We start from the raw sequence: 57,518 nt of genomic DNA on the forward strand, positions 1-57,518 counted from the left end.
CCGGCGCTGCCGCCGGAGCCCGGGTTGCTCCCGCCGCTGCCGCCGTTGGCGCCGGCGGCGCCGCCACCGCCACCGGACTCGGCGACCGGGGCATCGGTGCCGGGTTGTCCTTGCGTGCCGCCCGGGGCGCTGGTGGCGCGGTTGTTGAGACCGCCGTGGCCACCACCATCAGCCAGGGCCAGCGAAGCGGCGAGGGAGACGGCGATCAGCGCGGTGGAGCCGGCGAGGGCCTGGCGCCAGTGGTGATAGCCGCGGGTCATGGCGAACGCTCCCGAAAATGCACCGAACTTTGGGCTGCACTTTACGAGAGCGCCTGGCGCCAACCGGTCACGGATCCAAAACAGATTCGCCGGTGGGACAAAAAAATCTGACGGGTCGTCGGGTGAGGGTGTCGCAGCAGGCAAGCGATGCCCGAGGAGGAGCGCCTCGCGCGCCTGCTGCAGCGACCCTCACCCGGCGCAGACGCGCCGACCTCCGTGGGGTGAGGTCAACAGCGCATCCAGCGACGTCGCGCGCGATAGCCGCACCGGGCCATTGCGCTTATCGCCCGTCGGTGACGTGCTCAGGGTTGACGGGACAGCGCGCCACCGTCACCCAGCATACGCCCCGTCCCCACGCGATCCTGATACGGATGCATCACCGATCCGCGGTGCTCCGATTTTTTCACGCATTCCTGGGAGCGCGGGCGTCCCGCCCGCTCATGTCAGGCGAAAGCCTGGCTTGCCTTGATGCGGGCGGGACGCCCGCGCTCCCAGGGCTTACCGGCCTCGTGTCGCTGCCGGTGGGTCGAGCTTGGCGTGCAGGCGGCGCCGGCGCAGCACGGTGGCGGGATCGTCGGGGGTCTGTTCGGCCAGCAGGGCCGCGCCCTCGCGGGCGAGCGTCTCGGCGATGCGGTCCCGTTCGGCCGCGATGGCCGCGAGGGGCACGCCGGGCAGGAACGGTCCGTCGTAGAAGTGCAGGGCGGTATCGAAGGCGTCGAGCCGGGGCGTCGTGCTGCGCGTGGTGTCCTGCAGGCGGTCCAACGCCGCGCGCAGCCGGCCGAGGTCCGTGCGCACGATGGCCGCATCGAGCCAGATCCGGTCGTCGGCATAACGGATGGCATCGCCCGACAGCAGTTTGCGCAGGCGATAGACCGTCGTCCGCAGGGTCAGGATGGCGCGATCGCCGTCGAGATCGGGCCACAGATGGTCGGCGAGCTCGGCCTGCGCCAGGCCGTCGGCGCCGGCCGCCACCAGATGCCACAGCATCTCCAGCGGCTTGCGTTGCGCCTTGCCGCCGCCGGTCATGGCGCGGCGGCCGTCGATCGTGACGCCGAAGCCGCCCAGCGTCTTGATCTCGATCGCGTAGGGCCACAGTGCGTGCGGCGCCTCGCCAGCCGGCGGCGGCAGGCGCCACAACGCGATCAGGCGACGCGTCGCGTCGGCATCGACGCCGTCGTGTAGCGCCTGATTGGCGAGCCGTGCCAGCAGCGGGCCGTTCATGCCGGCGATGCGGCGTTGTCCCAGCGCCAGCGCCGCCTGCGCGGTCTTCACCCAGGCCGGCGCGAACGCGTCGTGCCGGCCCTGGGCATGGGCGAGCAGCGCGTCGGCCATGTCGGCATTCAGCCGGAACGTGGCGTTGTGGGTCTGTGCCGCCACCGCGCGGATCCGCTCGGCATGTTCCGTGGCTGCCGCGTCGCCCTTGGCCGCCAGCGCCATCGCCAGCAGCCTGTCCTGTTGAGCGATTTGGTGCGCGCCGCCATAGGTCTCGGCATAGGCACGCGCCTGCCGGGCTTCGGCGATGGCGGTGTCGTTGTCGCCGGCGCACAGCGCCATCAGGGCCGGCAGGTGATGCGCGGCGATGAAATCGGACTGGCGCCAGGGCGGCGTGCGGGCCGAGAACCGCTGCAGCATCTCCTGCGCCGCGGCGCGCTCGCCGGCATCGGCGTGGGCCAGGACGTTGATCCAGTACACATCCGACAGCCGGTAGGAGACGCCCCATTTCTCCGCGAACGTCGTTGCTTCGCTGGTCAGCCGTTCGACGGCGTCACCGTCGCCGTCACGATAGGCGCAGGAGATCGCACCGTAATGCCAGACCATGACGGCCAGCGGCGGCATGTCGACGCGATGCGCCAGCGGGTTCAGCTTGTCGCAGTACGTGCGCGCGGCGCGCACGTCGCCGCGCCACCACACCAGGTAGTTGACATAGGCGCTGCCGAGGATGAGTTGCTGCGCCGCTGGCAATGCCGGCAGCAGCGTCTCGATCAGCGTGCAGGTCGCGAGAATGTCGGGATGCGTTGGCCAGCCGAACATCAGCGCCATGGCGCGCGCGATCGTGAGTCGCGCCCGGATGGTGAGCGGCAGTCGGTCCGTGGCGATCGGATGGCGATCGAGTTCGGCGACGAGGTCGGGCAGGCTGCGATGTTCGGACCAGTTGACGAGGGACGACTGCAGTTCGCCGCTGATCGCGAGCGCGAACTCGGCCGGCTGCGTGCGTGGATCGCTGTTCATGCGAACGTCGCGCAGCATCTCGCGCGCCACGCCGGGCTCGAAGGGCAGGCGGGCATGCGCTTCCCAACTGCGCAGCATCGCTTCGCCACGAACCGGCGCCGGCAGTGCGGTCGCGATATCGATGAATTCCCGGTTGCGGCCGGAATGCGTCAGCACCGGCGCTTGCTCCAGCGCCAGCGTGCGGGCGCGATCGACGGCGCCGGCTTCCACCAGCAGGCGCACGGCCGAGCGATAGTCCTGCCGTGCCGTCAGCACGTCGGCGGCCGCGATCCGCGCCCGGTTCAGGGCGTCTGATGGCAGCGTCTGGACGGCGACGTAGATCAGGTTGCCATGGAAAAGATCGTGCTTGCGCAGGTCACCGTTGACGCGCCGCGAAACCAGGCCGGTGCTCGCCGCGAGATGGTTCAGCAACGCGACCGCGCCATCGCCGCCCAGGGCGCGCCATTCCGTTTCGCTGCCGCCCTGGAGAAAGGCGATCTTCAGCAACACGTCGCGCTCCGTCGTCGGAAAGCGCGCGACGGTCGTGCTGGCGGCCGGACCGCTGCCGGTGTCGGCCATGGTGCGCAGGGACGGTCGTTGCGGTGGCGCCGCCAGTTCGGAAATCCAGCCGCCGGTGTGCTGCACCTTGTCGCGAAACGCCTCGAACGTCAGCGCATCGCCGATCTTAGGGGTGCGGGCGAAATCCTCGAACTCGTCGAGGTGCACGCGCAGGTCGCTGATCTGCGTCAGCCGCTTGCCCGGCGTGATGGCTTTCACGGGCTCGGGCGCATCGAGCCGTGACAGGAAGACGATGCGGTCGGCAGCCTTCTGGGCCGCCATCAGGGCCTGCAGCAGCACCCAGGTGGTCGACGTTTCCGGCAGCCGATGGACATCGTCGAAGGCGAACAGCCACGGTTCACGCGCGCGGCCGCGCAGCTCCTTGAACCAGCGTTGGGCGAAGGACGACAACTCGACGGTGGCTTCCGGGGTCAGCCGCGGCAGACGATCGGCGTCCGGGCCCTGCGCGACGATGCCGCGCAGGCGCGCCAGGAAGCCGACAGGATCGTGATCGCCGTCGTCCATCCCGTACCAGAGCGTCTGCGCATGGGGTACGACCGCCCGGCGCGCCTCGATCCAGCTGGCGGCCAGCGACGATTTGCCGGCGCCCGGCGGTGCCGCGATCCAGACCACGCTGCGCGCGGGCGCTGCATCCAGGATCTTGAACAGCCGCGTGCGCGCGACCAGCCCTTCGGTGACCGGTGCTTCGGCCTTGCTGTCGAGGACCGGCGGCGCAGCGCGGGTGGGCGACGGCAATGTCGTACTTCTGGCAACGCTTTGCATGTTATTGCGTAAACGCGAAATTTCTGATGTCACCCCAAGCGAGGTCGTCATACTGACGCCGCTGCATCGACCTCACAAGATACGACGATCAGCGTTTCTCCGAACGCCTGTCGCGGGTGGTCCGGGGCATGTCGACCGGCAGGATGCCGCCCAGCAGCAGGAACAGCGGCGGACATGCGACGCCGACGAGGAAGACGATCTCGGTCGCGTCGATGAACCACCGCGGCCGGGTCGGGATCGTATAGGGAAAACCATCCGGCTTCAGGTAGAGGACGCAGACGGCGGCGCCGCTGGCGATCAGGGCCGCCTTGGCCACTCGGCCGAAGAGTCTCGTGCCACCATGACGCTGGCGGACGATCCACAAGGCGCCCAGGAAATAGATGGCGGCGAGGATCAGGAAGGCAACGTTGGGGAAGGGGATCGCGCCGGTGCGGCGCGCGAAGAACACGCCCGCGCCTACCAACAGCCAGAGCAACACATACGAACCATAGGGACCTCGCGGCACGTCACGCTCCTGTCTCACGCATCCCTGATACACCTGTCATCCCGAGCGCAGCGAGGGATCTTCTGCAAGTGACGCACGGGTGCGCCCGCATCGAAAGATCCCTCGCTAGGCTCGGGATGACGACGCTGAGCCACACTCTAGCGATAGTCCGCTCTAACCGTAGACCATGATCCAGTTGGGGTAGCTGTTCGATGCGTCGCCGATCGGCCTGTCGTCCGTCACCCGAAACCCCAGGCGCTCATAGAACGTCACGTTCTGCCGCTTCTGCGTCGTGAGCGAGGCGGGATGGCCTGAGGGATCCACGACCTGTTCGAGTTGTTGCCGCAGCACCCGGCTCCCCAGGCCCGTGCCCTGGTAGGCCGGCTTGACCACCATGTTGTTCAGGAACCAGCTCTGGCGGCCCTCCAGCCCCGCGGCACGACGCTTCTCGAGTTCCTCGATGGACTGCACCATCCGCTGGAAGGCTGCTTCGCCGTGCCGCGCCGCCATATCGAAAAAGCCGAACTGTGCGAGTTCTTCGCGGCTCGCCCTGGGTGAGCCCGGCGCGTGCCAGAACCCCATGGCGGCGATGTCGCCGCGGGCATCCTTCTCGGCGAAACTGCGACCGATCGCGAGTTGCGCGCCCAGGTTCATGTCCATCAACCACCGCAGCTGCTCGCGGCGGCTCGCGACATCGGGGTAGATGAACGTGTGCCCCGGGTTGTCGAAGAAAACCTCGGTCAGCAGATCCGCGGCAGCCGCGCGGTCGAGCGCCGTGAGGACAGTGGTCGTGAAAGGTCGATCGTCCGTCATGGCATCATCCTGCTCTCAGGGATCGGTGAGCGCAAACGACGCCACGAAACGCCCGGCATCGGCTGATGTCTCCGTGCCGGGCGGTCCGCTGTACATCACCTGATAGAACCTGTCGCGTTTCAGGACCGCGAGCATCAGGACAACCGCGTTGTCGGCGTCGATGATCCAGCGGCGCGCCGGGGCGCCGCTGACGTGCAGGCGCTCCTCGTCGCGCAACGTGCCCTGGAATCCACGCAGCACGGCTTGACGCGCGGCGTCCATGCCGGCCTCGGGCAGGACGGTGCCGAACGCGCTGACCTGGTGCATCGTCATGAAGAGGCGTTGATCGATTTCGACAAAGGCCACGTATTGCGTTGCGATGCTGGGGCCCTGCGTCTGGCGCTGGGGTGAGCCGGGGAACTCGATCCGGTAACCCGCGCCTTGCGGCTGGTAACGCGTCCATTGCTGAGCGGACACCGGGCTGAAAATCCCGGATACGCCCAGCAGCAACAGCAGGACTGAAGCGACACGGCCGATCATGCGCTCGCGCTAGCGAAAGAGCTTGGTCACATGGTCGGCGCCCATGCCGATCTTCTCGTAGTGGGCGCGGCACAGGCCGATGTAGTCGTGGACATCGAAATGGCCGTTCACGTTGCCGTCCTCGTCCAGCCACATCAGCGGGCCGCTCACGATGAAAAACACCCGCATCGGGTCGGGATGGTCATAGGCCACCAGCGTGTGGCTTTCACCCGGCGTTTCGTAGACGAAGTCGCCGGCGGTCGCCGTCCAGTCGTGCTCCAGGTATCCCCACTTGCCGGAGATCGTGTAGGCGAAGACCTGATGCGGATGGTAATGGCGGTTTACCAGGCCGGCCTTTTTGGCCAGCAGGATATCGCACCATCTGTTCTGCGTCGGCGAGATCCACAGCGGGCGCGAGGATACCGTCTCGGTGAACGGCACGTAGTAGCGATCGTCATCGATCGCCGCGTTGGGAATGTGAACCTCAGGCAACACACCGGGCTTGAACGGGTTTCCGATCGGTTTGATGTCACGCCAGAATTCGGTTGTGGCGGCTTCAGGCATCCAATCCTCCCTCGACGATTGATCCCATGAGCCTACAAGCCGCGATCGACCGGTTCAATTTGGGCGTGCCATGAGGCAAAGCGCTTCAGGATGACAATTGCGGCCTGATGGCCATCAATGGGAAGCCGTGCGCAAATTCATTAGATTGCGAATTATATGAGCTTGTATGATTTTTGCGACCATGGCACACACGACGTATCGCCCGATGCAAGCGATGAGCGCGTCGGCGCGGGAATCCCTCCCTCCTCGGGCCGGCCTTACGCCCCAACGGTCCCCCCGTTTCAGTAAGGCCGGCCCCCATTTTTGGTCGAGCCGAACCGGCCGCTGTAATGCACGCTGGATGAACGCCTGGCCGTCACGGGCGTGAGCGTGCTGCGGGCGGAGGCGGCGTTCTGCATCGATATGTGATGTTGCGGCTTTTGTTTCCGCGGCTTTCACGCCATCAGCCACCGGAAAGCGCGTCGGATGAAGGCCCGGCCGTCCGCGGTCACGGGCGTGCCATGCGCCAGCAGCACCTTGTCGGCGGGCCAGGAGAGGATGCGCGCGAGACAGGCGCGGGCGGCGCGGCGGTTGATGAAGGCGGCGCGGAACTTGCGGGGCACGGATGGTTCGGCGCCCAGCATCAGGTCCCACGTTGCCACGACCGCGCGCCAGCCCGAAAACCAATCGGCAGGCAGTTGCTGGATCAGGTCGGTGAAGATCACGGTGCCGCTCTTGCGATGAAAGAACACCACCTCCTGCGTTATGGCGTTGCCGTGCACCACCACATGGTCGATGTCCTCGCACCAATCGGGACTGGGCGCGTCGGTGAGATCGGCGTCGAAGGCGATATCCTTGCGCTTCTGGCGCAACCCGGGCGCGGCGTGGAGGCGCGCACGGGGATAGGCGTGCTTCCAGTCGGCGATGAACACGTGATGCAGTGTGTTGGGCGCCACGATGTGGCGGACCTCTCCCAGCGCATCGACCGCAGCCCGAAGCGCGTCCGTCAATCCCACGGGCGACCAGACGAGGAGACCGCCACCGGACAACCGGATGACGGCCATGCGGGTCGGATAGTGGAACCCCAGCGCCGCCACGACATTGGAACCGTCCGCCGTCCAGATCGCCTCGCCGAATGCCGTCAACATGAGGCCCACCCGAGTACTGCGAGAGCGGATCGCGGCGCACGGACTGAAGCGGCGCACGGTCGGGCGGACAGACGCTGGATGCGCGCCACGCTATGGCGCGCCTTGGTTTGGACAAACACGCGACGGCTACTCCTGTCGCTGCATGCTACCACCATCCTGAGCCTGGCGAAGGGATTTGGCACATGACGCCCTCGCCCTCAGCACGCGATCGAACTGCCTTGGCCAACTTCCTGACGTTAGAACTTGTAAGTGAGATTGCCCTTGAAGGCGTGGTCGCGAGCACCCGACGCGAGGACACCGGAATAGCCGGCGCCGACGGTGAAGGCCTTGCCGACCTTGAGATCGAAGCCGGCCTCGACGACGACGGCGTTGCGGGCGATGGGCGTGCCCTCGACGCCGAACGACGTACCGCCGGCGAAGGCGAGCCGCGCCGCCGGCGTGACGTCGCCGAAGGCGTGGCGCCAGCCCAGCGTGCCGCGCAGCGTCAGGGTCTTGTTGTCCTCGTTCCACACCTGTGCGGCGGCGCGGATGCCCAGCGTGGAGAAGAGGTTGCTGTCGGAGCCGGTGCGGGTGCGGAGCGCGGCGATGCCGCCACGCTCGCCGAAGCGGTTGGTGCTGAGATGCACCCAGGCGAGGTTGGCGAAGGGCTCGAGCGCGACGTCGCCGAGTGCCAGCGTATAGCCGACATCGCCGAAGACCTGCGTGGTGCGCGCCTTGTAGTCGGCGCGTGCCGCGTCGGCGAGGCCGGGGAAGGTGATGCTGCGGCTGCTGTCGATGCTGTGCCAGGTGTGCGACGCGCCGAGACGGACGCCGACGGGTCCGAACTGTGCGCCGCCATAGAGGGCGAGGTGGTAGCTGTCGATGGTGGCGCGCGAGGAGCGGCCGTCGACGTCAACGGTGCTGCGGCTGTAGCCGGTGGCGATGCCAACGGTCCAGGTGTCGGCGATCCTGGTGTCGGCACCGATGAAGAAGCCGCCGGTCGTGCGTTTCGCGGTGGCGGCGTTGCCGTCACCTGACGTGCGGGCGATGGCGCCGAAGCCCTGGAACCAAGCGGTGACGGCGGTGCCGTCCTGCGGCCGCTGGCGCTGGTCGGTGGCCTGGGCGAGCGCGGCGAACTGCGGCCCGGCGGCGGTCGATGTGCCGGAGAGTCGGGTGCGAGCGACGACGGCGTCGCGCAGATAGTGGCTGTCCTCGATCAGGGCGCTCCTGGTCGAGGCGTGGATCTCGCCGGAGAGCGCGTTGAAGGCCCGCTGCGCCACCGCGGCGTCGGGCAGGCTGGCGATGGCGTCGTAGAGCCGGTTGCCGCCGCCCAGGCTCTCGACGCCGCGGGCGGCGGCGCACTGGTTGCGCGAGGCGGCGACGTCGCAGAAGCCGGTGCTGTTGCGGGTGACGTCGAGGAAGACGCTGGAGGGGCCGTACGCCAGCGCCAGGTCGACGAAGGGCAGGTTCTGGGTCAGGCCGGCGAAGGTGCCGCTGACACCGGCATCGGCGGTCAGGATGATATAGCGGGTGCCGGCGGTATAGGCGCCGGCGGCCTTGACGACGGAGACGGTGCCGCCGTTGAGTGTCGCGGTACCGGTGGCGTGCAGGCGGTCGCCGGCGCCGCCGGGTTCGATCTCGACAGCGTAGGTCGAACCGGCGGCGAAGCTGACGTTGCCGGCGACGTTGAGCGTGCCGATGGAATTGCCGGGCGCCACCGTGCTGCCGCTGCCCGCGATCACGCCGCCCACCGTGCCGCTGCCGCCCAGCATGCCGCCCGTCACGGAGACGATGCCGCCGAGCTTGCCGTCGACGCGCAGGATACCGCCGTCGACCGCCGTGCTGCCCGTGAAGGCGCTGCTGTCGGCGCTCAGCACCGTCGTGCCGGCGACGTGGCGGATCGTGCCGGTGCCGGTGATCGCCGGCGCGAAGCTGGCGTCGCCGGTGTGGTTGAACACCAGCGTGCCGGTCCCGGCACCGAAGGTGAGCGTCGGCGCCTGCAGCGTGCCGGGGGCGGCGGCCGGATCGCCGGCGCCGGCGCCGATATTGATCGTACCGGTGCCGCCGGCACCGTCACCGTCGCCGCCGGCATCCGGTCGGCCGACACCGATCCCGGCGTTGGCGTTGATCTTGGCGCCGTCGGTGATCGTCAAGACGCCTTTGCCGCCCACGCCGACGGTGAGCGCCTCGCTGCTGGTCCAGGTCGAACCAGCGCCGCTCACCACGACCGTGCCGCTCGACCCGGCCTGGGCGCCGACGAAGCCGACCGCGTTGCTGACCGCGCCGCCGTTCTCGATGCGCAGGGTGCCGGTGCCGCGGTTGCCGACGACCAGAAGGCTGTTGGTCCAGCTCGATCCGGCGCCGTTCACCGTGACCGTTCCATTGGCGCCGGCGGCATGGCCGACATAGCCGATCATCGTACTGACCGCGCCGCCGGTCTCGACGCGCAACGTGCCGGTGCCGAGGTCGCCGACAAAGAGGTTGCCGCTGTTCGTCCAGGTCGAACCGGCGCCACTCACGATGACGCCGCCGTTCGCGCCGGTCTCGCGGCCAACGATGCCGGACAGGCTGTTGACCGACCCGCCGGTGTCGATGCGCAGCGCGCCGGCGCCGAGGTCGCCGGCGGTGATGGTGGCGTTGGTGAGGGTGCCGCTGACCACCAGCAGCCCACCGTCGATCGCTGTCCGTTCGTAGGTGCTGGCGCCGGTCAGGACCAACGTGCCGGCGCCGACCTTCAGCAAGCTGTCGCCGCTGCCGCCGACCAGCGGCGTGGCGATGGTGGCCGTGACGCCGCCATCGACGGTGATCGTGCTGGCGACGCCGGTGGCCGGCGACAGCGCCAGGCTGCCGCCGCCGAGCGTATAGCCGTTGGCGGAGAACTGCAGGGTGTCGAAGGCCTGCGTGCCGGCGACGGTGACGGCGCCGCCGGCAGCGCCGGCGAACACCGCGACCGAGCCGCCCCAGTTGCTGTTGGTGGCGGCCTGGCCCGGCTGGCCGGTCCAGTTGGTGCCCTCGGCGCTCCACGTGCCGGCGCCGCCGTCCACCACACCGTTGCCGGCGGTGTCGGCGCCGTCCCAGAACTGCAGGGCTTGGCGGTCGCCCACGACGGCCAGGTTGACCTGGCCCCCGATGTCGGTCTGCACCTGGTGGCTGGTGACGGCAAAGCCGCGCGTGCCGGTGACGGCGGTGCTGGCGAACGCACCCGTCAAGGTGCCGCCGTAGGTGAACAGCGTGTAGTAGCCGGCGGCGGCGGTGCGCGCATCGAGCGCGCCGCCCAGGATGAGGTTGCCGGCGACGGCGACCAGGTCGTTGCCGGTGACGGGATCGCTGCCGCCGGCGACGCCCGGCGTGTTCAACTCGAAGCGTGATGTCGCCGCGCCACCGAGGCTCAAACTGCCCACGGTCAAGGTGCCGGGGCTGGCGCCGGCCGACAGGGTGCCGTCGGCGATGGTGACGGTGCCGGCAACGGTACCGCTGCCGCCCAGCGTGCCGCCGGTAGTAACGGCAACGGCACCGCCGAGTTTGCCGTCGACGCGCAACGTGCCGCCGGAGAGGAAGGTGCTGCCGGTGAAGGCGCTGCTGTCGGCATTCAGCACCGTCGAGCCGGCGAGGTGGCTGATCGTGCCTTTGCCAAGGATCGCCGGCGCGAAGGCATAGCCCGTGCCGGTATGGTTGAAGGCCAGCGCGCCGGTCCCGTCCCCGAACGTGAGCGACGGGGCCTGCAGCGTGCCGGGAGCGTCGGCCGGATCGCCGGCACCGGCCCCGATGGTGATTGTACCGGTGCTGCCGGCCCGCAGGCCAACAAAGGTGCCGGCGTTGACCTTGGCACTATCGGTGATCGTCACAACGCCAGTGCCAAAATTGCCAACGACGAGAACGCCGTTGGTCCAGGTCGAGCCGGCACCGTTCACCCTGACAGTGCCACTCGACCCGGTTGAATCGCCAACCAATGCGGTGAAGCTGCTCACCGTGCCGCCGTTTTCGATGCGTAGCGTGCCGGTACCGTTGCCTCCGATGGTGAGACGGTCGCTGCTGGTCCAGGTCGACCCAGCACCGCTCACGCTGACGGTGCCGTTCGACAGGACCTCTTTGCCAACAGAACCGGATCTGTTGACGACCGAGCCACCGGTCTCGATGTTCAGAGTACCGGTGCCCCTGCCGCCGACGGTGAAATCGCCACTGTTGGTCCAGGTCGAGACGGCGCCGCTCACCGTAGCAGTGCCGTTCGACCCTCCCTCACCGCCGACGGCACCCGCCCCGCTAATGACAGCGCCGCCGTTCTCGATCCGCAAGGTCCCAACGCCGGCCAACCCGACACTCAAGGCGCCGCTGTTGGTCCAGGTCGAGCCGGCGCCACTCACGCTGACGACGCCGCGGCCCTGAGTTCTGGTCCCGCTGATAATCGCGACGCTAGCCCCGATGATGCCGATCGTATTGCTGACTGTACCGCCGTTTTCGATGCGCAGAGTGCCGTTGCCGAACGCGCCAACAGTTAGACCGCCGCTGTTGGTCCAAGTCGAATCGGCGCCACTCACAGTGACGGCGCCGCTACCCTGAACTCCAATCCCGCCGACAGGCTCGACGCTAGCCCCGATGCGACCGATCGCATTGCTGACTGTGCCACCGTTGGCGATGTGCAGGGTCCCGATGCCCTTGTCACCAATGATGAGATTGTTGCTGTTGGTCCAGGTCGAACCGGCCCCGATTACCGTCACCACGCCGACGGCCCCGGCGCTGCTCTCGCCGATGGTGCCTGTGGTGTTGCTGACTGTACCGCCGGTCTCGATGCGCAGGGTGCCGGTGCCCTTGTCACCGATGGTGAGATCGATGGTGTTGGTCCAGGTCGAGCCGGCGCCGCTCACCGTAGCGGTGCCGCTCGCCCCGGCAGCGGAGCCAACGGAACTGGAGCTACTGCTGACCGACCCACCGTTCTCGATGCGCAAGGCGCCGGTGCCGAGGAGGCCAACAAACAGATCTCCACTGTTGCTCCAGGTTGAGCCGGCACCGCTCACTGTGACGGTGCCGACACCACTGAAGGGTATGGGGTTGGCCTGCAGGAGCCCGCCGCCAACGAAGCCGATCGTATTGCTGACTTTTCCGCCGCTCTCGATGCGCAAGGTTCCCGTGCCTTCGAGGCCGATGATAACATTGCCGCTGTTCGTCCAGGTCGAGTCGACCCCGGTAACCGCCACCGTTCCTGTTGCGCCCGATCCAAAGCCGATTATTGCGATGCTGTCCTGGGCACCGACCCCGGTCAGGGAGAGTGTACCGCCGTCCTTAATCGTCAGCTGGCCGGTGCCGCTGTCGCCCACGACCAGGGTGGTTCCTCGGGCGCCCAGTGCGCCAATCACCGTCGGATGAGGGGTGACACGATCAAGGATGATGTTATCGGCCGCACTGGGCACGGCGCCCGTGCTCCAGTTGCCGGCAGTAAACCAGTCGTTCGACACTGCGCCGGTCCACTGGGTCTGGGCGTGCACGACGGGCGCCGCCAGAAGTGCCGTCGAAGCCAACAATGCGGCACGCCAATGGTTGTGCCTGCTTCGGGAGGTCATGCTCTTGTCTCCGCACGCCGGCAAACCACGGAGCCCTTGTCGCCGATGCAGTTCGTGCGACCACACGACAAGCTGCGGGCCGGTCGCGGCAACCTGTCTTGCCCGCACGCGGCGCGCGTCATTCATATGAATGATGTTGCAAGGGTGTTGTGGCGTGTGGTTTGCCGATCACCGATTGCGCCGGCGTGGCGCGGGATATGCGACGCGCGGCCGTAGGCTCCCGCGCGATTTCCGGTTGGGCGGCACAAGCGGCGGCACCGATCGGTCGTAGTCGTGCTCGACCAGCCGTTCGCGCAGCCACAGCAACAGCGGGTCGGCGTCGTGTCGGCGGTGCCAGGCGACGTGCACCGTGGCGCCTTCGATGGGTAACGGCAGGGGCAGGACGGCGACAGGGACGTTGGCGGCCAGGATGCGCGCCAAGCGTGCGGGGTATGCGGCGATCATGTCGCTGGCCGCGACCACGAAGGGCACCGGCAGGAAGTGTTGCAAGGTCAGCCCGATGCGGCGCTGTAATCCGCGGGCGGCGAGCGCTGCATCGACCGGCGCGGTGCCGCGGCCCTCGACCGATACCATGATGTGCGGGTAGGCCAGGAACCGCTTCAAGGTCAGCCCCTTGCGGGCGACGTCGTGCCCGCGCGCGACGAGGACGACCAGCTCTTCGCGAAAGAGCACGGCACTGCGCAGATCCGAGGTGTTGGCCATCATGGGCATGAGCCCGAGATCGACCTCGCCGGATTGCAAGGCGGTGACGACGTCGATGCGGTCCGAGGCCCGCACCCTCAGATCGATCCCGGGTGCCGCTCGGCGCAGGTGTGCGATGACATCCGGCAGGATCAGCAGATCCTGCATGTCCGCTGACGCCAACGTAACGGTGCGTCGCATCGACGCCGGATTAAAGGCGGCGTCTCGGTCGATCACGCGGCGCACTTCGCCCAGCGCCCGATGCAGCGGTTCGACCAGTGCCATCGCGCGTGCCGTCGGCACCATGCGGTCCGCGGTGCGCACCAGCAGCGGATCACCGAACAACGCGCGCAGCCGCGCCAGGGCCTTGCTCATCGCCGATTGGCTCAGGCCGATACGCGCGCCGGCACGCGTGACATTGCGTTCGGCGAGAAGGGCATCGAGGGCAACCAGCAGGTTGAGATCGACGGCAGCCAAAGTCTCCATGGACATGGACTCCATGGCAAAAAGTCATTTCTATCGTAGCGTGTAGAGCGGTATAGGCGTCTCATCCGTTTGGATGATGCCCGTCGACAAGGTTTTATGCTGCTCTCGTGCCGCGATGCCGCATCGATCTGCCATCCTCAATGCCATCGAGCATGGTCTCCGGCCGCTCTCGACGCCCGGCGGTTGGCATGGCGCCGCAGCGATGACGGCCTCCGCCGGCACGCGTTTCTCTTCGCGCCTGATCCGGTATGATCTGCCGGTCGGTTGCGCTCGGGCATTCGGCACCCGGCGGCTTGCGATTGACCTTCTTCGCGAAGATGACAACATCTCAACCGCTCGTGATGGTTGCCTTCGAAAGTTGCAAGAGAAGGCAAAAACAACCGCGTGAGTCAGCGCGCGGCCCACGTCGGTGCTTGGTTGGGGAACCAGGATGGGTGGCACGGATCTCACGAATCTCGTCGGGCTGATCTATGCGTCCGCTTACGATGTGGCGGCCGTGCCTGGCGTCATGTTGAAGGTGGCGGAAGCCTTCGGCGGGCAGAGCGCGGCCTATAGCGAAACCGACCGCAGGACAGGGAAGATCTGGAGAGCGGACGTCGGCCTGGACGAGGATTTCTATCGCAAGAACCGGGAGGCCTCCGAGCAAGTCAACGCACTGTTGCCGCCGTTCAAACGCCTGCCGGCAGGCGCGGTCGTCGTTGAGGAGACGGTCATGCCGCGCCGCGAGTTCCTGCACACGGCATTCTATCAGGAATGGTTCAGGCCACAGGACATCCACTGGACCATGGCCTGCAAGCTCGAGCACACCGATCGCGCGATGGCCGCGTTGACGGTCCGCCGTCATGGCCGGCGGTCGGCCGCTTTCAACGTTCAGTCGATGGATGCGATGCGCAGACTCGCGCCCCACCTGCGGGAGTCGATCAAGCTGCGTCATCGACTGCGCCAGGATCGGCTCGAACAGGGGCTCAACCGCGAAATTGTCGATCGCGCCGTCAGCGGACTGGCGATCGTCGATCAGGACGGTCACGCCGTCCTGCTCAATCCGGCCGCCGAGGCGTTCCTGGCGCGCGATGCCGGCCTGCGTCTGCGCTCGGGCCGGCTCGAGGCCGATGGAAAGGCCGGCACCCTGTTGCGGACCCGGATCCATCGCGCCACGACACGAGACAGGGCACCGGTGGGCGGATCGTTCGCGATCCACGGTGACGACGGCGCATTGCCGCTGATCGTCAGCGTTGTTCCGATGCGGGGCGACGATGCGCCGGGGAGCCAACAGCCGCGTCACGCCCTGGTCGTCATGGGTGACGCCGGCGCCGAGCTTGGTCCTGTACGCACGCAACTCGCCGAGATCTTTGGTTTGACGCCGAGCGAGGCCGCGGTGACGCTTGCCCTGTGCCGTGGTGATGACCTGCCGGCCATCTGCGCGACCCTGGGCATCTCCATGCCGACCGCGCGCACCCACCTGCAGCGCGCGTTTGCCAAGACCGGAACGCGTCGCCAGGCCGCGCTCGCCGCGCTCCTGCAGCGGAACTTCGGCCATTTTGATCTGACGTGACATGGCGGACGGCGTCGGCCGAGTCGCCTCGATCCGGGAGCGTCACGATGTCGATCGCTTTCAGTTCGTTGCGGCGGTTCGCGATGGCAACCGGTCTGATCGCACCGCTGGTACTGGGCATGCCGACGTCGCACGCCGAGGAAAAGGTGCTGCGTGCCGCCATGCACGCCGACCTGCGGGCGATCGATCCGATCTGGACGACGCAGAACATCGCCAACATCCACGGCATGCTGGTCTATGACACGCTGTTCGGCAACGATGCCAGCCTGCAGCCCAGGCCGCAGATGGTCGGCGCGGTCGACGTCAGTGCCGACAAGCTGGTCTACACCTTCGTCCTGCGCGACGGCCTGACGTTCAGCGACGGCTCTGCCGTCACGGCCAGGGACGTGATCGCCTCGCTGAGGCGCTGGGGCGCCAAGGACGGCGTCGGCATCCGCCTGTTCTCGTTCGTCGCCAGGCTCGAGGCAGTTGACGACAAGACGTTTCGCATGACGCTGACAAAGCCGTACGGGATGGTGCTGGAGTCGCTGGGCAAGGCCAACGTCTCCGTCGCCGTCATCATGCGCGAAAGGGAGGCGCAGACCGACCCGCAACAACAGGTCAAGGAGTCGATCGGCTCCGGCCCCTACATGTTCGTCAAGGACCTGTGGGTGCCGGGCAGCAAGGCGGTCTATGCCAGGAATCCGCACTACGTCCCGCGGCCGGGCAACGAGCCGCCGTCGTCCTTCGCCGGCAGCAAGATCGCCGGCGTCGACCGCATCGAGCTGGTGTGGATCGCCGACCAGCAGACGGCAATATCGGCACTGATCAACGGCGAGATCGATTTCTACGAGAGCCCCGGCATCGACTTCCTGCCGATCCTGGAAAGGAGCCCCGACGTCAAGCTGATGAAGACCGGCGACCTCGACAGCGCGCACGGCATGATCAGGCTGAACCACTTGCACCCGCCGTTCGACAACGTGAAGGCGCGGCAGGCGATGTACTACCTGATCAATCAGGAGGATTTCCTGCGCGCCGTGATTGGTGATCCCCGGTACTACCGAATCTGCCATGGCCTGATCACCTGCGGCGCGCCGCTGGCCAGCGACGGCGGCAGCCAATGGTTCAAGGAGTACAATCCCGGAAAGGCGCTGCGGCTGCTCCAGGAGGCCGGCTACAAAGGCGAGCCGATCACCATATTGGCCGCCACCGACAACAGCACGATCACGCCGGCCACGCAGGTGCTGATCCAGGCCATGCGCGAGGCCGGCATCACGCTCGATGTGCAGTCGATGGACTGGGGTTCGGTGGTGTCGCGGCGCGCCCGGCGAGAACCGCCGGCGCAGGGTGGCTGGCACATCTTCGTCTCGCAGGCGGGTGGTGTCGCCTCGGCCAACCCCGTGCTGCACACCTGGCTCGGTGCCGCGTGCGACAAAGGCCCGTTCGGCTGGCCCTGCGACGCGCAGATCGAGGCGCTGCGCAACAGCTTTGCCTTCGCGCGGACCGACGCGGAGAAGAAGCGCATCGCGCGCGACCTGCAGGTGCGGGCGATGGAGCAGGTCGTCTACATCCCGTTCGGTCAATGGACGACGCCGATCGCCTACCGCTCTGACCGCCTCCAGGGCATCGTGCCCAACACCGGCCTCGTCGTGCTGTGGGGCATCACGAAGAAGTAGCCGAAGCGGTTCGCCCATAGCGGTACGGCGATCGCATGTGAGCCAAGTCGGTACGGTCAGACGCTGGGGGCGCGCCACTCCGTGGCGCGTCATGGCTTGCTCTACCTGCTCGGTGTTCGGGCGCGAAGTGGCGTGCCCCCAGCGTGTGTTGCTCCGGCATGCGCCATCACCTGCAATCGCATATGGCGCGAATCTCTTCCTGAGGAGCGAGCGCAGTGAGCGTCTCGAAGGGTGGGCTACCACGCGAACGGTGCGATCACGGTTGGAACGAACCAGCGCGACTGTAGCCCATCCCTCGAGACGCGGCTGCGCGAGCTCCTCACGGGATGAGGTTGTGTGGTGCCATTGCCTGCTCGGGGCAGGGAGGAAATCCTCGTGAGGTCATTCATATGGATGACGAACGCGGCCTGACCCGCAGTTATCTGAACCGCCGCGAGGACGCCGCGGCCATACGGACCTGCGCCGGCGACGATTACTGCGACCGGCACTTCCAGAACGCGACGGACCAAGGAGGCATGACATGGCACCACAGGTCTTCAAGTTTGGTCGGGTGCTCGTCGTTGCTGCGATGGCGACGGCCTATTGCGGTCAGGTTGCAGCGGAGACTGATTGGTCCACCGATGCAATCGGCGGCGGCGGTGGCAACCGTGTCGCAGCGCGTTGCGATCCCGGTCAGTACCTGGTCGGCGTGAGCGGTCGGGTCGGTGACGACATGGATGCCATTGCCCCGATCTGCGCCAGGGCACCGTCAGGCGGTGCGCGATCCGACATCGTCCGCAAGGCCGGGTTCGGCGGATCCGGCGGAAACGCCAGGGAAATTCTATGCCCGGAGTCGGCACCGTTCGTTCGCAAGCTGGAGGTATATGCAGAAGGCGCAAGAACCGTTGTCGTGAACACGATCTATGCCGACTGCGGTCCATTGACGGGAGCCATGCCCAGGCCCGTCGCGGGATACAATGCCTCCTTGTCGATGGGCGGACCTCTGTATTCCAGCCCATCGCTTTTGCCCGTCATTATTCCGGGAAACTCCTCACGCGTCAGGTCCGCGGTGACATGCCCATCCCACATGATTCCTGTCGGCGTGCAGGGCCGGGCAGGCGCCATGGTCGATGCCCTGGGTTTGATCTGCGGTGAGATCGCTCCGGCGCCACCGGCGAAACCAAAGCTATTGTCCAAGGGGCTGGGGAAGCAACCTCTTCCGCCCCCAGAAGCACACGAGACGTGTGCCAAGGCCCATGACGCACGAAAGAAGCAGATGAGCGCCGAGTTGATCGCCGCACTGGAACAGCGATGCCGGAAGGCGGTCGCGGAGCAGCGTCAGCTACGTGAGCAGCAAGCCGACAAACCAAAGCTGTTGTCCAAGGGGCTAGGGAAGCAACCTCTTCCGCCCCCGGAAGCACACGAGACATGTGCGAAGGCCCATGCCGCGCGAGAGAAGCAGATGAGCGCCGGGCTGATCGCCGCACTGGAACAACAATGCCGCAAGGCCGTAGCGGAGCAGCGCTGAGGGTTTGGAGCTGGTCTTCGTTTCATTTAATCCGACGGCTCAAAGAAGTCTCAGACGCGTGATGCGCCAGGCGATGACGATGGTAAGGAATCGCCCGTCATTGCTTGCGTCACGCGGTGGAAAACCACTCCAGCCGTCGCGCCACCACCGGGTGAACTGAACGCCATGTCGTGACTTGTGCGCCGTCGGGTGCGACTGACGTAATCGGCATATGGCCGCAAGAAGGGCATCGAGGCAACCAGCAGGTTGAGATCGACGGCAGCCAATGTCTCCATGGACATGGGCTCCATGGCCAAAAGTCATTTCTGTCGCAGCGTGTAGAGCGGTATAGGCGTCTCATCTGTTTGGATGATGCCCGTCGACAAGGTTTTATGCTGCCCTCGTGCCGCCATGTCGCATCGATCCGCCATCCTCAGTGCCATCGAGCATATTCACCGGGCGCCCTTGATGCCTGACGGGTGGTCGCGGGCGCTGGCCGGGGTTACCGCGGTCACCGCCAGCGAGCAGGGGTTCCTCACCAGTTTCACGCCGGCGACGCGGACGGCCGCCTTGGTCGCCAGCCTGGAGGTGGTACCCGGACATACGGCTGCGTTGGTGTCGGGTGGCGCTGCGGGCCGATGGCCGAAATGGACCTATACGGCGTCCGTCGGCGAGCTCATGCAGAGCTCGGCCATGTGGAACGACAACGAATACACCCGCTCGGCGTTCTACAACGAAGCGATCCGGCCGATGGGCATCTTCTACGGCCTGGTGCTGCCGCTGCTGCGGACAGCGTCGCGCCATGTCTACCTGGCAACCGGCCGCCGTCATGGTCAGGACGACTATTCCGATGAGGACATCGCGGCGCATCGCCTTCTGGTCCCGCATCTGGAGACGGCGCTGCGCGTCAGTCAGCGTCTGGCGGCGGCCGATCTCAGCACCCGCAGTGCCGAGACGGCGCTCGACCATCTCGGCGTCGGTGTCATCCTGGTGGATGCGGCGGCGACCGTTCTGCTTGCCAACCGGATCGCCGACTCCCTTCTGGCCGCGCGCGACGGCTTGCGGCTGGGGGCCGACGATCGCGGCTTGCGGCAGGAACGGCGAGTCGCGTGTCGGCGGCAGCCCCGGCGGATCCGTCGACCTGCCGCGCGGCGGGGGACGATCGCCGTTGCGGGTGCTGGTGGCGCCGGTGCGATGGCCATCGCCTGAATTCGATCCGGGATGGGCGTTGGCGGTGCCGCCGGTTGCGCTGCTGCTGGTCAGCGACCTGGAGCAGCAGCGCCTTCGACGGCGGAACCATCTGCGGCAGCGCTTTGATCTGACTCCCACCGAGGCCGACGTGGTGCTGGAACTGGTCAGGGGCGACGGTCGCCAGGCGGCCGCGAGGCGCCTGGGCATCGCGCTGCCGACCTTGGCGACACACCTGCAGCGCGCCTTCGACAAGACCGACACGCGCCGCCAGGCTGAACTCGTCAACCTGATCCTGCGCTGCGTTCCCATGCATTGAAGGATGAGGTGACAGCGGATATCGAGCAACGGCGCGCGTCTAGCGGAACCATGGGCCGCGGTCCCACGATCAAGCAAATCATTCATCTGAATGACGACAGTGCCGATTGCCCATGGCACAGCGCGAGACACAGGACAGAGCAGGCCACGGTCGCCGGGAGATGCGCAATGGAACGGAGACCTGGACGGTGCGTCCGGCATGTCGCGCTGCCCACTTTGACGGCGCCGCTGACGATATCTGCCACGTGGGCGCGTTGGCCGTTGCGACGTCCTCCAACGGGTTCACGGGCAGCAAAGGCCGCTGCGGGATGGTCGCAGGCCTGGCAACGAGCGTCCTTGTCGATCACGGCCGCACTGACCTGGAGATGGTGACGTGCCACGCCGATCAGCAGCCGCTGACCAGATGTGGCACGAGTCCCACGAGATCGATCTGTTACGTCGGCGCTTTCGCCTGACGCCTGCCGAAGCGAAGGTCGCGCTCCAGCTGACCAAGGGGGACGGCCGCCTGGCGGTCGCCAACCGGCTTGGCATCACACTGGCGACAGTCAGCACGCACCTGCGCCACATCTTTGCGAAGACCGGCACACATCGCCAGGCAGAGCTTGTCGGTTTGCTGCTGCGCGCTCGGAAGCGGGTCGTGAAACCGGTGCCGGCATGGCCGGCGTAGCGCACAGTGACGTCGTTCAACCTGTGGCGCTTGCCGATCGATGGCGCGACGCTCCGGATCGGGATCCAGGTCAGAACCTGTAAGTAAGATTGCCCTTGAAGGCGTGATCGCGTGCGCCGGAGGCGAGGACGCCGGCGTAGCCGGCGCCGACGGTGAAAGACGTGCCGACCTTGAGGTCGAAGCCGGCCTCGACGACGACGGCGTTGCGGGCGATGGGCACACCCTCGACGCCGAACGACGTACCGCCGGCGAAGGCGAGCCGCGCCGCCGGCGTGACGTCGCCGAAGGCGTGGCGCCAGCCCAAGGTGCCGCGCAGGGTCAGGGTCTTGTTGTCCTCGTTCCACACCTGTGCGGCGGCGCGGATGCCCAAGGTAGAGAAGAGGTTGCTGTCGGCGCCGCCGCGAGCGTGCAGGGCGGCGATGCCGCCGCGTTCGCCGAAGCGGTTGGTGCTGAGATGGACCCACGCGAGATTGGCAAACGGCTCCAGCGCGACGTCGCCGAGTGCGAGCGTATAGCCGACATCGCCGAAGAGCTGCGTGGTGCGGGCCTTGTAGTCGGCGCGTGCGGCGTCGGCGAGGCCAGGGAAGGTGATGGAGCGGCTGCTGTCGATACTGTGCCAGGTATGCGACGCACCGAGGCGCACGCCGACGGGTCCGAACTGTGCACCGCCATAGAGGGCGAGGTGGTAGCTGTCGATGGTAGCGCGCGAGGATCGGCCATCGACGTCGACGGTGCTGCGGCTGTAGCCGGTGGCGAGACCGATGGTCCAGGTGTCGGCGATCCTGGTGTCGGCTCCGATGGAGAAGCCGCCCGCGGAGCGCTTGGCGCTGGCGGCATTGCCGTCACCTGAAGTGCGGGCGATGGCACCGAAGCCCTGGAACCAGGCGGTGATGGTGGTGCCGTCCTGCGGGCGCTGGCGCTGGTCGGTGGCCTGCGCCAGCGCGGCGAACTGCGGTGCTGCCGTGGTATCACTGCCTGAGCGGCGCGTGCGCGTGACGATTGCATCGCGCAGGTAGTGGCTGTCCTCGATCAGGGCGCTCCTGGTCGAAGCGTGGATCTCGCCGGAGAGCGCGTTGAACGCCTGCTGCGCCGCCGCGGTATCGGGCAGGCTGGCGATGGTGTCGTAGAGGGGAGTGCCGGCGCCCAGGGTCTCGGCGCTGTTGGCGACGGCGCACTGGTTGGCAGAGCCGGCCAGGCTGCAGAACGTCACCGCGTTGCGCGTGACGAGCAGGGAGACGGTGTTGAGATCGTAGGTCAGTGCCAGGTCGATGAAAGGCAGGCTCTCGACCAGGTTGGCGAAGGTGCCGGTAACGCCGGCATCGGCCGTGAGGATGGTATAGCGCCGGCCGCCGGTGTAGCTGCCGATGGCCTTGATGACAGGCACGGTGCCGCCGCTCAATGTGGCGGTACCGGTGGCATGCAGGCGATCGCTGGTGCCTGAAGGTTCAATCTCGACTTCGTAGGTCGACCCGGGCGCAAAGCTGACATTGCCGGCAACGTTGAGCGTGCCGATGGAGTTGCCGGGCGCCACCGTGCCGCCACTGCCCGCGATGACGCCGCCCACGGTGCCGGTGCCGGCCAAGGTGCCGCCGGTGACGGTGACGATGGAACGCGCGATGGCGCCGTTGACGACCAGGCGGCCGTTCTCGACCGTCGTCGGACCACTGTAGGGGCTGGCGCCGGTCAGGATGGTCGTGCCGCTGCCGACCTGACGCAGGCCGCCGGTGCCGGACACGATGTTGCCGAAAGTGACGGTGTCCGATCGGTTGAACGCCAATGTGCCGCTGTTGGCGATGCTGCCCGTGAAGGCGCCACCATCGCCCAGCTGCAACGTACCGCCATTGATGATGGTGCCGCCGGTGTAGGTGTTGGCGCCGGTGAGTGTCAGGGTGCCGGTGCCTGATTTGACCACACCGCCGTCGCCGCCGATGGCGCCGGCAAAGGTCGTGTCGGTGCTCGAGACCACCGTCAGCGTGTTGGTGCCCAAGCTCACCGTCGATCCGGCGACGCCGCCCAGGTTCTGCACTGTCTGATGGCCACCCGGCGCGATGTCGAGCGTTGCGCCTGCCGCACGCAGCGTGACGGCGCTGCTGGACGTGATCGAGCCGCCGGCGCCGATCTGCAAGGTGCCGGCATTGATGATGGTGTCGCCCGTATAGCTGTTGCTACCCAGCAGGGTCCACGTGCCGGTGCCGGTCTTGATCACGCCGCCGCTGCCGGTGATCGTGCCGGCGAACGCGGCGTCGGCGGCCGCGCCTGTCGTGAGCGTGTTGGCACCCAGCGCCACGATGGCGCCGGCGGCACCAGCCAGGGTCTGGAGCGTCTGGTCGCCACCGCCCGCGATGTCGAGCGTACCGCCGGCGCTCACGGAGACGAGGCTGCTGCGGGCGATCGAGTCGCCGGCGCCCAGCGCCAGGGTTCCGGCGGTGATGCTGGTGGTGCCGGTGTAGGTGTTGGCGCCGGCGAGCGTCAGCGTGCCGCTGCCGGTCTTGTCCAGGCCACTGCTGCCGGCAATCGTGCCGGCGAAGGTGGTGTCGGTGCTGGAGGCCACGGTGAGGTTGCGGCCCAGCACGACAGTGGAGCCGGTGACACCGGCGAGGTTCTGCACGACCTGGTCGCCGGCGTCGGCCGCGATCTCGAGCGTGGCGCCGGCGGCGCTCAGCGTGACCGCGCTGCTTGACGCGATGGAGCCGCCGGGGCCGATGCGCAGGGTGCCGGCACTGACGGTGGTGGCGCCGGTGTAGGTGTTGGCGCCCGCCAGCACCAGGGTGCCGGCACCGCTCTTTGCCAGGCCGCCGACGCCGGTGAGGCTCTGGACCAGCGTGAATGTCGCGGCCGCGTCCACGATGTTGAAGCCGCCGCCGTTGACACCCCAGTTGATCGTGCGGGCGGTGCTCGTGAAACCCGTTCCCGTAATCCTGAGCGTACCGCCGTCGACATTCAGCGCCCCGGCCGGCGCGCCGAGGTTGCTGTCGGACGACACCGACAATTCACCCTGCCGCAGTCGCCAGGCGGTCGTCACCGTCGTGGTGCCGGTCAATTCCCAGATCGACGCACCGGTCTTCTCGAACACGGAGAAACCGGTGTATTGCGTGCCGATCCGCGAGACGTCGAACGTCGCGTCAGCCGTGCCGCCGAGCGTGAGGGTTGAACCGGCGTTGGCGCGCACGCGCCCGATGATGTTCGACCCGGCCTGGAGTTCAAGGCGATTGCTGCCGGCCGTGAAGCGAATGGCGGAGCCGCCGACACCACCCTGAATCGTGCCGCTGTTGATGATCGTCAGGTTTTGGCCAGTGACGCCATCGCCGGCATTGCCGGCAAAGGCGCCCGCGCCGCCGTCGCCACCTGTGATGGCGCCGCTGTTGATGAGCGTACCGCCGGCCGTGATGGTGACGCCGTGGCCGGCGTTGCCACCGCCGAAGCTGTCATCGCTGTCGCCGCCGCCGTTACCACCTCTGAGCGTGCCGCTGTTGATGAGCGTCCCGCCGGCGGCGATGGTAGCGCCGTGGCCGGCGTTGCCGCCAAAAACGCCAACGCCACCGTCGCCGCCCCTGATAGCGCCATTGTTGATGAGCGTACCGCTCGCCGCCACGGTGGCGCCGATGCCGCCGGCGCTGGCGCTGGACTGCGGGCTGTTGCCGCCCGCGCCGCCCGTGATCGTTGCGTTGTTCGTCAGCGTGCTTCCGGCGGAAATCACCACGCCGACGCCGCCACGGCCTGGGGACGAAAGGCTGAGCCCCACCACATCGCCGCCGGCGCCGCCGGTGACCGCCGCATTGACCGTGACGCTGGCACCGGCATTGAGCCAGAGCCCGATACCGCCTGACCCGCCACCGCCTTCGCCTCCGTTGAGACCGGGAAGGCCGCCGTTTCCGCCGCGTCCGCCGGTGGCGGCGACATCGAGTGTTCCGAGCGCGCCTGTTCCGGTCAGCGCCGCGCCGTAACCGCCGGCGCCGCCACCGCCGCCGTCGAGGTTGCGGCTGCCGCCCGTGCCGCCGGTACCCCCGGCGCCGCCGGTCGCGGCCGTGGTCGGCGGCGCCACACCGACGAATCCATGGGCACCGCCACCACCGCCGCCGCCGCCGCTCCCCAGGATGTTGTTCACGTCATCGGACGGCAGTCCTGGTGCACCATCCTGGCCGGCGGCGCCCGGTGTCTGGCCGCCCTGTCCACCGGCTGCGTTGCCGACGCCGCCGAGGCCGGTACCGCCGTTGCCGCCGACCGTTCCGGCACCACCGCCACCCGGGCCGAACCCCGGCCGCAACGGATCCTCGCCATTGCCGCCGGGACCCTGAACACTGTCAGTGCCGCCCCTGCCACCGAAACTGCTGGAGTTGCCACCGCCATCGGCGTGTGCCGGCGGCAAACCCGCGGCGGCGACGACCAGCGCCAACGCGACGGTCGTGCGATGGCAGCTCGGCATCAGGATCGGTCGCGGATTCTTGTTGTGCGGCCTCGACATTTCGCCCCCCAACGCGGCTCTTCGCTCGCCGAGTGCCAATGACAGCGTGTCGATTTTTCTGGATCAATCGAGAATTGGTCCATGTCCCACCACTATCGAAGCAGAGTGGTGGCGCTCACTGCCCAAACGGGCGCGCTCTATTCCATATTCATTGGAGGTAGAATGATTTGATGCTGAATAATACCGGCGCCGATCGCATGTTGCTTGTGGCCGCCGAGTATCTTCGGCGAACCCGTTTCCTTTCAGGAACTGAACCGCTCAGCCGCGCGCCGGCCAATCTTCCATGAGCTGGGGGTGCAGCTTGCTGATGGCCGGAAACTGCGCGGCGCTGCGGATCGCGCCGGCGTTCGGCGCGACTTCGGCTTGCATGGAATGCATCGCGGGATCGGACTTCGACCATCCGGGCTGCGCGGGCTCGTTGACGATCTTCTCGAGCCCGTGTGTCTCGCAGAACCGGTGCGCCATCTGGCACCAGATCTGGCGCACGATGGCCGGGATGTTACCCACGGCGATCTGGGAGTACTCGAAAACGGGATGCGAGTACCGTTCGATGGCTGCGGTTTCGAACACCAGTCGGTCGTCATCGTAGCCGAAATTGCGCCCGGAATCGAAGCGGAACGAACGCCGGCCGGCCAGGAAATGGTGCTGGTTGATGTTGATGGCGAAATCGGCGACGGCATCCGGTGCGCCCGCGGCGCGCAGGGGCGCGCGGATCGTCTTGTCGTCCTCGTCTTCGTATTCGCGCTTGAGGGTCTGCACGGTGAAGCCGTTGGCGCTCGACTGGATGATGCCGACCGAGTCGGTATGAATGTCGGGCGCCATCCAGTCGCGCAGACGTTGCGGCACGGGCACCGGGATGAAGAAGGCGGGAAACTTCGGAACAGGCACGGCGAATGGCCTGATGCGCATGACCGCGCGGAACTTCAGCGTGTTGCGACCGTTCCACGGGCCATCGCCGGGCCTGACCGCGGCGAGGTTCGGCGGCATGTACTGCGGCATGTTCGCGGCAAGATGGGTGCCGATGTGGGCTACCGATCCCCGGTTGGTGGGGACGCGTGCGCAGATGCGAAATCGGTTCATGTGCACGCTGCCACAGCCCTTGTACATCGGCAGGGGCGAGTAGGCCGCCTTCGGCGGATCCTTGAGTACCAAAGGCATGGGCTTGTACGCACCGTTCATGATCCGCCTCCCGTCGATCGACGACAGCGACACGCGCCCGATCACACTATTGATGCGTGATGCTGCCGGCGTCACCCGACCGGGTGATCCGGTGCGAATTGAATGGGCGATCTATCCGCAGCGGATCCGTGTTGTGATCGGCTGCTCGGCTGTCGACCCCATGGCGGAAATTGACATCGCGATTCGGTTTCCCCGAAACTTGCGGCGCGGCCTGAACAGCGGAGCTCGCGCCGTCGCGTGCGTTCGACCAGCCGAATCAGGTTCCAGCGGCGGCAGTTCATCGACCAGAGGTTGGCGGAAGGGGCCAGATCATATGAGCGAGCTGGTCATTTGGACCTACGATTGGGTGCCCGAGGGCGTCCGTGGTTTTGTGCGCGATGTAAGGCTCAGGTGGGCGTGCGAGGAAGCGGGGCTTGCCTATTCAGTGCGAACAGTCCCCTTCGATGGACGGGAGACCAACCACCTGTCGCGCCAGCCCTTCGGCCAGGTTCCATTCCTGAGTGATGGCGAACTGGACATGTTCGAGAGCGGTGCCGGGCTGCTGCATTTGGCTCGCAAGAACGAAAAGCTGATGCCGCGTGATCCGGCTGGAGAAGCGCAAACGGTTCAATGGATGATCGCCGCACTCAACTCGATCGAGATGGTGGCCGTTCCCTGGTGGTTCCTCGAAGTATCCGGCGTGGCGGACAACCGTCTGGCCGACTGGATGGGAAGCCGCCTCGATCAGCTCGAGACCGTTGTGAGCGAGCGTGAATGGCTGGCAGCCGATCGCTTCACCGCCGCGGATCTGCTGATGGCCGATGTGCTGCGCGTCTCGAAAGTCCGCGCTTTCGGTGAACGGCCCGCGACCGAGGCCTATGTGACCCGTGTGATCGATCGACCCGCGTTCAAGAAGGCGCGCGCCGATCAACTGGCCCATTTCGCGGCAGCCGATGCGAGCCGATCGGCCACTGGCTAGACTAAGAGCGAGTCACGCTGGACGCAGGTCACCCGTCATCCTGAGCGCAGCGAAGGATCCTGCGGCGTCGGTGTCAACACTGCGGGATCTGATGATCACCAGTGCCGCCACTCTTTGAGCGACGCCCCGCAGAGTCCTTCGCTCCGCTCAGGACGACCACATACATCGACACCCTGTCCCATGGACTAAGATCGCGATCGATACACGCCTGGCGCCGCAGCGCTCAAGGGAGTTGCGCGGTGGCCTTGCCAAGCAATCCCCACACTTCGGTGCTCAACGGCATGACGGTGGGAAAGACACCGTGACTGGGAAGCATGTCGCGGTAAGAAGCATAGAAGTCCTTGCCGCAATTCACGAAGTCGCTGGCCGAGCCGGTAGGATCGGTGAACCCCACTTGAATCAGTTTCTTCAAGTCAAGGCCGAGAAACAGCTTACAACGCGTGTTGGTATAGCGATGGGAGTTGTCGGCATACCACTGGGCCACGTAGATGCTTGCCGTGACGGTGCCATCGACCACTTTGGCAATGTCCACGCCACTCCACTGGAACGGCATCACGAATTTGCCGTCCTTGTTCGTCGTGGCCTTGGGATAACCGAGCAGATTGCCGCCGGTATCGGCGCTCGTTCCAGTGGCAATCTGAGCTGATCCGTCACCGAAGATGAAATTCAACGTAAGTTCGGCTCCTGGCACTCCGCTGCCTCCCGCCGTAACCACGCCAAAAATGATCCCCGTATTGGTGGCCATGAGCAAACCCCTCCCTGGATCCAGCCGCAGCAATCGCATCATGGTTTGCCCGCGATGGTGGCGGCATCGTCCATTCGGATGAGATGGCTCGAAAGCATAGGGATTCAGCAGTTCGCCGATCCAGCAAGCTCCCGAAACGAGATCGATCGTAAGGTCCGTGATGGGGGTATCCGCGGCTCAGGCTTGCAGAAACGCGACGCGGCCTCACCGGCTTTCAGTTACCGGCATTATAGTATCCGCTATCATCGAAAAGTGAGTCGCTGCCTGCCGTCATCCCGAGCGTAGCGAGGGATCCTGTGCTTTCGACTCCGGGCTCCGACGCCGTTCACTTTGCACGGGCCGCAGTGCGCGGCTGCCAAAATGTTTAGTTTTGTTCCGCTTGTTTCGGAAAAGAGAACAATATATATCGCGCATAGTAAGCATTCCCGCCGCCGGGGCAGGCCCTCCGTCATCGTAGGGCCGACGGGCGTTGCCGGCACCACCGAAGTCGTTGCCTCGGTTGCGACGGCAGATCGCCGGCCGGGCGTTTAAGCGGCAGGGCCGTCGCCGGGCTCCACGCACGGGCGTGTCGCGGGTTGCTGTCGTCAAGCAACATCACAACCACAGTCATCGGGTGGCGCCATGAGCGCGCGTGATTTTGCGTCCCTGACGCATGCCAACCACGGCAAACCTCTGCGGTGGTGGCGCTATACCGACGCCTTCGCCGTCGCCGATCTGCACCATCACCAAGGCCGCACGATCGGCGCGGTGGCGGTGAACAACGGCACGAGCTGCTACTGGCACGAACCGCTGCCGCCCTGGCCGCTCTACCGCGTACCGGCATTGCAGGCGCGTCGCGATGCACCGGTGCTGGTGGTCGAGAGTGAAGCCGCCGCCGAAGCCGCCGGCGCGCTGTTCGCCGATCATGTCTGCGTCACGTGGCCCGGCGGCAGCAACGCCGTGGACAAAGCCGACCTTGCGCCGTTGCGCGGTCGCGCCGTGGTCCTGTGGCCCGACCACGATGGCGCCGGCGTCACGGCCATGGAGCGCCTGCAGGTGCGCCTGCGCGGTATCGCGTGCACGGTGGCCCTGGTCGTGGTGCCGCGCGGATGGCCCGACCGGTGGACTCTCGCGCACACGCTACCGGCCGGTGTCACGGTCGAGACCTTGCGTGGCCTGCTGCGCGAGGCCAGCCGCGCACCGGACAACCCGGGTGTCGTGGAGGCGCCCTGCACCTTGAGGCCTGCCGCTGATGACAACCCACGACCTCAGGGTGAGGTTGGCGCCCTATGCGATAGCCCTGTAGGCGCCGCGGATGATCACGATCCGGAAGCCGTCGAGAAAACCCCCGAGGCGCTTTCTTCCGAGGACGATGTGCCGGTGCAGATGAACGCCATCGCGGCGCCTGCCGTTGTATCCGACTGGCCCGCACCGGACTTCGCCATGCTGGACGACGATCCTGTCGGCGATCTGCCGGCATTTCCCGTCGATGTGCTGCCGCCGTTCTGGCGGCACTGGAGCCGAGGCGCCGCGCGCGAGGCCAATGCGCCCGTCGACCTGGTGGCGCTGTCGCTGCTGACCACCGCGGCCGGCCTGATCGGCGGCGCGCGGCGCATCGCGCCGGTGCCGTCGTGGTCGGAGCCGTGCGTGCTGTGGACGGCGTTGGTCGGTGCGCCGGCCTGCGGCAAGACGGCGGCGCTGGAAACGTCGCTGCGCCTGGTGCGCGCGCTCGATCGTGACTTGGCCGACGTCAATGCCGCGCAGCAGCGGCGCCACGTTACGGCACGGGCGGTGGCGCGCGCCGAGGAATGGTGGTGGCGCGACGGTGTGCGCGGTGCGGTGGCCAACCGTCGCGCCGCGCCCGAGATCCCGGCGATCGCGCAGGAGACGGAAGCGTTCGCACCGCGCCGGTTGATCGCCGACGATCCGGCGCTCGGCGCCATGTGCGCTGCGCTGCGCGGCAATCCGCGTGGCGTCCTGCTGGTGCGCGATCCGTTGGCCGACTGGCTGAACGACAACGCGCGCGGTGCCGACAATTCCTTCTGGCAGGCGTCGTGGTCGGGGAATGCTTGCAGTATCGCGGCCCGGCGCGCTTGCGTGGTCAGCCTCGACTGTACCGCAGTGTCGATCCTGGGGACGATCCGGCCCGAAGCGATCACGGCGGCGCTGGCCCGCCGTGACGCCGATGCTGCCGCGCGCCTGCTGTTTGCGTGGCCGCCGCGTGCGGCGTTCGAGCCGCTGCCCGACATGATGGCCGTGGATGACCAGATGGCTCTGGCGGCGTTGGGCGCTCTGCGCGATCTGCCGGAAGCCGTCCGTGTGCTGCCCCTGACGCCCGATGCACGGATGGCGTTCGACCGCTTCCGGCGCCGTCATCACGATCAGGCCGGCAGGCTCGAGGGCTGCGAGGCCGACTGGTGGAGCCGGGGAGCGGGCAGCGTGCTACGCTTGGCGGGCGTGCTGATGTTCCTCGCCTGGTCGCAGGAGAGGATCATGCCGGAGCCCACGCAGGTGGCGTTGTGGGCGATGCGGGCCGCCATCGGCTTGTGGCTGGAGTACCTGTGGCCGCACGCGCGTGGCGTCTTTCAGCTCGCTGGCGGCAGTGTGCAGGAGCGACAGGCCCGGCGTGCCTTGCGCTGGCTGCAGCACCACGGCAAGGCCGAGGTGTCCCGGACCGAACTGCGGCGCAGCGCCCTGGGGCGTACGTGCGATGCGGCAGAGACCGGCCGGGTCGCCGAGGCGCTGGTGATGGGCGGCTGGCTGCGCCCCGTCTCGGCGATCACGCGCGGCCGTCCGCCCGTGCGCTGGACCGTCAACGACGCCCTGCACGCAACCCGCGGTCTCTGATCCGGGCTTTCTGGCCGTAACTGGCCGCATTCTGCCGGCGGCTGGCCGTGCTGGGGAACGTCGTCCAAGGCCCTGAAATCAAACCCCAAACCGACTTTCTGGCCGTATCTGCCCTTTCTGCCAGGCTCTTCTCTCCCCGCTCGCGCGGGGCGGGGGGACCAAAAAACAAAAGCGCCGCTCCGGTGTCCCGGAACGGCGCTTTGGAAAGCAGGTGCTGTCGCGTCAGGCGGCTTCGCTCAGCGCGACGCCCTTTTCCTTGAACAGCTGGTGCAGTTCGCCGGTGCTGTACATCTCGCGCACGATGTCACAGCCGCCGATGAACTCGCCCTTCACGTAGAGCTGCGGGATCGTCGGCCACTCGCTGTAGGCCTTGATGCCGTCGCGGATCTCGGGATCGACCAGCACGTTGATGCCCTTGAACTGCACGCCCATGTGGTCGAGCACCTCGACCGTGGCGGCCGAGAAGCCGCATTGCGGGAAGACCGGCGTGCCCTTCATGAAGAGCACGACGTCGTTCTGTGTGACTTCGTCCCGGATGCGGGTGGCGACGTCGCTCATGTCTGTCTCCTGGCTCGAGGCCCCGCCGGGGCCATCCTTTGGGAGGGATGTTACGCGTTCAGCGCGGCGGCGCCAAGGTGGTCAGTTTCAGGGCGTGCAGCTCGCCGCCCATGCGCCCCTTGAGGGCGGCGTAGACCATCTGGTGCTGCGCCACCCGCGATTTGCCGGCAAAAGCAGCCGACACGACGGTGGCGGCATAGTGATCGCCATCGCCGGCCAAGTCCTCGATCTGGACCTCGGCGTCCGGCAGGCTCTCCCGGATCAGCTGGGCGATGTCCTCGGCGGCCATCGGCATGGCAGGCTAGCTCCGCGCTTCCATATAGGCCGGCAACCAGGATTCGTGGGTCCGGCGCAGGTCCGCCACGGATATGGCGAGCAGGCCCTCGACTGTCAACGCAGCGCCGCCGCTGGTGCCGAGCCGGGTCACCGGCACACCGGCCGCCGCCGCGTCCTTCAGGACAGCGTCGACCGCGGCGGGGCGCACCGCCATGACGTAGCGGGCCTGATCCTCGCCGAACAGCAGGGCGTGGGCAGGGGCGGCGGCATTGCGCGGCAGGCTCACCGTCGCGCCGGTGCCGCCTGCCATCGCCATCTCGGCCAGGGCCAGCGCCAGGCCGCCGTCGGAGAGGTCGTGGCAGGCCGCGAGCCGGCCGGCGCCGATCTGGGCGCGCACGAAGTCGCCGTTGCGCTTCTCGACCGCCAGGTCGACCGGCGGCGGCGGGCCGTCCTCGCGGCCCAGGACGTCGCGCAGGTAGATCGACTGGCCGAGGTGGCCCCGGGTTTCGCCGACCAGGATCAGCGCCAGGCCGTCCTCGCGCAGGGCGATGTCGACGCAGGCGGTGACGTCCTTCATCACGCCGACGCCGCCGATCACCGGCGTGGGCAGGATGCCGCGGCCCTGGGTCTCGTTGTAGAGGGAGACGTTGCCCGACACGATCGGGAAGGCGAGCGCCGTGCAGGCCTCGGCCATGCCCATGGTGCAACCGGCGAACTGGCCCATGATCTCGGGCTTCTGCGGGTTGCCGAAGTTCATGTTGTCGGTGCAGGCGAGCGGCGTGGCGCCCACCGCGGTCAGGTTGCGCCAGGCCTCGGCCACGGCCTGGCGGCCGCCGGTCTCGGGATGCGCCTGGCAATAGCGCGGCGTGCAGTCCGACGTGATCGCCAGCGCCTTGCCGTTGCCGTCGGGCACGCGCACCACGGCGGCATCGCCGCCCGGGCGGATCGCCGTGTTGCCCATGATCAGGTGGTCGTACTGGCGCCACACCCAGGCCTTGCTGCACTGGTCGGGCGAGCCCACGAGCTGCAGCAGGGCGGCGGCGTAGTCCTTCGGGGCCGCGATGCCGGCGGCATCGAGCGCCGGCGGCAGGGGCGTTGCCGTCCACGGCCGCTCGTAGACCGGCGCCTCGGTGACGACGGGCGGGATCGGGATGTTGGCGACGACGTCACCGTGCCAGCGCAGCACCATGCGCCGCGTGTCGGTGAGATGGCCGATCACCGCGAAGTCGAGCTCCCACTTCTCGAAGATGCGGCGCGCCTGGTCCTCGCGGCCGGGCTTGAGCACCATGAGCATGCGCTCCTGGCTCTCCGACAGCATCAGCTCGTAGGGATTCATGCCGGTCTCGCGCATCGGCACCTTGTCGAGCGCGATCTCCAGGCCCAGCTCGCCTTTGTCGGCCATCTCGAAGGACGACGAGGTGAGGCCGGCGGCGCCCATGTCCTGGATGGCGACGATGGCGTCGGTGGCCATCAGCTCCAGGCAGGCCTCCAGCAGCAGCTTCTCGACGAACGGGTCGCCCACCTGCACGGTCGGCCGCTTGCTTTCGCTGTCCTCGGTGAACTCGGTCGACGCCATGGTGGCGCCGTGGATACCGTCGCGGCCGGTCTTGGAGCCGACATAGACCACCGGGTTCCCCAGCCCCGCGGCGGCGGCATAGAAGATGCGGTCGGTGCGCGCGATGCCCACGGTCATGGCGTTGACCAGGCAGTTCTCGTTGTAGGCGCGATGGAAGCTGGTCTCGCCGGCCACCGTGGGAATGCCCATGCAGTTGCCGTAGCCGCCGATGCCAGCCACGACGCCGCCCACTAGGTGCCGTGTCTTGGGATGCGTCGGATCGCCGAAGCGCAGCGCGTTCACGTTGGCGATCGGGCGCGCCCCCATGGTGAAGACGTCGCGCATGATGCCGCCGACGCCGGTGGCGGCGCCCTGGTAAGGCTCGATGTAGGACGGGTGGTTGTGGCTCTCCATCTTGAAGATGGCGGCCTGGCCGTCGCCGATATCGATGACGCCGGCGTTCTCGCCCGGGCCCTGGATCACCCACGGCGCCTCGGTCGGCAGCTTCTTCAGCCACACCTTGGAGGACTTGTAGGAGCAGTGCTCGCTCCACATCGCCGAGAAGATGCCGAGCTCCACCATGGTGGGCTCGCGCCCCATGATGCGCAGCAGCCGTTCGTATTCGTCCGGCGCCAGCCCATGCTCGGCCACGATCTGCGGCGTGATCGCCGGCTCATTGGGCAGCTTGACGGGCGGATTCTGTTCCCAGGCGGTCATCGTCTCATTCGTTCGTTCGGATTGTCATCCCGAGCGCAGCGAGGGATCTTTCCGGTGTGGCGCACAGTGCGTCATTGCCACAAGATTCCTCGCTTCGCTCGGAATGACAGTGGTTGGGAATCACACCAGCGCCGCGGCCAGCGCGTCGAACAGCGGCTTGCCGTCAGTGCCGCCGAACAGCGCCTCGGTGGCGTTCTCCGGATGCGGCATCATCCCCAGCACGGTCTTGGTGTCGTTGAAGACGCCGGCGATGTTGCGGATCGAGCCGTTGGGATTGCCGGCGGCGACGTCGCCCGCGTCGTTGCAGTAGCGGAAGGCGACCTGGCCGCGATCCTCCAGCCGCTTGAGCGTGTCGTCGTCGGCGAAGTAGTTGCCCTCGGCATGGGCGACCGGGACCTTGATGATCTGGCCGGCCTGGTAATGGTTGGTGAACAGGCTCTGGCTGGTCTCGACCTTCAGGTTCACATCGCCGCAGACGAACTGCAGGTGGGCGTTGCGCAGCAGGGCGCCGGGCACCAGGCCGATCTCGGCGATGACCTGGAAGCCGTTGCACACCGCCAGCACCGGCACGCCCTTCTCGGCGCGCGCCTTGACCTCGCGCATGATCGGCGAGTGCGCCGCCATGGCGCCGCAACGCAGGTAGTCGCCGTAGGAGAAGCCGCCGGGCACCACGATCAGGTCGACCTTGGGCAGGTCGCTGTCGCCGTGCCACACCATGTGCGGGCGGGTGCCGGAACTGCGCTCGATGGCGCCGGCGATGTCGTTTTCGCGATTGGTGCCGGGGAAGACGAGGACGGCGGATTTCATGGCGCGGCCTCCGGTGTCATGAGGGAAGGGTCAGCCGACCAGCTCGATCCGGTAGTTTTCGATCACCGTGTTGGCGAGCAGCCTGCGGCACATGTCGTCGAGCCGGCTCTTGGCCCGCTCGGCATCGGTTTCGCTGAGCTCCAGTTCGATGAACTTGCCCTGGCGGACGTCGCCGACCTCGGGAAAGCCCAGCCGGTGCAAGGCGTTGCCGATCGCCTTGCCCTGCGGGTCGAGCACCCCGGTCTTGAGGGTGACGTGGATGCGCGCTTTCATCGGGGACTCCGGGCCTTGTTGATTGTACCGCTACTGCACCGTCACGGGGCCGCGGTGATCGCCGGCGCCGGGGTCGAGCAGGATGCCCAGACGCCGGGCAACCTCCTGGTAGGCCTCCTCGACCTTGCCGAGATCGCGACGGAAGCGGTCCTTGTCCATCTTCTCGTTGGTCTTGAGGTCCCACAGGCGGCAGGAGTCGGGGCTGATCTCGTCGGCCAGCACGACGCGCACCATCTCTTCCTCGTAGAGGCGGCCGAACTCGATCTTGAAGTCGATCAGCTTGATGCCGATACCCAGGAACAGGCCGCTCAGGAAGTCGTTGACCCGCAGCGCCAGCGCCACGATGTCGTCGATGTCCTGCGGGGTGGCCCAGCCGAAGGCGGTGATGTGCTCCTCGGTGACCATCGGGTCGCCGAGCTGGTCGTTCTTGTAATAGAACTCCAGGATCGAGCGCGGCAGCGCCTGGCCCTCGGGGATGCCGAAGCGCTGGGCCAGCGAGCCGGCCGCCACGTTGCGCACCACCACTTCGAGCGGGATGATCTCGACCTGTCGCACCAGCTGCTCGCGCATGTTCAGCCGGCGGATGAAATGGGTCGGCACGCCGATCTCGTTCAGGCGCGTCATCAGGTATTCGCTGATGCGGTTGTTGATGACGCCCTTGCCGGTGATGGTGCCCTTCTTCTTGTTGTTGAAGGCGCTCGCATCGTCCTTGAAATATTGCACGATGGTTCCGGGTTCCGGCCCCTCGTACAGGATCTTGGCCTTGCCCTCGTAGATGCGGCGTCGGCGGCTGCTCATATCGATCTCCGGGGGCGCATATGCGCCCGGTACCCGGGGCGAGGCCGGCCCCAGGCAAGCGGGGTTCTAGCAGGGGGGTCCGTTGCGGCGCAATAAGCGCCGCCGTACCCATTCTGGGGACAGCCAAAGTGCGGAAATAATTGGTTTTTCACGAAAATGACATGTGCGTCATATTGATTGCCCTCGGGGTGTACGATAGGTTGGCGGCCAAAGCGGGCTGGATTGCACACCCCTGAGGTGTGTCTGGAGGAACGTCATGGCAAGCGAGCAGATCACCTACGACGCCGCCTACGACACCGTGGCGCCGGACGATTTCCCGGCCATGATGGCGGTGCCGCGCTACGGCCGCCGCTCGGATGCGTTCGACACCATCATCTCCCAGACCCACGATCATTTCTGGGATCCGCTGGACAAGGCCTACATCGACTTCAGCGCTCCGTTCGACATCGATCGCCAGCTCATCATGCCCGAGGACCAGACGCTCGAGCTGCAATGCGCCGTGATCGACAAGGTGCCGGCCGACCAGCGGATCCGCTTCGCCAACGACCTGACGCACTTTTCCCTCTCGAGCATTCTCCATGGCGAGCAGGGGGCGTTGTCGCTGTCGGCCAGCCTCTGCCACATCCTGCTCGATCCGGGCGCGCAGGAGTACGCCGCCAACCAGGCGCGCGAGGAGGCCCGTCACGTCACCGGCTTCACCAAGTATGTCGCCGCCCGCTGGGGCGAGCCGCTGCCGGTCGGCCCGACCTTGGGTAATCTGCTGACCGAGCTGGTGACGGCGCACGAGGTCTACAAGAAGATCGTCGGCATGCAAATGCTGGTCGAGGGCCTGGCGATGGGCGCTTTCGCCACCATCAACGCCAAGACCAACGATCCCACCCTGCGCCGGCTGATCCAGCTGGTGATGAGCGACGAGGCCTTCCATCATCGCTTCGGTCGCATCTGGGCGCAGAAGACGATCAAGCACCTGACCAAGGAAGAGCACCGCAAGGTCGAGGACTGGACGGCGCAGTGCTTCCAGGTGCTGCTGTTCAACCTGATCAATGCCGAGCAGAAGCAGCTCGTCTACCGCAAGTACAACATCGACTGGCAGTGGGCGCGCGATGCCCTGAAAGAAGCCTTCACCGACGACGACCGGCGTACGCGCATGCAGGACAACACCAACATCTTCCGCGTGCTGATCAAGACCCTGCTGCATGCCGGCATCATCACCGACCGCACCAAGCCGTTGTACTCGGTGTGGGTCGACATGAAGGAACTCGCCACCGAGAGCGAGGAGATGCCGGGCGACGTCGTGGCCGAGGAGATGATGGTGACCCTGCGCGAGATCAACGCCAAGCGCCGCCGTATCGTCAGCAAGGATATCGCCCAGCCTGCCGTCGCTGCCGAGTGATTTAGGATCCGGTGCGCCGCAGCCGCACGGCGGTGATGGCGGCGGCCAGCAGGCAGACGATGCCGATCAGGCCGCCGACGGCGGCCACGATCCAGTAGTGATCGAATGCCGACGAGGTGTTCTGGCTGAAGACACGGATACGCCCGGTCAGCCCCACGTTGTGTGTACGATAGGCTTCCCGCACCGGTCCGGGCAGCGTCTTGGCCTCGACGACGGCGCGCTGCAGGGTCATCAGGAACGGCGGCTGGTGAGGTGCCAGGGAGACCATGCGGCCGCCTTCGGGCGGTATGTAGGCGTTCTGGTTGGTCTTGAGGAAATAGGTCAGCGGCTCGCCACGCTGCCATTGCGGCGACGTCAGCGGCACGTAGACGTAGTTGCGCTTGGCGCCGCGCGTCTCGGTCTCGAAGCCCAGCATCAGGTCGGGGCGCGCGATGCCGATGATGGTGTACTGGTCGGCCTTCGGCGGGCTTTTCATCTCCCTGAGGTCGAAGGTGGCGACCACAGGAACCTGGCTTGCTTTGCGATAGCCCAGGACACCGGCGCCGGCGGCGATGATCACCGCCAGCACGCCGATTGCCAGGACCAACTTCAGGCCGCGGCGCGGATCGGCCAGGGCCGCCAGCGCCGCGGGATTGTTGTAATGCAGCCGTCCCGCCAGCCACAGTCCGGGCAATGCCAGCGCGATCGCGGGCAGCAGCGCCGTCAGGAACACGCGGTAGGCGCCGAAGGTGGCGATCTGCCACTCGGCCAGCACGCGGTAGAGACCGGCATAGGCGTACCAGCCATAGGCGATGTAGGCGACGACGGCGATGCACCACGACCAGGCGATGATGCGCAGCAGCGGGACGGGAAGCGGAGATGCCATGCGCCCTCTCACTCTGTCGCGATCGGCTTCAGAATTGATAGCGTCGCAGACCGCCGTCAACGGGAATGAGCGTGCCGGTGATGTAGCCCGCGCGCGGCGAGGCGAGGAAGCACACCAGGTCGGCGATGTCCTGCGGCTCGCCGTAGCGGGCCATCGGGATCTCGTGTTCGGCCTGCCACTGCCGGTACTCGGGCGTGTAGTTGCGCAGGATCTGCTCGCTGTGGATCCGGCCCGGCGGGATGCAGTTCACCGTGATGCCGTGCTTGCCGACCTCGCGCGACAGGCCCTTGGCCCACGAGTGCATGGCCGCCTTGGCGCAGAAGGCGCCATTGATGCCGTCGGGCTCCGACTTGCCGGTGATGTTGATGATGCGCCCCCATTGGCGAGCGATCATCTGGTCGATCAGCAGGTCGGCGATCTGGCGCTGGCGGATGAAGTTCAGGGTCAGCGCCTCCATCCACTGCGGCTCGGGCGTGTGCAGCTTGAAGGCGCGACTGCCACCGGCGTTGTTGACCAGGATGTCGACATGACCCAGCGCCTCGAGCGCGGCGGCCGTGATGGTAGCGGGCGCCTCCTCGCGCATCAGGTCGCACTCGATGATCGCCGGCTTGATGCCGCCGGTCGCGGCGATCTCCTGCGCCAGCGCCTCGAGCTTGTCGCGCCGCCGTGCCGTGATCGCCAGCCGCACGCCTTCGCCGGCCAGGGCCTTGGCGATGCCCAGACCGATGCCGGCGCTGGTGCCCGTGACCAGCGCCGTCTTGTCCTTCAGTTGCAGGTCCATACTCTTCCTCGTCAGCTACCCCGCTGCGGCACGATGCAGAAACCCTGGGCTTCGACATGCAGCGGCACATTGAACTTGCTGCGGAAGTTCTCCAACGCGACGGCCGCCGTCAACTCCACGATCTGCGCCTCGTCGAAGTGCAGCCTGAGCTGGTCGAACAGGGCATCATCGACACGCTGGCCGGTGATGGTCATGCGTTCGGCATACTCCAGCGCCACGCGCTCGGCGGCGCTGTACAACGTGCTGGCGCGCCAATCGGCAACCTGCCGCATCTTGGCTTCGCCTTCCTCGCCTTGCATCACACGTGATGCATTGATGTCGATTCAGAAGGGACAGCCGTTGATGGTGGCAACGCGCAGATAGAGCAGCGCGCGCAGTTGGGCCGGCAACAGGTTCGATTTCTCGACCGCCGCGCTCAGCCGCTTGGCGGCAATCATGATCGGCGGGCAGTGCGCCATCACCTTGGTCGGGTTCAGCAGGTCGCCGAACGCTTCGCGCTCCTTGCCGAAGATTTCCTTGAGAAGCGGATCATCACCTTCCTCGGTGATCTCGCGAACACGCGGCATGCAACTCTCCTTTCACATGTGTCATTCCGAGCGTAGCGAGGAATCTTTCGCCCAGGGAGTCCCGGCAGCAGAAAAGATTCCTCGCTGCGCTCGGGATGACGTTCGCGATTACGCCGCGAACGTCACCTTGCCCTGCTGGGCGAGACCGCCGTTGGGATCGGCGATCCACGTGGTGACGGAACCATCGGACTCGGCGCGCGCATGCACCGAGAACGGCGCCCGGTCGTAGACCGGCGCCAGCGCACGACAGGAATAGCGCGCGACCTTGCGGCTGGGATTGGATCGGCGCGCCAGTTCGATCTGCAGCAGGCTCATCAGCGGGCCGTGCACCAGCAGGCCGGGATAGCCTTCGACACTGGTCACGTAGGGTTGGTCGTAGTGGATGCGGTGCGGATTGAACGTCAGCGCCGAGAAGCGGAACAGCAGCACCGGGTCGGGCTTGATCTCCTTCGACCACGTGGCGTCGGTCGGCGCCGGCCGCGGCTCCTTCTGCTTCTCGCCCGGCTTGGCGTCCTCGCGGAACACCGAGCCGCGCTCCTCGGTGATGGCAAGCCCGGACGGACCGTAGATGCGGCTTCTTTGGGTGACGATCACCATCGGCCCGGTGCTGCCGGTCTTCGGTTCGATGCTGGAGACCTCCTGCTCGCGGCGCACCTGGTCGCCGATACGCAGTGGCGTGTCATGGAAGGTGAATGTGGTCCCGGCCCACATGCGCCGTGGCAGCGGGATCGGCGGCAGGAAGCTGCCCCCCGTCGGCATGCCGTCACGGCCAAGCTTGGACTGCGCCGCGGTGTCGAGGAAGTAGAGCCAGTGCCATACCGGCGGCAGCGGGTCACCGACCTTGGGTTCGGGGTCGCCGGTATCGAAGGCGGCGATCAGCGCCTTGGGCGGAAACGGCGCGATGAAATCCTCGCTCGTGCGGCTCTGGCCGATGAAGGCGCGATAGTCGGCGGCGGCGGTATCCATGGCGTTTTCATCCCGTTGTCGTGTGGTTCCGGGGGCACTCTGCCACCCTGGCCGGCGGGCCGGCAATGGCGGGTGCTGCAGGGTGGCGCGGCGTGCATCGCATCGCTATATAAGGCACGCGGCGCTGCCGCCGCTCGATTCGACAGCCAGGAGACGCGCCGCAATGTCCACGACCTTCGACGACCGCAAGAAGGGTTTCGAGACCAAGTTCCAGAAGGACCAGGAACTGCAGTTCAAGGTCAACAACCGGCGTAACAAGCTCCTGGGCCTGTGGGCCGCGGCGCAGCTCGGCAAGTCCGGCGAGGCGGCCGACGCCTACGCCAAGGAAGTCGTGATGGCCGACTTCGACAAGCCGGGCGACGAGGACGTGCTGAACAAGGTGCTGAAGGATCTCACCGACGGCGGCCAGGCGACGGACGCCGCCGCCGTGCGCAAGCAGATGACCAAACTGCTCGACGACGCCAAAGAGCAGCTGATGAACGAGTCGAAGTAGGTTCGTTTCACATCTTCCCCCGCGCAGGCGGGGGAAGATGATGGCTTAGCCGAATACCCGCTTGAAGATCGTATCGACGTGCTGCGTGTGGTAGCGCAGGTCGAACAGGGCCACCAGTTCGTCGTCGGCCATGTGTTCGCGGATGTCCTTGTCGGCGCGGCACAGCGCCATGAACGACGCATTGCCCTTCCAGCTTTCCATGGCGTTGCGCTGCACGGCGGCGTAGGCGTCCTCGCGGCTCATGCCCTTCTGCGTCAGCATCAGCATCACGCGCTGCGAGAACACCAGCCCGCCCAGCGCGTCGAGGTTGGCCTGCATGCGCTCGGGGTAGACCACGAGGTTCTCGACCACGCCGGCCAGCCGGTTGAGCGCGAAGTCGAGCGTCACCGTGGCGTCGGGCCCGATGCCGCGCTCCACCGACGAGTGCGAGATGTCGCGCTCGTGCCACAGCGTCTGGTTCTCCAGCGCCGGCATCACGGCGCTGCGCACCAGCCGCGCCAGGCCGGTGAGATTCTCGGTCAGCACCGGGTTGCGCTTGTGCGGCATCGCCGAGCTGCCCTTCTGGCCCGGCGAGAAGAACTCCTCGGCCTCGCGCACTTCGGTGCGCTGCAAGTGGCGGATCTCGGTGGCGAGATTCTCGACGCAGCCCGCAATCACGCCCAGGGTGGCGAAGAACATCGCATGCCGGTCGCGCGGGATGATCTGCGTCGACACCGGCTCCGGCGCCAGGCCCAGCTTGGCCGCCACGCGCGCTTCGATCGCAGGATCGATGTTGGCGAAGGTGCCCACCGCGCCGGAGATGGCGCAGGTCGCGACGTCCTTGCGCGCGGCAGCGAGCCGCTCGCGGCAGCGCGCAAAGGCGGCATAGTGGCCGGCCAGCTTGACGCCGAACGTGGTCGGCTCGGCGTGGATGCCGTGGCTGCGGCCGATGGTCGGCGTGTTCTTGAATTCAAGGGCCCGCTTCTTCAGCGCCGCCAGCACCTTGTCGAGATCTTCCAGCAGCAGGTCGGCGGCCTGCGTGAGCTGCACGGCGAGTGTCGTATCGAGCACGTCCGACGACGTCATGCCCTGGTGCACGAAGCGCGAGTCGGGGCCCACGAAATCGGCCAGCCAGGTCAGGAAGGCGATGACGTCATGCTTGGTGACGCGCTCGATGTCGTCGATCTTGCCGACGTGTGTCGACGGATCCGCCGCCATCGCCGCCATGGCCTTCTTGCCGCCGTCGCGGATCGCGGCCGCCGCCGTCTGCGGGATAACACCCAGGTCGGCCATGGCATCGCAGGCGTGTGATTCGATCTCGAACCAGATGCGGAACCGGTTCTGCGGCTCCCAGATCGCCACCATCGGTGGGCGGCTGTAGCGGGGGATCATCCGTGTCCTCTTTATTACGGTGGTCTTTTACAGCCCTTCTGGCGGGGCCGCTATGATAAGAATCGACACCGCATCGTCCGAAAGTTCGTCCATGTCCGATCAGCGTTTGTTGCCGCTTTCCGCGTTCCCCATCGCCGATCGGCGCCAGATCCGGGGCGTATTCACCGACATCGACGAGACCGTGACCACCGACGGCAGCCTGACCGCGCAGGCCTATGCCGCCCTTGAGGCCCTGAAGCGTGCCGGGCTGCTGGTCGTGCCGGTCACCGGCCGGCCGGCCGGGTGGTGTGACCATATCGCCCGCATGTGGCCGGTCGACGCGGTCGTGGGCGAAAACGGCGCCTTCTGGATGTGGCTCGACCGCCGGGCCGGCAAGCTGTGCACGCGTTTTGTACAGTCCGACGCCGAGCGCGCCGACGGACAACGTCGCCTGCAGGCGGTGCGGGCGCAGGTGCTGCGCGAGGTGCCGGGCGCCGGCATCGCCTCGGATCAGCCCTACCGCCTGGCCGACCTCGCGGTCGACTTCTGCGAGGACGTGCCGGCGCTGCCGCGCGCGGCGGTCGACCGCATCGTGGCGATCTTCGCGGCGCACGGCGCCCAGGCCAAGATCAGCTCGATCCATGTCAACGGCTGGTTCGGCGACTACGACAAGCTCACCACCACGCGGCTGATGATGCGTGAGCTGTTCAACATCGATCTCGATGCCGAGCGGGCGCGCTATGTCTTCTCCGGCGACTCGCCCAACGATGCGCCGATGTTCGGTTATTTTCCCAATGCCACCGGCGTCGCCAACGTGCGCGACTTCGCAGATCGCATGCCGCACTTGCCGCGCTGGATCACCCAAGCGCGCTCCGGCGCCGGCTTCGCCGAACTGGCGCAGGCGCTGCTCGACGGGCGCAACGACCCGTCGTCGTGAGACCACCGCCTCTCGCGCCGACGCCGCGCGCGGTATAACGTGAGGCCGCGTCGCCGACGGGAGAGACCGATGCGCCGCCTTGCTCTTGTCCTCAGTCTTGCCGCCAGCCTTACCGCACCCGCCATGGCCACCCAGAAGGACCCAGCACTCGAGGGATTGTTCGACCGCCTGAAAACGGTCACCGATCCGCTGCAGGCGAAGCTGCTGATCCAGGCGATCTGGGAGACCTGGACGGCGTCGGGCGACTCCAGCCTCGATGCGCTGATGGCGCGCGGGCTGGGCCAGATGCAAGGGCGTGACCTCGATGGCGCCGTCGCGACCTTCACGATGCTGATCGAAAAGGCGCCTGATTTCGCCGAGGCGTGGAACAAGCGTGCCACCGCGCATTGGATGCGCGGTGATCACGAGGCCTCGGTGGCCGACATCCAGCGCACGGTGGCGCTGGAACCGCGCCACTTCGGCGCCTGGTCCGGCCTCGGCATGATCTTCGAGGAGCGCGAGCAGTACGAGCAGGCAGCCCGCGCCTTCGAGGAATGCCTCAAGCACAACCCGCATGCCGAGGGCCTGCGCGCGCATATCGAGGATCTCAAGCGCAAGGCGGCGCGGCAGAAAACGTGACGGTTGTGTAGCGCGTGGGTTAAAGTCGCGATCCTGGAGGATCGCCCGGATGCTGATCGCGCAGATTTCGGACACGCACATCAAGCCGGATGGCCAGATCGCCTATCGGCGGGTAGACACGGCTGATTTTCTCGCCAAGGCAGTGGCGCACCTGAACGCACTGCACCCGCGTCCCGACCTGGTCCTGGTGACCGGTGACCTGGTCGATGCCGGGGCGCCGATCGAGTACGCCCGTCTCAAGGCGTTGTTGGCGCCGCTGGCCATGCCGTTCTACCTGATCGTGGGCAACCACGACGCGCGCGACGCCTTGCGCGCTGCCTTCACGGAGCACCGCTACCTGCCGGCCGACGGGTTCGTGCAGTACGTGATCGAAGGCCATCCCGTGCGCCTGATCGGGCTCGACACGCTGGTGCCCGGCGAGGGGCATGGCGAGATGTGCGCGACGCGGCTGGACTGGCTCGAGGCGCGGCTGGCCGAGTCGGATCGGCCGACGATTCTGTTCATGCATCATCCGCCGTTCGAGTGCGGCATGGCCTACATGGATGGCGAGCGCCTGCGTGACGGGGCGGACCGGCTGGCGACCATCGTTCAGCGGCACCCCAACATCGAGCGTGTGCTGTGCGGTCACGTCCATCGCTCGATCCAGGTCCGCTGGGCCGGCACGATCGCCGCAACAGCGCCCAGCACGGCGCATCAGCTGACGCTCGACCTCGATCCCGCCGCGCCGCTGACGTTCAAGATGGATCCGCCCGGGGCCTTGCTGCACGCTTGGCGTCCTGGCAGCGGCCTGGTCAGTCATATCAGTTTCATCGGCGACTACGACGGGCCGCACCGGTTCCGCTAGCGCCGGAAGAGCCATCAGGGGGGAGTGGGGAGAAAATGCCGCCCAGACCAAGACGCTCCTTGCGTCGGCGGGCGCTTGTCGGTGGCGTCACGATGCTGGGGGCTGCCGCTGTCGGCGGGTGGGCGACCACGGCCGTGCAGCGGCGGATCGCCGAGCCGCATCCGCTACCCAGGCCCACGGCGTGGCCCCTGCTGGATGATGCCAGCCGACTCAATCCAACGCCGATCAAGGGCGTCGTGTTCGGCGCCGAGTCACCCGAGGCGACGGCCACGCGCTTCACGCCGTTGCTGCAGCGGATTGCCGCCGGCCAGGAGCCGGCGCTGGCGGTGAGCGGCACGCGGCATTCGATGGGTGGGCAAAGCCTGCTGCGCGATGGCTGGGTGCTGGACTCGCTGCCGATGAACGCCGTGGCGGTCGACGCCGATGGCAAGACCATGCGCGTCGGCGCCGGCACGACGTGGCAGCAGGTCATCGCCGCCCTCAATGCCCGGGGCCTGGCGCCCGCTGTCATGCAGTCGAACAACGACTTTACGGTCGGCGGCTCGATCAGCGTCAATTGCCACGGCTGGCAGACAAACAGCCCACCGATCGCAACGACGGTCCGCCGGCTGCGCGTACTGGCGGCCGACGGCACCATCGTGTCCTGCGATGCCAGCGAGAACGCCGAGTTGTTTGGGCTCGTCCTGGGCGGCTATGGGCTGTTCGGCGTCCTTCTGGAAGCCGAGCTCGCGGTCGTGCCCAACGTGGTCTACGAACCGGCCTTCACCGCGCTGCCGACACGTGAATACGCCGCGACGTTCGCCGACCTGGTCTATGCGCGCGCCTCGGTCGAGATGGCGTATGGCCGTCTGCGCGTCGACCCGGATCAATTTCTGGAACAGGCCATCATCGGCACGTACGTGCCGCAGCCGGACAGCAAGGGACGGGTGCTGCCGCTGCCCGAAATGGCAGTGGACGGCGTGGCACGAACCATCTTTCGCGGCTCGGCGGGTAGCGGTTCGGGCAAGGCCCGCCGCTGGTGGCTGGAGCGCGAGGTCGGCCCTTGGCTGGCCAAGCCCATCAGCCGTAACGTTCTGCTCAACGAGCCGGCCGCCTTGTTCGGCAACAGGACCGCCGAGACGACCGATATCCTCCACGAATATTTCGTGCCGCAGGCGCGGCTCTGGGATTTCGTGGCGCAGGTGAAGACTATCGTGCCGCGCGAGGAGGGCGACCTGTTGAATGTCACCGTCCGCGACGTGAGACGCGACAGCCGCAGCACGCTCGCCTATGCCCGTGACGACATGTTCGGGCTGGTGATGCTGTTCGTCCAGGAACGCACGGTGGTGGCCGAGGAGCGCATGCAGCGCATGACCCGCAGCCTGATCGACGCCGTCCTCGACGTTGGCGGCACGTTCTATTTGCCGTATCGACCGCACGCAACCGCCGCGCAGCTTCGGCGTGCGTATCCCGCCTGGGATGCCGCGATGGCGGCGAAACGCCGGCTCGATCCAGCCGGCGTTTTCCAGAACGAACTCTATCGGCGTTACGGCAACGCCTGAGGAGACGATCATGCGCGACCTTGCCCATGCCCTGAGGCGCATGCGTCTGCTGCGCGGCCTGAAGCAGGCGCACGTTGCCGAGCGGCTTGCGGTGACGCAGGCGACCGTCTCACGCTGGGAGCGCGGCACCCACCGTCCCTCGCCGGCGCAGATGCCGGCCGTGATGGCGTTGCTCGTCGAGCCGGCCGCCGTTGCCTGCGATGGCGCGCTCAAGAGGCTGGTCGAATCGTCCGCCAGACCCGTGCATCTGATCTGCGATGCGACGCATCGATTGCTGGCAGCATCGCCCGCACGCCAGGTGGACTGGGGTGCACCGGCAAGTGTGCTGATGGGGCAGTCTCTGTGGTCCTACGCATCGCGCGAGATCGAGGCCGCCGAGGCACGCCTGGATGCGCTCGGCTGGCGCGACTCCGCGGCGCCCGCCGTTGCCTTCGACACCGGTGCCAATTGCAGCGCCGTCGTTCCCATTGTGCCCGGCGTTGTGGTGTGGGAGCGCTTGTGTTTGGACGGCGGCAGCGAGGTTCGCCTGGTCAGCACCTTTGCGGCGTCGGAGGCGCTGCCGTCCGGCGTGATACGCCTCTAGCCTTGCGCGCGCCGCCGGCTGGCCAGCACGCGGCGCAGAATCGCATCGAGTGCGCGGGCGTCGGCGGGCTTCAGGTGCTGCGTGAACGCCGCGCCGACGGCGTCGCGGTAAGTCGGCCACATCGCACGCCGCAGCGCGGCGCCCTTGTCCGTCAGGGCGGCCACGGCACCGCGTCCGTCGTCCGTGCTGCGCCGGCGTGTCACCAGCTTCTGCGCCTCTAGGCGGGCCACGACGTGACTCAGGTTGCTGCGGCTCAGCACCACGGCGTCGGCCAGGGCACCCATGCGCAGCGTGCGCTCAGGGGCCTGCTCCAGCGCCCACAGCACGTCGTACCAGATCAGCGACGGCAGGCTGCCATCGCTCAGGCGCTGTTCGACGGCGGCCACGATCTCGGCGTGCGCGCGCAGGAAGACGGGCCATGCGGCGATGAGGGACTCACGGTTCACGTTCATGCGAGCCAATCTGGCAGTCGTTGAAAATTAAATCAAATCGTCTATTTAATTGAAAATTAAACAACTAGAGACCGACCATGACCGACACAATGTCCGGGCTGACCTTGGTCAGCCACGCTCTCTGTCCCTATGTCCAGCGTGCCGCCATCGCGCTGATCGAGAAGGAGGTCGGCTTCGAGCGCCGCTGGGTCGATCTTGCCGACAAGCCCGACTGGTTCCGGGCGATCTCGCCGTTGGGCAAGACGCCGGTGCTGGTGGTGGGTGAGGTGCCGGTCTTCGAGTCGGCGGTGATTTGCGACTATCTGGACGAAGTCCATGCGCCGCGCCTGCATCCCGAGGCGCCCCTGGCGCGGGCGCGTCATCGAGCCTGGATCGCGTTCGCCTCGGCGACGCTGGATGACATCTGGGGATTCTACTCAGCGCGCGATGATGCGACGTACGATGCCAAGCACGCTGCCATCCGGGCCAAGTTCATCCAGGCCGAGGCGGCACTGGAGGGTGGTTCCTATTTCGCGGGTGCGCGGTTCTCGCTGGTTGACGCGGCTTTCGCGCCGGTATTCCGCTACTTCGACGCCTTCGAGCGAGCGGGTGTTGCAGGTTTCTTCGATGCAACACCCAGGGTGCGCGCCTGGCGTGCCGCACTGGCGGCACGACCGTCTGTCATTGCAGCCGCCGCACCAGACTACCCGGAGCGTCTCGATGACTTCCTGCGGGCGCGGCACTCGGCTCTGTCCCGACGCATGGCGGCGTGAACAGCGCCAGGCGGGGACGGGATCTACTTCGCGACGTAGCTGCGGTGCACGTAACCGCCGCCGGTCTTGGCCCGTGACTCGAGGAACTGCGCCTTGTCGGCATCGCGGGTCTGGATGGTGACGCCGTCGCCGACCTGCCGGTCGGCGCGCTTGCCGCTTTCGGCGTCCGTCATGAAACGGCGGACCGCGTCGATCGTGGGCACGTCGGAAGGCGTGCCTTCCTTGCGTTCGGCGATCGCCTCGACGACGCTGGCCTGCAGCAGCTTGGGCCACATCTTGCGGAACAGCGCCGGTGCGCCATAGACATCGGCGCTGTTGATCTGGCCGTTGATGGCAAAGACGAAGCCGATCGCATCCGACTCCTTGTCGATCGCGTCCTTCAGTGCCGCGACATAGGTTTCCGTCGCCTGCTTCAGTTTCTCGTTTTCCATCGAGAGTTGCAGGCTTGATGCGGATTGTGGCGCCGCGACCGTTGTGCCGACATTGCGTCTCAGTTTCTCCTGCGTCTCGGCAACGCCGCGCCAGACCTTGCCCTGGGCGCTGCCGACGGTGGCATCGCCGCGTTGCTGTGGCATACGCCGGCCATCACCCCGCGGCGTCGGCGGTGCCGAATCGCGCGATGCCATCAGCGGGGCGTTGGTCGCAACCTTGATGTCACGCGACGGCAGCCTGTCGGCCGAGCGGCTGAAGGTTTTGGCGTCCTCCTTGTCGCGCGGTGACCAACGACCCTGCTCGACGCAGAACGAGGCGATCGACACCTTGCCCGAATGCGGCGGCAGGATCAGGTCGACCGACAGCACGCGGTCCTGCTTGCCACCTTTGACGATATCACCGGATTGAATGAAAACGGCTTCGCCGCTGAGGTTCTCGACCTCGAGCAGGTTGACGTTCTCGGTTTCGATCACGCGGACCAGGCCCTGCTGCAGCGCTTCCTGCAGGGTGATCGGCGTCTTGCCGGTCAAGCCCGGCTTGCCATGGACCATGTAGATCGTGAGATTGCCGTGGGTATAGGGCTGTGAAAACCGGTAGTCAGCCACACCCGGATCGACCGCGAACGCAGACGGTGAGAAAACGGCCAGCGCAGTGGCGGCAAACGCAAGCGGCGCCCATCGGCGCAGAATGCCCGAGACTGCCATATCGATGCCTCCCGTTGTCTTTTTGGACAACGGGATTGTCGCGCCGCATTTTCGGCGGGCGCGGGGTGGCCGTGGGGCAGGATTGTGGCCACCGCGCGCTTGCAGCAGCGATGCACAACCGATGGTGGAGGCGTCTCGCCTTCCCCCGGTGAGGGAAGGTGAGTCGGTTAGCGCTTGGGTCCGTCCCAGTCCTTGAGCGCGACCGCGGCGCTGTAGCTCAGCAACTGCTTGCCGGCCTGGGTGACCAGGCCGGTGGTGAAGCCCAGGGATCGCGTGACGCGGGCGAGATCGACGGTCGATTCCAGCGGCGCGTCGAGGTTGCTGCTGCCGGACAGGAACTCGGCCGAGAAGGTCGCGGTGTAGGGTGCCTTGCCGGTGTTGGCGGTGATGCTGGTGCAGAGCGCGTTGTCGGCGAACGTCATCAGCATGCCGCCGTGGAACGAGGCGCCCGAGTTCTGCATGTAAGGGAACGTCGGCTGCAGCACGTGCACCTGATCGCCGGCCTGGCGATAGAAGGTGGGGCCCAGCAGGGTGGTGAAAGGGCTCGGCCGCAGCACCGGCGCATAGCCGTCCGGTGTCGGCACGCCGTCCGGCGGGCCGGGCAACCGCGTGCCGCCGGGCCGCAGCACGAGTCCACTGTCGGTCCGCCGCTCCATGGCCTTGTCGCGCGCCACGTGGCGGCAGACGCCGCTGTAGGTCGCGAGCCGGCGTCCTTGCTGGATGACCGAGCCGCGTACGAAGGCGAGGCGTCCGGTGACCTGCGTCGCCTCGCCCAGCGACTCGATGGTCTGGCCGATCTGGCCGCCGGCGAGGAACTGCACCGTGAGGCTCAGCGTCATGGCGAAACTGCCCGGCATCTTGCCGCCCGAGGCGGCGTAGCCGGCAGCCGAGCACAGCGCATAGTCGGCGAAGGTCAGCAGCACGCCGCCGTGCAGGACGCCGCCACCGTTGGCGTGGCGCTCTTCGGTCGGCATGACGCAATGGATGCCGTCGTCCTGCCGGCGATAGTAGATCGGCCCGACATAGTCTTCGAACGGGTCGCTCGGGTCATAAAGCTTGTAGCCACCACGGTCCGGGGCCAGCAGCGTGTCCGGCACGACAAATCCTCTTGTGAACAGACGTTCACGCTGTATTACGGGAAAAGGTGTGGGGACGGAAGCCAAGTCGATTTTCGCCCTGCGGATACCCAAGGAGTCCGGTGGTGGCAGAGCACAAGGTCGAAATCATCCGTGAGGCCCGCAAGGGCGGCACCGTGGCCCATGTGGTGTTCGACAACACGCGGCGCCTCAACGTGGTGAATCCGCCGGCACTCGCCGACCTGATCAAGGCCTTCGAAGAGCTCTCGCGCGACGAGCAGGTGCGCGTCGTTGTGTTCAGCGGTGCCGGCGGGAAGGCCTTCATCGGCGGCGCCGACATCAAGCACATGGCTGCCCTCAAGACGGCCGACGAGGGCCGTGCCTTCATCACCCACATCCACCAGCTCTGCCAGGCGATCCGCGATTGCCCGGTGCCGGTGATCGCCCGGCTCGAGGGCTACACCCTGGGCGCCGGCCTGGAGGTGGCGGCTGCCTGCGACATCCGCATCGCGACCGAGAGCGCCGCCTTCGGCATGCCCGAGGTCCGGGTCGGCATTCCCTCGGTGATCGAAGCGGCGCTGCTGCCGCGCCTGATCGGCTGGGGCCGCACATCGTGGCTGTTGATGGCGGCGGAGAACATCGGTGCGCGCAAGGCGGAGGCCTGGGGCTTCCTGGAGGAGGTCGCCAAGACGTCGGAGATCACCGCCGCGGTCGACCGCTGCGTCGAGGCGATCCTCGATGGCACGCCCAAGGCGATCCGCGCCCAGAAGGCGCTGATGCGGCGCTGGGAGGAACTGCCGCTGTCGGACGCCATCCAGGCCGGCATCGACTCGTTCGCGCAGTCGGTGACGACGGGTGAGCACACCGAGAAAATGACGGCGTTCATCAACCGCAAACGCGGGTGATTTCACCTCTCCCGCAAGCGGGAGAGGTCGGCGCGTCTTCGCGCCGGGTGAGGGCCTACACACGAGGCGCCGAGTCTTTGGGCCCTCACCTTCCCATCGTACTGGGCACGATGGGCCCCTTCCTCTCCCGCAAGCGGGAGAGGAGATCTTCTCGGGAGGTAATGAGCATGGCGAAGAAGACGGTGCGCATCGGCGGCAGCTCGGGGTTCTGGGGCGACACGGAGACGGCGGCCATCCAGCTCGTGCGCCATGGCAACATCGATTACCTGGTCAGCGACTATCTGGCCGAAGTCACCATGTCGATCATGGCGGCGCAGAAGATGCGCAATCCACAGGCGGGCTACGCCACCGATTTCGCGACCGCCGTCATAGCGCCGCTGGCGCGCGAGATCGCCGACAAAAAGATCAAGGTCATCACCAATGCCGGTGGCGTGAACCCGCAGGCCTGCCGCGATGCGGTGCTCAAGGCCTGCGAGCAGGCGGGCGTCACACTGAAAGTGGCGCTGGTGCTGGGCGACGAATTGATGCCGCAGGCTCAAACGTTCCGCGATGCCGGCGTGACGGAGATGGACGGCACAGCACCGCTGCCGGCGAAGATCACCAGCATGAATGCCTATCTCGGCGGCTTTCCCATCGCCCGCGCGCTGGCCGAGGGCGCCGACGTGGTGATCACCGGGCGTTGCGTCGACTCCGCCGTGACCTTGGGGCCGCTGATTTACGCGTTCGGCTGGACGATGGAGGATTTCGACCGGCTGGCGGCAGGCACCTTGGCCGGCCACATCCTGGAATGCGGCGCCCAGTGCAACGGCGGCAATTTCACCGATTGGCGTCTGGTGCCGGACTACGACAACATGGGCTTTCCCATCGCGGAGGTGTCCGAGGATGGCAGCTTCGTGCTGTCCAAGCCCGACGGCACCGGCGGCCTGATCACGACAGCCACGGTCGCCGAGCAGATGCTGTACGAGATCGGTGATCCGCGCGCCTACATGGTGCCTGACGTCGCCTGCGACTTCACCAACGCACGCTACGAGCAGGTCGGCAAGGACAAGGTGCGGATCTCGGGCGTGAAGGGTCGGCCGCCGACCGACAGCTACAAGGTGTCGACGACGTGGCCCGATGGCTACAAGTTCGCCTCGGTCTTCATGCTGAGCGGCATCGATGCGGTGGCCAAGGGCCGCCACAGCGCCGAGATGATCGTCAAGAAGACGCGCCGCATGTTCCGCGAGAAGAACCTCGGCGACTACCGCGAGGTGAGCATCGAGGTGATCGGCGGCGAGGACACCTACGGACCGCACAGCCGTGCGATCGATGCGCGCGAGGTGGTGGTGAAGATCGCGGCGCGCCACGACCAGAAGGAAGCGTTGAGCCTGCTGGGCCGCGAGATCGCGCCCATGGCGACCGGCGGCGTGGTGGGGATGTCGGGATCGTTCGGTGCCGGCCGGGTGGCGCCGTCACCGGTGATCCGCATGTTCTCTTGCCTGGTGCCCAAGGCGATGGTGCCGGTGACGGTCGACATCGACGGTCGCAGCATTGCAGTCGAGCCCGCCGCGCCTGCTGGCGGCTTCCATGCCGGCCTGTTGCCGACCGAGGCACCGGCGGCGCCGAAGCTGCCATCGGCGGGTCCCAACGCGGCGAGCGAAACCGTGCCGCTGGTGGCGCTGGCCTACGGCCGCTCCGGCGACAAGGGCGACAACGCCAATATTGGCATCTTCGCCCGCAAGCCCGCGTACGCCGCGATCCTGGACGCCGAGGTCACGGAAGAAGCCGTGGCGCAATGGTTCGCGCACCGCATCAAGGGCAAGGTCACGCGCTGGCGCCTGCCCGGCATCGGCGGCTTCAACTTCCTGCTGCGCGAGGCGCTGGGCGGCGGCGGCATGGCCTCGATCAAGGCCGATCCGCTGGCGAAGGCCTTCGCCCAGATGCTGCTCGACATGCCGGTGCGCGTGCCGGCATCGGTCGCGGCGGAAGTCAAGGTTGCGTGAATCCCCTCTCCCGCGAGCGGGAGAGGGAGGGAGGGGACAAGGATGCGGCGCTTCGTGTGTTGTCCCTCACCCGACGAGCGCTACGCGCTCGTCGACCTCTCCCGCTTGCGGGAGAGGTGAAGATACTACTTCACCACGATCGTCTTCTTGGCGAGTACCTTCTTCGTCGACGGCACGACGTAGCGCAGTTCGTATTTGCCGGGCTCCTCCGGCGCACGGATCTGCACTTCATCATCACCGTCGACAGCGGCGGTCTCGTCGTAGGCATCCGGATCGCGGTCCGCGGTGACGACGGTCAGGAAGTTGCCCGGGATTCGCGGACCGGTCCATTTCACGTCAAACGACTTGCCGGCGCGGACGGTGTCGGGTGCCTCCAACGTGATTTCCAGGGGCGTCGTCGTGATCGCGCGTCGGGCCAGGATCTGGTTGTCGGCGCCGACATAGCGCAGTTCGTACGTGCCCGGCCGGGCCGGCACGATCAGCTTGCCGTCGTCGGGCTCGGTGCTCTTGGTGTTGAAATACTCGCCATACGCGGACCGCTCCTGGTCAGCACGCACGACGGTGATGAAATCCCCATCGTTGTTGGGGCCGGTCCACTGGATCGCCACGCGGGCGCCGGCCGGCGCCGAATCGGGCGCGCTCAGCGTCGCGGCCGTGGCGACAACCGTGATTGTCTTGCGGGCCAGGACCTCGTTGCTCTGGCCGGTCACGTAGCGCAGTTCGTAGGTGCCGGGCCGCCCCGGCAGCTTCAGGGTCTGCTCGTCGGAGTCGGCGCCCTTGGCATTGAAATAGTCCGTGTAGGCGGTCTTGGCATCCCCGGGCTTCACCACCGTGATGAAATCGCCGGCGTTGTTGGGGCCGGTCCACTTCACCTTGATGCGGCTGCCGGCCGGTGCGCTGTCGACGGCCTGCAGATCGACCTGGGTCGGCAAAGCCACCACGGTGCGCCGCGCCAGCACCTGATCGGAGTCACCGGTGACGTAGCGGATCTCGTAGGTACCTGCCTTGTCGGGAACGCGGACCTTGGCCGGGTTGCCGTCGCGCGTGTGGGCGTAGTCACGGTACACGCTTTTGCCGGCGTCGGGCGGCACGACGGTGATGAAGTCACCATTGCCGTTGGGACCGGTCCAGCCGACATCGACCGTGCCGCCCAACGTGATTGTCTCGACGGCCTCGAGCGTGGCCATTGCCGGCGTCACGTCGATGGATTGGCGGGCCAGGACCTTGCCCTCGGCATTGCCATAGACGATGTCGTAGCGACCGGGTTTGTCGGGCGCGCGCATCGGCGCCGGATTACCCGCCGCCGTTTCGGTCATGTTGCCGCTGGTGCCCTCGGTGCCCGGTGGAACGAAGGCGATGTGGTCGCCCTTGGCGTTGGGACCGGTCCAGTCCACGGTGAGAGAGTCACCGGCGGTGACCGACGTCGGCCCCTTCAGCGTTGCCTTGGGCAGTGGCGCCTTGGGGGCGCCCGCCATGGGGTTGGGCGTCGGTGCCGGCGGTGGTGCCGCCGCCTCGCGGCCGGCTTCCTTGAGCGCCTCGCGCAGGGCGCCGGCGTCCTTGGCGCTGAAGTACTTGCCGCCGGTCGCGTTGGCGAGGCAGCGCAAGCCACCTTCGTCCCGGCGCTGGACGTCGAAGCCGATGACATGGGTGCGGAAATCCACGCCGAGCTTCTTCAACTCGGCGCCCATGGCGCAGGGATCGGCCTTGCAGGTCTCGATGCCGTCGCTGATCAGGATCACCGTGGCGGCTTGCTCGGTGAAGCTCAGCGACTGCGCCGCCTGCTTCACCGCTTCCGAGAGTGGCGTCATGCCTTTGGGGTGTATGCCGCCGACGATGCCCATCAGCCGGCTGGCATCGACCTTGCCGGCGGGCGACAGCACTTCGATGTCGGCGCAATCGCCCTTGCGCCGATGGCCGTAGGCCATCAGCCCGACCTCGACCTTGGAATCCCAGCCCTTCAGCAGATCGCCCAGCGCATCGCGCGCGACCTCGATCTTGGGCCGGCCGCCGACCGGCGCCAGCATGCTGCCCGACGCATCCAGTACGATGATGGTGCGCGGCGCGCCGGTGTTCTTGCTGGTGCTGGCGGTGGTCTGGGCTGGCGTCGGACCGGCGGGCAGGGTTGCGGCAAGGCCGGCAACGACGATGGACAACCAGGCTTTGACGCGCAGACGCAATTTCCCCTCCGACAAGGACCGGCGCGATGACCGCCGCGAGGCGCGTGATATGCGAACGCCGCGCTGACGGCAACCTGATGGACAGACGGGCCTACGGCATGCCGGCGCGCGCCACCGCGCGCCAGGTTTCGAACGTCTCCTGGCCGATGCCGTCAAGCATCGCGCGCAACGCCCGCATGACGGGCAGCGATGCCGCATCGCCGCCGATCGCCAGCGCCAGGTCGAAGTCCTTGCGCATGATTGCTTGCAGGGAGTTGAAATCATCCCGTGTCGGGGCCCAGGCGGCATAGGCTTCGCTGGCATCCCGCGCGTTGCGCGAGAAGAAGTTGCGCCCGCTGCTGGCCTCGAACACCGGCACCGCATCCTCCAGCCGAAGCCCGTTGTCGAGGCCGATGCGGTAGGCTTCGGCTGCGATCATGATGCTGGCGATGCCCATGGCGTTGTTCACGATCTTGGTCGCCTGGCCGGCGCCCAGGGCGCCGCAGCGAAACACACTCTTGCCCATGCTGGCCATGAGGGGCTGCATCGCGTCGATGTCCTCCGAACGGCCACCCATCATGATCGCCAGCGTTCCGTCACGTGCCTTGACCAGGCCGCCGCTGACCGGTGCATCGACCACATGGACTCCGAGCGGCTCCAATTCGCGTTGCAACTCATGCATCGTGGCGGGCGCCACCGTGCCCATGACCACCAGTGTCGGTGGCGTGCCGGACAATCCGGCGCGCAAGCCGTTGTCGCCCAGTGCCACCTGGCGCGCCTGATCGGGTGTCGCGACCAGAATGATCACGACGTCACAGCCGGCGCAATCGGCAGCACGCCGTGTCGTGCGGACACCCAGGTCGACGAAGGGCGCCAGCGCCTTCTCACTCGTGTCGCACACGGTGAGCGCGTAGCCCGCGCCATGGATGCGGCGCGCCATGGGATTGCCCATGGCGCCGACGCCGATGACGGCGACTGTCTTGATGGTCATGACTCACTCTCAATGAATGGTGACGCCGCTGTCGACCGACAGAACCTGTCCCGTGGTCACGCGCGCTTCGTCGGAGCCCAGGTAGACGGCCATCTCGGCGATGTCGAGCGGCTGGCAGGGTCCCAGCAGGTGCGTGTCGGCCAACCCACGCAGCTCCGGTCGATCGTCCAGCAGGCGCGCGATGCGGGGCGTCAGTACCAGCCCGGGCGCGATGGCATTCACGCGGACCTTGTCGGCCGCATACTCGGTCGCCATCGAGCGGGTGAGGGACGCGACGCCGCCCTTGGCGGCGGTATAGCAATCGCGCCCCGGCAACGCCATCAACGCGACCATGGAGGACGTGTTGATGACCGAACCACCGCCGGCCTTGATCATCTCGGGAATGGCGTGCTTGCAGCACAGGAACGTGCCGTAGAGATCGAGCTTGATCACGCGCCAGAATTCCTCGTCCGGTGCGTCGGTGACACGGGCATCGGCCGCGCTAGAGCCGCCGGCAAGATTGCACAGCACGTTCAGCCGGCCGAACCGCGCCACCGTCTTGGCCACGGCCGCGCGCACGCTGTCGGCGTCGGTAATGTCGCAGGCGAGCGCCAGGCCGCGCTCGCCGGCCGCCGCCGCCGCGAGGGACTCCTGCACGCCGTCAGCCAGGATGTCGACGGCTGCGATGGATGCGCCTTCCTCGATATAGCGCGCGCAAATGGCACGTCCGATTCCGCCGGCCGCGCCGGTGATGAAAGCCACCTTGCCCTTGAGCCTGTCCATCAGCGCTTCCTTTCGTTTTTGCCGTGGTCGGATATTGGACGCCCCGTCGGGATCCTGGCCAAGCGCTTTCGGGCAGGGCGTGCCTGCGGGATTGACCGTTGACCGCACACGCGATTAGGTGCGCTCACGGGCATTTTGGAGGAACAGATGGACGTGGTCGGTTATCGACGAATCACGCCGGGCACGCAGCCGGAATATCTTCATCCGGCCTATGCCTCGTCGGTGAAGCGCGCGCCGGGCAAGAAGCTGGTGCTGATGCCGCATACGCTGGGCGAGGTGACGGGACCGGTCTTCGGCCATGACCGCGTGGGACCGGACGACAACGACCTGACCAAGGGTCACGACGGGCCGCC

At 67.0% G+C, this 57,518-nt stretch carries 49 protein-coding genes and 1 pseudogene (1 of these 50 running past the window's edge); 20 read left to right on the plus strand and 30 right to left on the minus strand.

The window, feature by feature from the left end:
• The 9 genes and pseudogenes from FQU96_RS36985 to FQU96_RS37030 all read right to left on the minus strand — a co-directional run.
• A pseudogene (locus FQU96_RS36985) lies at positions 1-260 on the minus strand (hypothetical protein); the annotation flags it as partial.
• Positions 261-758: 498 nt separating this feature from the next.
• Positions 759-3,782: a hypothetical protein gene (locus FQU96_RS36990; protein ID WP_146546446.1), complete on the minus strand. Its 3,024-nt coding sequence runs from the start codon at positions 3,780-3,782 to the stop codon at positions 759-761.
• 115 nt (positions 3,783-3,897) lie between these two features.
• Complete coding sequence (locus FQU96_RS36995; RefSeq protein ID WP_146546447.1) at positions 3,898-4,314, minus strand: hypothetical protein; 417 nt, start codon at positions 4,312-4,314, stop codon at positions 3,898-3,900.
• Between the two features lie 153 nt (positions 4,315-4,467).
• A complete protein-coding gene (locus FQU96_RS37000) occupies positions 4,468-5,106 on the minus strand; it encodes an N-acetyltransferase (RefSeq protein WP_146546448.1) in 639 nt (212 codons plus the stop codon).
• A gap of 15 nt (positions 5,107-5,121) precedes the next feature.
• A complete protein-coding gene (locus FQU96_RS37005) occupies positions 5,122-5,625 on the minus strand; it encodes a hypothetical protein (RefSeq protein ID WP_146546449.1) in 504 nt (167 codons plus the stop codon).
• A 9-nt stretch (positions 5,626-5,634) separates the two neighbouring features.
• Positions 5,635-6,168, minus strand: coding sequence for a 2,4'-dihydroxyacetophenone dioxygenase family protein (locus tag FQU96_RS37010; protein WP_146546450.1), 534 nt, complete (start codon positions 6,166-6,168; stop codon positions 5,635-5,637).
• A gap of 434 nt (positions 6,169-6,602) precedes the next feature.
• Positions 6,603-7,295, minus strand: a complete 693-nt coding sequence (locus FQU96_RS37020) for a DUF4336 domain-containing protein (protein WP_146546451.1) — start codon at positions 7,293-7,295, stop codon at positions 6,603-6,605.
• A 236-nt stretch (positions 7,296-7,531) separates the two neighbouring features.
• Positions 7,532-12,829 carry an autotransporter domain-containing protein gene (locus tag FQU96_RS43080; RefSeq protein WP_178131010.1) on the minus strand — a complete coding sequence of 1,766 codons (5,298 nt, stop codon included), beginning with the start codon at positions 12,827-12,829 and terminating at the stop codon, positions 7,532-7,534.
• A 168-nt stretch (positions 12,830-12,997) separates the two neighbouring features.
• Positions 12,998-13,996, minus strand: coding sequence for a LysR family transcriptional regulator (locus tag FQU96_RS37030; protein ID WP_178131012.1), 999 nt, complete (start codon positions 13,994-13,996; stop codon positions 12,998-13,000).
• Positions 13,997-14,072: 76 nt separating this feature from the next.
• Between FQU96_RS37030 and FQU96_RS37035 the strand changes: the two genes are divergently transcribed.
• The 7 genes from FQU96_RS37035 to FQU96_RS37065 all read left to right on the plus strand — a co-directional run bounded on the left by FQU96_RS37035 (position 14,073) and on the right by FQU96_RS37065 (position 20,862).
• Positions 14,073-14,384 (plus strand): hypothetical protein, encoded by a 312-nt coding sequence (locus FQU96_RS37035; protein WP_178131014.1) that lies wholly within the window; start codon positions 14,073-14,075, stop codon positions 14,382-14,384.
• Positions 14,385-14,426: 42 nt separating this feature from the next.
• Positions 14,427-15,548, plus strand: a complete 1,122-nt coding sequence (locus tag FQU96_RS37040; protein ID WP_146546455.1) for a helix-turn-helix transcriptional regulator — start codon at positions 14,427-14,429, stop codon at positions 15,546-15,548.
• A 47-nt stretch (positions 15,549-15,595) separates the two neighbouring features.
• Positions 15,596-17,203, plus strand: a complete 1,608-nt coding sequence (locus FQU96_RS37045) for an ABC transporter substrate-binding protein (protein WP_146546456.1) — start codon at positions 15,596-15,598, stop codon at positions 17,201-17,203.
• 520 nt (positions 17,204-17,723) lie between these two features.
• Positions 17,724-18,710, plus strand: coding sequence for a hypothetical protein (locus FQU96_RS37050; RefSeq protein ID WP_146546457.1), 987 nt, complete (start codon positions 17,724-17,726; stop codon positions 18,708-18,710).
• Positions 18,711-19,157: 447 nt separating this feature from the next.
• Complete coding sequence (locus FQU96_RS37055; RefSeq protein ID WP_146546458.1) at positions 19,158-19,898, plus strand: hypothetical protein; 741 nt, start codon at positions 19,158-19,160, stop codon at positions 19,896-19,898.
• On the plus strand, positions 19,879-20,196 hold the full coding sequence (locus FQU96_RS37060; protein ID WP_255468782.1) for a helix-turn-helix transcriptional regulator: 318 nt from the start codon (positions 19,879-19,881) through the stop codon (positions 20,194-20,196). Before FQU96_RS37055 ends, FQU96_RS37060 begins: the two co-directional genes overlap by 20 nt.
• A gap of 372 nt (positions 20,197-20,568) precedes the next feature.
• Complete coding sequence (locus FQU96_RS37065; RefSeq protein WP_255468783.1) at positions 20,569-20,862, plus strand: LuxR C-terminal-related transcriptional regulator; 294 nt, start codon at positions 20,569-20,571, stop codon at positions 20,860-20,862.
• 70 nt (positions 20,863-20,932) lie between these two features.
• On the opposite strand, the gene FQU96_RS43085 is transcribed toward FQU96_RS37065, so the two are convergent.
• Together FQU96_RS43085 and FQU96_RS37095 are read right to left on the minus strand one after the other, a co-directional pair.
• Positions 20,933-25,324 carry an autotransporter domain-containing protein gene (locus FQU96_RS43085; RefSeq protein WP_178131016.1) on the minus strand — a complete coding sequence of 1,464 codons (4,392 nt, stop codon included), beginning with the start codon at positions 25,322-25,324 and terminating at the stop codon, positions 20,933-20,935.
• 258 nt (positions 25,325-25,582) lie between these two features.
• A complete protein-coding gene (locus FQU96_RS37095) occupies positions 25,583-26,503 on the minus strand; it encodes a hypothetical protein (protein WP_146546459.1) in 921 nt (306 codons plus the stop codon).
• 313 nt (positions 26,504-26,816) lie between these two features.
• Here FQU96_RS37095 and FQU96_RS37100 point away from each other — a divergent pair, with 313 nt between their 5' ends.
• Positions 26,817-27,461: a glutathione S-transferase family protein gene (locus FQU96_RS37100; protein ID WP_146546524.1), complete on the plus strand. Its 645-nt coding sequence runs from the start codon at positions 26,817-26,819 to the stop codon at positions 27,459-27,461.
• A gap of 223 nt (positions 27,462-27,684) precedes the next feature.
• Here FQU96_RS37100 and FQU96_RS37105 read toward each other — a convergent pair whose 3' ends face one another.
• The gene (locus FQU96_RS37105; RefSeq protein ID WP_146546460.1) at positions 27,685-28,206 is read right to left on the minus strand and encodes a hypothetical protein; all 522 of its coding nucleotides are present in this window, start codon (positions 28,204-28,206) and stop codon (positions 27,685-27,687) included.
• A gap of 621 nt (positions 28,207-28,827) precedes the next feature.
• Here FQU96_RS37105 and FQU96_RS37110 point away from each other — a divergent pair.
• Positions 28,828-31,032 (plus strand): DUF3987 domain-containing protein, encoded by a 2,205-nt coding sequence (locus tag FQU96_RS37110; protein WP_146546461.1) that lies wholly within the window; start codon positions 28,828-28,830, stop codon positions 31,030-31,032.
• A gap of 222 nt (positions 31,033-31,254) precedes the next feature.
• On the opposite strand, the gene grxD is transcribed toward FQU96_RS37110, so the two are convergent.
• The 6 genes from grxD to purC form a co-directional block, all read right to left on the minus strand.
• Positions 31,255-31,590, minus strand: coding sequence for a Grx4 family monothiol glutaredoxin (gene grxD, locus FQU96_RS37115; protein WP_146546462.1), 336 nt, complete (start codon positions 31,588-31,590; stop codon positions 31,255-31,257).
• A 58-nt stretch (positions 31,591-31,648) separates the two neighbouring features.
• Complete coding sequence (locus tag FQU96_RS37120; RefSeq protein ID WP_146546463.1) at positions 31,649-31,885, minus strand: BolA family protein; 237 nt, start codon at positions 31,883-31,885, stop codon at positions 31,649-31,651.
• Between the two features lie 6 nt (positions 31,886-31,891).
• Entirely contained in the window at positions 31,892-34,138 is a 2,247-nt protein-coding gene (gene purL, locus FQU96_RS37125) for a phosphoribosylformylglycinamidine synthase subunit PurL (protein WP_146546464.1), read from the minus strand.
• 120 nt (positions 34,139-34,258) lie between these two features.
• Complete coding sequence (gene purQ / locus FQU96_RS37130; protein WP_146546465.1) at positions 34,259-34,945, minus strand: phosphoribosylformylglycinamidine synthase subunit PurQ; 687 nt, start codon at positions 34,943-34,945, stop codon at positions 34,259-34,261.
• A 30-nt stretch (positions 34,946-34,975) separates the two neighbouring features.
• Entirely contained in the window at positions 34,976-35,218 is a 243-nt protein-coding gene (purS, locus tag FQU96_RS37135) for a phosphoribosylformylglycinamidine synthase subunit PurS (protein ID WP_146546466.1), read from the minus strand.
• 30 nt (positions 35,219-35,248) lie between these two features.
• Positions 35,249-36,016: a phosphoribosylaminoimidazolesuccinocarboxamide synthase gene (purC, locus tag FQU96_RS37140; protein ID WP_146546467.1), complete on the minus strand. Its 768-nt coding sequence runs from the start codon at positions 36,014-36,016 to the stop codon at positions 35,249-35,251.
• A 256-nt stretch (positions 36,017-36,272) separates the two neighbouring features.
• Between purC and FQU96_RS37145 the strand changes: the two genes are divergently transcribed.
• Positions 36,273-37,409, plus strand: a complete 1,137-nt coding sequence (locus tag FQU96_RS37145) for a ferritin-like domain-containing protein (RefSeq protein WP_146546468.1) — start codon at positions 36,273-36,275, stop codon at positions 37,407-37,409.
• A gap of 1 nt (position 37,410) precedes the next feature.
• Here FQU96_RS37145 and FQU96_RS37150 read toward each other — a convergent pair whose 3' ends face one another.
• The 5 genes from FQU96_RS37150 to FQU96_RS37170 all read right to left on the minus strand — a co-directional run bounded on the left by FQU96_RS37150 (position 37,411) and on the right by FQU96_RS37170 (position 40,587).
• Complete coding sequence (locus FQU96_RS37150; RefSeq protein ID WP_146546469.1) at positions 37,411-38,274, minus strand: hypothetical protein; 864 nt, start codon at positions 38,272-38,274, stop codon at positions 37,411-37,413.
• A 28-nt stretch (positions 38,275-38,302) separates the two neighbouring features.
• Positions 38,303-39,055: an SDR family NAD(P)-dependent oxidoreductase gene (locus FQU96_RS37155; protein ID WP_146546470.1), complete on the minus strand. Its 753-nt coding sequence runs from the start codon at positions 39,053-39,055 to the stop codon at positions 38,303-38,305.
• Positions 39,056-39,066: 11 nt separating this feature from the next.
• A complete protein-coding gene (locus tag FQU96_RS37160; RefSeq protein ID WP_218575020.1) occupies positions 39,067-39,327 on the minus strand; it encodes a carboxymuconolactone decarboxylase family protein in 261 nt (86 codons plus the stop codon).
• A 51-nt stretch (positions 39,328-39,378) separates the two neighbouring features.
• The gene (locus tag FQU96_RS37165) at positions 39,379-39,621 is read right to left on the minus strand and encodes a carboxymuconolactone decarboxylase family protein (RefSeq protein WP_146546472.1); all 243 of its coding nucleotides are present in this window, start codon (positions 39,619-39,621) and stop codon (positions 39,379-39,381) included.
• Between the two features lie 108 nt (positions 39,622-39,729).
• Positions 39,730-40,587, minus strand: coding sequence for a MaoC family dehydratase N-terminal domain-containing protein (locus FQU96_RS37170; RefSeq protein ID WP_146546473.1), 858 nt, complete (start codon positions 40,585-40,587; stop codon positions 39,730-39,732).
• A gap of 163 nt (positions 40,588-40,750) precedes the next feature.
• Here FQU96_RS37170 and FQU96_RS37175 point away from each other — a divergent pair, with 163 nt between their 5' ends.
• Entirely contained in the window at positions 40,751-41,080 is a 330-nt protein-coding gene (locus FQU96_RS37175) for a DUF1476 domain-containing protein (protein ID WP_146546474.1), read from the plus strand.
• Between the two features lie 45 nt (positions 41,081-41,125).
• On the opposite strand, the gene purB is transcribed toward FQU96_RS37175, so the two are convergent.
• Complete coding sequence (gene purB, locus FQU96_RS37180; protein ID WP_146546475.1) at positions 41,126-42,451, minus strand: adenylosuccinate lyase; 1,326 nt, start codon at positions 42,449-42,451, stop codon at positions 41,126-41,128.
• A 91-nt stretch (positions 42,452-42,542) separates the two neighbouring features.
• On the opposite strand from purB, the gene FQU96_RS37185 reads away from it, so the two are divergent.
• The 5 genes from FQU96_RS37185 to FQU96_RS37205 all read left to right on the plus strand — a co-directional run bounded on the left by FQU96_RS37185 (position 42,543) and on the right by FQU96_RS37205 (position 46,953).
• Positions 42,543-43,367 (plus strand): HAD family hydrolase, encoded by an 825-nt coding sequence (locus FQU96_RS37185; protein ID WP_146546476.1) that lies wholly within the window; start codon positions 42,543-42,545, stop codon positions 43,365-43,367.
• A 69-nt stretch (positions 43,368-43,436) separates the two neighbouring features.
• Positions 43,437-43,985: a tetratricopeptide repeat protein gene (locus FQU96_RS37190; RefSeq protein ID WP_146546477.1), complete on the plus strand. Its 549-nt coding sequence runs from the start codon at positions 43,437-43,439 to the stop codon at positions 43,983-43,985.
• Positions 43,986-44,034: 49 nt separating this feature from the next.
• Complete coding sequence (locus tag FQU96_RS37195) at positions 44,035-44,829, plus strand: phosphodiesterase (RefSeq protein ID WP_146546478.1); 795 nt, start codon at positions 44,035-44,037, stop codon at positions 44,827-44,829.
• Between the two features lie 92 nt (positions 44,830-44,921).
• Complete coding sequence (locus FQU96_RS37200) at positions 44,922-46,370, plus strand: FAD-binding oxidoreductase (RefSeq protein ID WP_218575021.1); 1,449 nt, start codon at positions 44,922-44,924, stop codon at positions 46,368-46,370.
• A gap of 10 nt (positions 46,371-46,380) precedes the next feature.
• Positions 46,381-46,953 carry a DNA-binding transcriptional regulator gene (locus FQU96_RS37205; RefSeq protein WP_146546480.1) on the plus strand — a complete coding sequence of 191 codons (573 nt, stop codon included), beginning with the start codon at positions 46,381-46,383 and terminating at the stop codon, positions 46,951-46,953.
• Here FQU96_RS37205 and FQU96_RS37210 read toward each other — a convergent pair.
• A complete protein-coding gene (locus FQU96_RS37210; protein WP_146546481.1) occupies positions 46,950-47,405 on the minus strand; it encodes a MarR family winged helix-turn-helix transcriptional regulator in 456 nt (151 codons plus the stop codon). The genes FQU96_RS37205 and FQU96_RS37210 overlap by 4 nt on opposite strands.
• Positions 47,406-47,482: 77 nt before the next feature.
• Between FQU96_RS37210 and FQU96_RS37215 the strand changes: the two genes are divergently transcribed.
• On the plus strand, positions 47,483-48,157 hold the full coding sequence (locus tag FQU96_RS37215) for a glutathione S-transferase family protein (RefSeq protein WP_255468786.1): 675 nt from the start codon (positions 47,483-47,485) through the stop codon (positions 48,155-48,157).
• A 23-nt stretch (positions 48,158-48,180) separates the two neighbouring features.
• Here the strand turns inward: FQU96_RS37215 and FQU96_RS37220 are convergent, their stop codons facing one another.
• Together FQU96_RS37220 and FQU96_RS37225 are read right to left on the minus strand one after the other, a co-directional pair.
• A complete protein-coding gene (locus FQU96_RS37220) occupies positions 48,181-49,293 on the minus strand; it encodes an ARPP-1 family domain-containing protein (protein ID WP_146546482.1) in 1,113 nt (370 codons plus the stop codon).
• Between the two features lie 167 nt (positions 49,294-49,460).
• Positions 49,461-50,390 carry a PaaI family thioesterase gene (locus FQU96_RS37225; protein ID WP_146546483.1) on the minus strand — a complete coding sequence of 310 codons (930 nt, stop codon included), beginning with the start codon at positions 50,388-50,390 and terminating at the stop codon, positions 49,461-49,463.
• A 104-nt stretch (positions 50,391-50,494) separates the two neighbouring features.
• On the opposite strand from FQU96_RS37225, the gene FQU96_RS37230 reads away from it, so the two are divergent.
• The gene (locus FQU96_RS37230; protein WP_178131018.1) at positions 50,495-51,274 is read left to right on the plus strand and encodes an enoyl-CoA hydratase; all 780 of its coding nucleotides are present in this window, start codon (positions 50,495-50,497) and stop codon (positions 51,272-51,274) included.
• Positions 51,275-51,441: 167 nt separating this feature from the next.
• Positions 51,442-53,256, plus strand: a complete 1,815-nt coding sequence (locus FQU96_RS37235; RefSeq protein ID WP_218575022.1) for an acyclic terpene utilization AtuA family protein — start codon at positions 51,442-51,444, stop codon at positions 53,254-53,256.
• A gap of 125 nt (positions 53,257-53,381) precedes the next feature.
• Here the strand turns inward: FQU96_RS37235 and FQU96_RS37240 are convergent, their stop codons facing one another.
• From FQU96_RS37240 to FQU96_RS37250, 3 genes are all read right to left on the minus strand, one after another.
• Positions 53,382-55,433, minus strand: coding sequence for a VWA domain-containing protein (locus tag FQU96_RS37240; RefSeq protein WP_178131020.1), 2,052 nt, complete (start codon positions 55,431-55,433; stop codon positions 53,382-53,384).
• Positions 55,434-55,524: 91 nt separating this feature from the next.
• Positions 55,525-56,403: an NAD(P)-dependent oxidoreductase gene (locus tag FQU96_RS37245; protein WP_146546487.1), complete on the minus strand. Its 879-nt coding sequence runs from the start codon at positions 56,401-56,403 to the stop codon at positions 55,525-55,527.
• Between the two features lie 9 nt (positions 56,404-56,412).
• Complete coding sequence (locus FQU96_RS37250) at positions 56,413-57,165, minus strand: SDR family NAD(P)-dependent oxidoreductase (protein ID WP_146546488.1); 753 nt, start codon at positions 57,163-57,165, stop codon at positions 56,413-56,415.
• A 147-nt stretch (positions 57,166-57,312) separates the two neighbouring features.
• On the opposite strand from FQU96_RS37250, the gene pcaH reads away from it, so the two are divergent.
• Positions 57,313-57,518, plus strand: partial view of a protocatechuate 3,4-dioxygenase subunit beta gene (gene pcaH, locus FQU96_RS37255; protein WP_146546489.1) — the beginning only. It continues 496 nt past the right edge of the window; the window shows 206 of its 702 coding nt (coding positions 1-206); its start codon is at positions 57,313-57,315; its stop codon lies off the right edge, out of view.

It is taken from the genome of Reyranella sp. CPCC 100927, assembly GCF_007859315.1.
GTDB lineage: Bacteria > Pseudomonadota > Alphaproteobacteria > Reyranellales > Reyranellaceae > Vineibacter.

Excerpts from the sequence above, each read along its gene's own strand:
- purC (WP_146546467.1), bottom strand. The coding sequence starts at position 36,016 with ATGAGCAGCCGCCGACGCCGCATCTACGAGGGCAAGGCCAAGATCCTG.
- FQU96_RS37000 (WP_146546448.1), bottom strand. The coding sequence starts at position 5,106 with ATGACGGACGATCGACCTTTCACGACCACTGTCCTCACGGCGCTCGAC.
- FQU96_RS37095 (WP_146546459.1), bottom strand. The coding sequence starts at position 26,503 with ATGAACGGTGCGTACAAGCCCATGCCTTTGGTACTCAAGGATCCGCCG.
- FQU96_RS37235 (WP_218575022.1), top strand. The coding sequence starts at position 51,442 with ATGGCGAAGAAGACGGTGCGCATCGGCGGCAGCTCGGGGTTCTGGGGC.
- FQU96_RS37220 (WP_146546482.1), bottom strand. The coding sequence starts at position 49,293 with ATGGCAGTCTCGGGCATTCTGCGCCGATGGGCGCCGCTTGCGTTTGCC.
- FQU96_RS37105 (WP_146546460.1), bottom strand. The coding sequence starts at position 28,206 with ATGGCCACCAATACGGGGATCATTTTTGGCGTGGTTACGGCGGGAGGC.
- FQU96_RS37005 (WP_146546449.1), bottom strand. The coding sequence starts at position 5,625 with ATGATCGGCCGTGTCGCTTCAGTCCTGCTGTTGCTGCTGGGCGTATCC.
- FQU96_RS37030 (WP_178131012.1), bottom strand. The coding sequence starts at position 13,996 with ATGGAGACTTTGGCTGCCGTCGATCTCAACCTGCTGGTTGCCCTCGAT.
- FQU96_RS37145 (WP_146546468.1), top strand. The coding sequence starts at position 36,273 with ATGGCAAGCGAGCAGATCACCTACGACGCCGCCTACGACACCGTGGCG.
- FQU96_RS37250 (WP_146546488.1), bottom strand. The coding sequence starts at position 57,165 with ATGGACAGGCTCAAGGGCAAGGTGGCTTTCATCACCGGCGCGGCCGGC.
- FQU96_RS37055 (WP_146546458.1), top strand. The coding sequence starts at position 19,158 with ATGCCTGACGGGTGGTCGCGGGCGCTGGCCGGGGTTACCGCGGTCACC.
- FQU96_RS37165 (WP_146546472.1), bottom strand. The coding sequence starts at position 39,621 with ATGCCGCGTGTTCGCGAGATCACCGAGGAAGGTGATGATCCGCTTCTC.
- FQU96_RS37120 (WP_146546463.1), bottom strand. The coding sequence starts at position 31,885 with ATGCCGATGGCCGCCGAGGACATCGCCCAGCTGATCCGGGAGAGCCTG.
- FQU96_RS37205 (WP_146546480.1), top strand. The coding sequence starts at position 46,381 with ATGCGCGACCTTGCCCATGCCCTGAGGCGCATGCGTCTGCTGCGCGGC.
- FQU96_RS37010 (WP_146546450.1), bottom strand. The coding sequence starts at position 6,168 with ATGCCTGAAGCCGCCACAACCGAATTCTGGCGTGACATCAAACCGATC.
- FQU96_RS37100 (WP_146546524.1), top strand. The coding sequence starts at position 26,817 with ATGAGCGAGCTGGTCATTTGGACCTACGATTGGGTGCCCGAGGGCGTC.
- FQU96_RS37175 (WP_146546474.1), top strand. The coding sequence starts at position 40,751 with ATGTCCACGACCTTCGACGACCGCAAGAAGGGTTTCGAGACCAAGTTC.
- FQU96_RS37215 (WP_255468786.1), top strand. The coding sequence starts at position 47,483 with ATGACCGACACAATGTCCGGGCTGACCTTGGTCAGCCACGCTCTCTGT.
- FQU96_RS37200 (WP_218575021.1), top strand. The coding sequence starts at position 44,922 with ATGCTGGGGGCTGCCGCTGTCGGCGGGTGGGCGACCACGGCCGTGCAG.
- FQU96_RS37245 (WP_146546487.1), bottom strand. The coding sequence starts at position 56,403 with ATGACCATCAAGACAGTCGCCGTCATCGGCGTCGGCGCCATGGGCAAT.
- FQU96_RS37190 (WP_146546477.1), top strand. The coding sequence starts at position 43,437 with ATGCGCCGCCTTGCTCTTGTCCTCAGTCTTGCCGCCAGCCTTACCGCA.
- FQU96_RS37040 (WP_146546455.1), top strand. The coding sequence starts at position 14,427 with ATGGGTGGCACGGATCTCACGAATCTCGTCGGGCTGATCTATGCGTCC.
- FQU96_RS37210 (WP_146546481.1), bottom strand. The coding sequence starts at position 47,405 with ATGAACGTGAACCGTGAGTCCCTCATCGCCGCATGGCCCGTCTTCCTG.
- FQU96_RS43080 (WP_178131010.1), bottom strand. The coding sequence starts at position 12,829 with ATGACCTCCCGAAGCAGGCACAACCATTGGCGTGCCGCATTGTTGGCT.
- FQU96_RS43085 (WP_178131016.1), bottom strand. The coding sequence starts at position 25,324 with ATGTCGAGGCCGCACAACAAGAATCCGCGACCGATCCTGATGCCGAGC.
- FQU96_RS37045 (WP_146546456.1), top strand. The coding sequence starts at position 15,596 with ATGTCGATCGCTTTCAGTTCGTTGCGGCGGTTCGCGATGGCAACCGGT.
- purS (WP_146546466.1), bottom strand. The coding sequence starts at position 35,218 with ATGAAAGCGCGCATCCACGTCACCCTCAAGACCGGGGTGCTCGACCCG.
- FQU96_RS37020 (WP_146546451.1), bottom strand. The coding sequence starts at position 7,295 with ATGTTGACGGCATTCGGCGAGGCGATCTGGACGGCGGACGGTTCCAAT.
- FQU96_RS37170 (WP_146546473.1), bottom strand. The coding sequence starts at position 40,587 with ATGGATACCGCCGCCGCCGACTATCGCGCCTTCATCGGCCAGAGCCGC.
- FQU96_RS37195 (WP_146546478.1), top strand. The coding sequence starts at position 44,035 with ATGCTGATCGCGCAGATTTCGGACACGCACATCAAGCCGGATGGCCAG.
- purQ (WP_146546465.1), bottom strand. The coding sequence starts at position 34,945 with ATGAAATCCGCCGTCCTCGTCTTCCCCGGCACCAATCGCGAAAACGAC.
- FQU96_RS37150 (WP_146546469.1), bottom strand. The coding sequence starts at position 38,274 with ATGGCATCTCCGCTTCCCGTCCCGCTGCTGCGCATCATCGCCTGGTCG.
- FQU96_RS37160 (WP_218575020.1), bottom strand. The coding sequence starts at position 39,327 with ATGCGGCAGGTTGCCGATTGGCGCGCCAGCACGTTGTACAGCGCCGCC.
- FQU96_RS37050 (WP_146546457.1), top strand. The coding sequence starts at position 17,724 with ATGGCACCACAGGTCTTCAAGTTTGGTCGGGTGCTCGTCGTTGCTGCG.
- purL (WP_146546464.1), bottom strand. The coding sequence starts at position 34,138 with ATGACCGCCTGGGAACAGAATCCGCCCGTCAAGCTGCCCAATGAGCCG.
- purB (WP_146546475.1), bottom strand. The coding sequence starts at position 42,451 with ATGATCCCCCGCTACAGCCGCCCACCGATGGTGGCGATCTGGGAGCCG.
- FQU96_RS37185 (WP_146546476.1), top strand. The coding sequence starts at position 42,543 with ATGTCCGATCAGCGTTTGTTGCCGCTTTCCGCGTTCCCCATCGCCGAT.
- FQU96_RS37035 (WP_178131014.1), top strand. The coding sequence starts at position 14,073 with ATGCCCGTCGACAAGGTTTTATGCTGCTCTCGTGCCGCGATGCCGCAT.
- grxD (WP_146546462.1), bottom strand. The coding sequence starts at position 31,590 with ATGAGCGACGTCGCCACCCGCATCCGGGACGAAGTCACACAGAACGAC.
- FQU96_RS37110 (WP_146546461.1), top strand. The coding sequence starts at position 28,828 with ATGAGCGCGCGTGATTTTGCGTCCCTGACGCATGCCAACCACGGCAAA.
- FQU96_RS37155 (WP_146546470.1), bottom strand. The coding sequence starts at position 39,055 with ATGGACCTGCAACTGAAGGACAAGACGGCGCTGGTCACGGGCACCAGC.